The following is a 56490-nucleotide window of genomic DNA, read 5'->3' as shown; positions in this document are numbered from 1 at the left end:
GACCCTGCTGACCATGGCCCTCTCCCCCGCCGCCCACGCCGACCCGAGACCGACCCGGGCCACCGCGGTCCAGAACGCCGCGTCGGCGCTCCTGGCCCACGCCACCAGCCTGGGCCTCACCTCCGCCGAGCACACCAGCGTCCGCGACGTGATCGTGGACAAGGACGGCACCCAGCACGTCCGCTACGACCGCACATACCACGGACTGCCCGTGCTGGGCGGCGACTTCGTGGTCCACCTGGCCCCCGACGGCGCCTACCGCAGCGCCGACCGGGCGACCCGCGGCACGGTCTCCCTCACCTCGATCCTCCCGAAGATCGCCGCCACCAAGGCCGCCGACCTCGCCGTGAACGCCCTGCGCGCGGTCAACCTCGGCAACACGCTGAAGCAGGTCAAGGCCAAGCCCGAGCTGATCGTCGACGCCCTGCACGGCGCCCCGAGGCTCGCCTGGCGCACCAACGCCGTCGGTCTGGACTCGCTCGGCAACCCGGTCGCCCGGACCGTGCTGACCGACGCCCGCACCGGCCACCAGATCGACGCCTGGGACAGCATCGAGACCGCCGCCGGCGACGGCAAGTCCCTCTACAGCGGGACGGTGCCGCTGGAGACGACGCAGTCGGGATCGTCGTACCAGCTCAAGGACCCCACGCGGGGCAACACCTACACCGGTGACGCCGAGGGCAAGACGGACCTGTGCTTCTTCGGCATCTGCTTCAGCCGGGCGCCCGCGGACCTGTTCACCGACGCCGACAACCACTGGGGCACCGGCACCACCTCCGACCGCGCCTCGGCCGCCGTCGACGCCCAGTACGGCACGAACACGACCTGGGACTACTACAAGAACGTCCAGGGCCGCAACGGCATCGGCGGCGACGGCAAGGGCTCCTACAACCGCGTCCACTACGGCAGCAACTACGACAACGCCTTCTGGGACGACAGTTGCTTCTGCATGACCTACGGCGACGGTGACGGGACCACCTTCGGCCCGCTGGTCGCCCTCGACGTCGCCGGGCACGAGATGACCCACGGCGTCACCTCCAAGACGGCCGCGCTGACCTACTCGGGCGAGTCCGGCGGGCTCAACGAGGCCACCTCGGACATCCTCGGCACGATGGTGGAGTGGTACGCCGACAACCCCTCCGACCCCGGTGACTACCTCATCGGCGAGAAGATCGTGAAGCCCGGCTTCGGCCACACCGCGCTGCGCTACATGGACAAGCCGTCGAAGGACGGCAACTCGGCGGACTACTGGAGCAGTTCGGTCGGCAACCTCGACGTCCACTACTCCTCCGGAGTCGCCAACCACTTCGCCTATCTGCTGGCGGAGGGCAGCGGCCCGAAGACCATCAACGGCGTCAGCTACGACTCCCCCACGTACAACGGCTCGACGGTCACCGGGATCGGCCGGGACAAGGTCGGCAAGATCTGGTACCGGGCACTGACGGTCTACATGACCTCCTCGACGAACTACTCCGGGGCCCGCACGGCGACGCTGAACGCCGCCAAGGACCTGTACGGCGCGGGCAGCACCGAGTACAGCGCGGTGGCGGCGGCCTGGAGCGCCGTGAACGTGAACTGACGCGCCGTCGAGCCAACCACCAGCGGCCGCCACGATCGACGCATCGGGGCGGCCGCTGCGCACACCCGCTCCGGCCGGATGCCACGGCCCACTCGGCGCACGAGCCGGCGGGCCCCTCCGTGAGCGGCTCGCCGCAGCGCCGCCTTCGAGGGCCACGACACGGTCGCCGTCGAGGGCTACCGTCACTCGTTCAACGGTGGCCGTCGCTCCATTCGTGTTCTCTTCGCACAGTCGGCATGTACGGCGGTCCGCACGCCCCGTGACCTGCCGGAACTCCGCGACGGCTAGGCCGAGTGGGTGCCGGCCCCGACACCCGTTCACCGCATTCCTGACGACCTGTCAGAGAGCGGGCCCCGGCGAATGCCCTTTACCTCGGTAGTGCAGGGGACACACCCGTCGGACAAGCTGTGGGGAGCACCACCATGCGACGCATCGCCCGTCTGCTGGCCGGTACCGCGCTCGCCGTGGCGGCCGCGGTACCCGCCTGGGCCGGCACCGGCAGCCTCGACGTGTACCCCTCCACCGCGGCTCCCGGCGGCCAGGTCACGGTGAACACCGCCGCGTGCGGCGACAAGGGCTCGGCCACCGGGGACGCGGGTGCGGTCGGCGCCGGCACCTTCACGCTGGCGCCCAGTGCGCACGAGGGCGAGGCGATCGGCCAGTTCCAGGTGCCGGAGAGCGCGCAGCCGGGGACGTACGAGATCGTCGCCAAGTGCGCCGAGGGCAACCGGCAGGTGACGGGCGACCTGGTGATCGCATTGACCGCGGCGCACGAGCAGGTGCAGCCGCGAGGAAGCATGAGGACGGGGGTCGGCGGCGCACTCGGCACCGACCCCGTACAGACCGCGGCGGGTGTGACGGCGCTGGCCATCGCCGCCGCGGGCGGTACCTGGCTCCTGCATCGCCGGGCGAGAGGCGACGGGATCTGACGGACACCCTCCGCTGTCCGTCCGCCGGTACCGCACATCCCGCCCCCTCCGGGCCCGATGCCCCTCGTGGCCCGGAGGGGGAGGGGGTCTTCGGGGATCCGCCTCCGGATCTTCGGGGGTCCGTCTCCGGGTCCGCCGGGACACGCCCGCGGGTCCAGGGGGCCGCCTGAAGGGAGAGGGGTTCGTATGCGCAGGAGAGCCAGGAGTGACAGGCTCGGCGACACCGCGATAGCCGCGGTCACCGTCGTGGCCCTCGGTTCCGGGGTGTGGCTGCTCGGCGGCGCCTCCGGGACGCACACGCCCCCGCAGCCTGCCGCCGCCGAGGGCCGCCCCGATCCGGCCGGCCCGGGACGCGCCGCCCGCGCCCTCGTCCCGTCGGCGCCGACCCGCATCCGCATCCCCGCGATCCACGTGGACGCCCCGCTGATGGGCCTGTCCCTCACCCGCTCCGGCAGCCTGGACGTGCCGCCCGCCCAGAACAAGAACCTGGCCGGCTGGTACGAGGCCGGCACCATGCCCGGCGAGACGGGCACCGCGATCGTCGCCGGCCACGTCGACAACACCGAGGGCCCGGCCGTCTTCTACGACCTCGGCGCGCTCAAGCGGGGCGCCCGCATCGAGGTGGACCGCCGGGACGGCACCGTGGCCGTGTTCACCGTGGACGCGGTGGAGGTGTACGCGGCGAACAACTTCCCCGACGCGAAGGTGTACGGCGCGGCGCGGCGCCCCGAGCTCCGCGTCATCACCTGCGGCGGCGGTTACTCCCAGGGCACGGGCTATCTGGGCAACGTGGTGGTGTTCGCGCACCTCACGGGGAGCCGCTGACGCTCCGCTGTCGCGCCGTTCCCCGCGCCCCCGCGGGTTGCGACCGGACGAGCGGGGTGGTGTCCACCCTGGCCGTGCAGGTGGCGGGCGCCGGGACCCTGCTGCGGACGGCGGAGGAGCAGGGAATGAGCGCGGAGCTGCTCACCCCGTTCCTGGACCTGACGGCCCGGCGCCTGGCGGCCGGGCACGGCCAGGAGGACATCGCCGGCCTGGCCCGCCGGATACGGCACCGTGTGCCACCTCCCGCGTTGAGCTTCCCTCGCGAACCGAGCCAGCGCCGGATCGCCGCGAGAGAGAGACCGTTCCGTCAACGACGAAGGCCCGTTTGCCTGAAGCTCGCCCGCCGCAGAATCGTCGCGCAGTGGGCACCAGGAACGCACCGACGACCAGGAGGATGCCCTGGATCACCAAACGGTGCCCAAGACGTCCCGAGGGAGGAGTTTGTCACCCGTCCGAACGCGGTCTGCGCCGGACCGGTCCGGCCGAGGTGGCTGCCCCGCTCATAGAGGGGCGGGTACGGCGGGCTCCGCCATGCGGCGGCGGTGATGAACTCGGGGCTCCGGCGCGGGCGGCCGCGCCGGAGCGGATGATGGGGTTCATGACAGGGCCATACCGGGGACGCGCCTGCGGATGGCCTCCAGTTCGGCCTCGTCGGAGACGCCCTGCCAGTCGTAGCGCGGCGTATATGGCGCTTCCAGGGCGCGCACCTCGTCGTCGGAGAGCTCGATGGCGAGGGAGGCCACGGCCTCGTCGATCTGCCGGATTGAATTGGCCCCGACCAGCGGCGCGGTCACGACCGGCTGGTGGCGCAGCCAGGCGAGGGCGACCTGCGCGCGGCTGACGCCGTGGGCGTCCGCCACCTGGCCGACCGCGTCGATGATCGCCCGGTTGGACGCCTCCTGCGCGGGCGAGTAGAGCAGGTCCGCGTAGGCGCCGTCCGTCCCGGAGCGCACCGTCGAGCGGGCGTCGTCCCAGGCGCGGGCGAGGCGGCCGCGGGCCAGCGGGGACCAGATGATCGTGCCGACCCCCTCGTCCAGGCACAGCGGGATCATCTCCCGCTCCTCCTCACGGGCCAGCAGGTTGTAGTGGTTCTGCATGGACACGAAGCGCGCCCAGCCGTTTCGCTTCTGCAGGTGCAGTGCCTTGGCGAACTCCCAGGCGTGCATCGACGACGCGCCGAGGTAGCGGACCTTGCCGGCCTTCACGAGGTCACTGAGCGCCTCCAGCGTCTCCTCCCACGGGGTCGCGTGGTCGTTGCGGTGAATCTGGTACAGGTCGATGTAATCCGTACCGAGGCGGCGCAGCGAATGATCGACCTCGGTCATGATCGCCTTACGCGACAGTCCCCGGCCGTTCGGTCCCAACCGCATCGGATGGCGCAGCTTGGTGGCGATCACTACGGCATCGCGGTCGGCGAAGTCCTTGAGGGCGCGGCCGAGTACTTCCTCGCTGGACCCGTTCGAGTACAGGTTGGCGGTGTCGAAGAAGTTGATCCCCGCCTCCAGTGCGTGCTTGATGAGCGGGCGCGCCTCCTCCTCGCCCTTCGACCAGACGGGATGGCCCCGGTCGGGGTCGCCGTAGGTCATGGCGCCGATCGCGATCGATGACACGTCCAGGCCGGTGGCGCCGAGCTTGATGTACCGCATGATGCTCCTCTAAAGTAAGCGGAGAGGTCTCCGGATAACGTAGTGGAGAGCTCTCCGCTTATCAAGGTGAGGTCCCGTGGTCCGTTCAGACGCCCGTGAGAACAGGGCGCGCATCCTGGCGGCCGCCCGCGAGGCGCTCTCGGCGGACGGCGGCGCGTCGATGAACCAGATCGCCCAGCGCGCGGGCGTCGGCGCAGGCACCCTCTACCGCAACTTCCCCACCCGCGAGGCCCTGGCGCTGGCCGTCTACCAGGACGAGGTGGCACGCATCACGGGCGCCGTGCCCGACCTGCTGGCCCGGATGCCGCCACTCGAAGCGCTCCGCCACTGGACGGCCGACCTGGTCGAAGCGATGCGCCGGAAGCACGGCCTCGGCGACGCACTCAGTCCCGGCGCGCACCAGGCGATCAGCGAGCAGAGCTACGGACCGGTCGTCGCCGCGATCACGGCGATCCTCAACGCCGGCAAGAAGGACGGAACCATCCGTGCGGACGCCGACCCCGGCGACTTCCTCCAGCTCACGGGGGCGCTGTGGCGCGCCGCATCCGGGCCCGAAGACCGGTCGCCGCGGATGCTCGCACTCATCCTCGACGGACTGCGCACACCACCGCAGCGCTAGCCCCGTCCGGTGGATTCGTGCCGGAATCGCGGGACCTCACAGGCCCCTCCCCCGCCCACCCGGACCCCTCACACCCCCCGGCCGCCCCTGCTGAGGGCAGCGTTCCTCATGGGAAACAGACGTGATGCGGCCGGGTAACGTCCCGGCCGCACGCTCAAGGGCATGACCTCGAATACGCGTGTGGTGGTGATCGGCGCCGGCCTCGCGGGCGCACGGCTCGCCCGGCGGCTCGGCGAGCTGGGCATGCCCGCGCTGCTCGTCGGCGAGGAGGAGCACCCGCCGTACAACCGGGTGCTGCTCGCCGAGGTGCTGGCCGGCCGGTACGCCCCCGAGGTGATCGGCCTGCCGGCGCCCGAGGGCCTGCTGCGCGCCCGGGTCACCGGTGTCGACCGGTCCGCCCGGACCGTCGCGTGTGCCGACGGCTCGTCGGTCGCATACGACACGCTGGTCCTGGCCACCGGATCCAATCCGGTGCTGCCCCCGCTGCGCGGACTGTTCACCGCCGGCCGCCAGCTCCCCGAGGGCGTCCACGCGTTCCGCACGATGGACGACTGCCTGGGGCTGGCCAAGGCGGTCCGGCCGGGCGTGCGCGCGGTCGTCGTCGGGGGCGGCCTGCTCGGGGTGTCCGCCGCCCGCGCACTCGCCGTGCGCGGGGCGCAGGTGGTCCTCGCCCAGCAGGCCGAGCGGCTCATGGAACGCCAGCTCGACCCGGACGCCTCCCGGCTGGTGCTCCGGCACCTCACCGAGCTGGGCGTCGAGGTGCACACCGAGTGCCGGGTGCGGGACGTGCGCTCGGTCGCGGGCGCGGTCCGCTCGGTGGAGCTGGCCGACGGATACGCCCTGGACGCCGACCTCGTCGTGGTCGCCTGCGGGGTGCGCCCGCGCACCGGACTCGCCGAACAGGCCGGTCTCGCCGTGCACCAGGGCATCCTCGTCGACGACGAACTGCGCACCTCCGACCCGCGCATCCACGCCGTCGGCGACTGCGTCCAGCACGACGGCACGGTCTACGGCCTGGCCGCTCCCGCTCTCGAACAGGCCGACGCGCTCGCCGAGTTGCTCGCCGGGGACGGCGGGTCGCGCTATCGAGGCACCCGTTCCCTGACCCGGCTGACCCTCACCGGCCCGGGTTCCCCCTTCGACCTGGCCGCGTTCGGCGAGACCGAGGCGCGCCCCGGCGACGACGTCGTACGGCTGGCCGACGCCACCCGTGGCACCTACCGCAAGGTCGTCGTCCGCGACGACCGCCTGGTCGGCGGGGTCCTCGTCGGCGAACTCGGCACCGTCGGCGCGCTCGCCCGCGCCTGGGAGGGAACGGAACCGCTCCCCGACGACGGCCCCCTGCTCCACCTGCTCACCAACGACGGAGGCTCCCGATGACCACCGCCCCCACGATCGTGCTCGTCGGCCACGGCATGGTCGGCCAGCGCTTCCTCGAAGCGCTCGCCGAGCGCGGCCTGACCGCCACGCACCGCGTGGTCGTGCTGTGTGAGGAGCCGCGCCCGGCGTACGACCGCGTCGCCCTCACCTCGTACTTCTCGGGCAGGACCGCCGAGGAGCTCTCCCTGACCGACATCGGGTTCATCGACGCGCACGGCATCGAGCTGTACCTCGGCGACCCGGCGGAGACGGTCGACCGCGAGGCGAGGACGGTGACGGCCAGGTCCGGCAGGGTGTTCGCCTACGACACGCTCGTCCTTGCCACCGGCTCGTACCCCTTCGTGCCGCCCGTCCCGAACAAGGACGCCGAGGGCTGTTTCGTCTACCGCACGATCGAGGACCTCCTCGCGATCGAGGAGTACGCGAAGGCGAGGGCGACCGTGGGTGCCGTGGTCGGCGGCGGTCTGCTCGGCCTCGAGGCGGCCGGCGCGCTGAAGGGCCTCGGACTCACCTCCCACATCGTGGAGTTCGCGCCGCGCCTGATGCCGGTACAGGTCGACGAGGGCGGTGGCGCGGCACTGCTGCGGACCATCGAGGGCATGGGCCTGACCGTGCACACGGGCGTGGGCACGCAGGAGATCCTGACGGACGCCGCGGGTGCCGTCACCGGTATGAAGCTGTCCGACGGCGGCGAACTGGCCACCGACATGGTGGTGTTCAGCGCCGGTGTACGGCCGAGGGACCAACTCGCCCGGGACTGCGGCCTTTCCGTCGGGGAGCGCGGCGGCATCACGGTCGACGAACAGTGCCGTACGGTCACCGACCCGCACGTCTTCGCGATCGGCGAGTGCGCGCTGGCGGCGGACGGCCGGGTGTACGGCCTGGTGGCGCCCGGCTATGAGCAGGCGGAGACGGCGGCCGCGACGATCGCCCGGGACGAGGCGGCCTTCACCGGTGCCGATCTGTCGACCAAGCTGAAGCTGCTCGGCGTGGACGTGGCGTCCTTCGGCGACGCGCACGGCACGACCGGGGACTGCCTGGACGTCGTCTACTCCGACTCCCGCGCCGGCCTGTACAAGAAGCTGGTCATCGGTGCGGACGGGACGCTGCTCGGCGGCATCCTGGTCGGTGACGCGGAGGCCTACGGCACCCTGCGCGCCCTGACCGGTTCGGTGCCGCCCGTCTCCCCCGAGTCGCTCGTCCTGCCCGCCGGAGCCGACGCGGGGGCCCGGCTCGGCCCGTCCGCGCTGCCGGACGAGGCGATCATCTGCTCCTGCCACAACGTGAGCAAGGGCGCGATCCGCGGGGCGGTGACGGAGCACTCGTGCGCCACCGTGCCCGAGGTGAAGAAGTGCACCAAGGCCGGCACCGGCTGCGGCTCCTGCGTCAAGGTGCTCGGCCAGCTGGTCGACGCCGAGCTGGAGGCGTCCGGCGTCGAGGTCGACAAGGGCCTGTGCGGCTGCTTCTCCCAGACCCGCGAGGAGCTGTACGAGATCGTCCTCGCCCTGCGCGTCACGTCGTACCAGGCGCTGCTGGACCGGCACGGCCGCGAGGGCGCCCGGGGCGGCGACGGCTGCGAGACCTGCAAGCCGGCCGTCGGCTCGATCATCGCCTCCCTCGCCCCGGCGATCGGCGCGAGCGGCTATGTCCTGGACGGCGAGCAGGCGGCCCTGCAGGACACCAACGACCACTTCCTGGCCAACCTGCAGAAGAACGGCTCGTACTCGGTGGTGCCGCGCATCCCGGGCGGTGAGATCGCGCCCGAGAAGCTGATCGTGATCGGCGAGATCGCCCGGGACTTCGGCCTCTACACGAAGATCACCGGCGGCCAGCGGATCGACATGTTCGGCGCGCGGGTCGAGCAACTGCCGCTCATCTGGGCGCGGTTGGTGGACGCGGGCTTCGAGTCGGGCCACGCCTACGGCAAGGCGCTGCGCACGGTGAAGTCCTGCGTGGGCTCCACCTGGTGCCGGTACGGCGTCCAGGACTCGGTCAGGATGGCGATCGACCTGGAGCTGCGCTACCGGGGCCTGCGCTCCCCGCACAAGCTGAAGTCGGCGGTCTCCGGCTGTCAGCGCGAGTGCGCCGAGGCCCGGTCGAAGGACTTCGGCGTGATCGCCACCGCCGGCGGCTGGAACCTGTACGTCGGCGGCAACGGCGGCGCCACCCCGCGCCACGCCGACCTGCTGGCCCAGGACCTGTCCGACGCCGAACTGGTCCGTCTGATCGACCGGTTCCTGATGTTCTACATCCGCACCGCCGACCGCCTGGAGCGCACCTCGGCCTGGCTGGAGCGGATCCCGGGCGGCCTGGACCACGTACGGGACGTCGTCGTGCACGACTCGCTCGGCATCTGCGACGAGCTGGAGCAGCTGATGCGAGCACATGTCGCGCACTACCGCGACGAGTGGGCCGAGACCATCAACGACCCGGAGAAGCTCGCCCGGTTCGTGTCCTTCGTGAACGCCCCGGACACCCCGGACCCGGTCGTCGCCTTCGTCCCCGAGCGCGACCAGATCAAGCCCGACCTGCCGCTGCTGTCCATCGGCATGCGGCCCGCCGACGACGTCCTGGAAGGAAGCGCCCGATGACCCTGGCTCTGGAGACCACCGATCTGAAGGTCCAGCTCCGGCTGGCCGAAGGCTGGTTCACCGCCTGCGACCTGAGCGCGCTCACGCCGGGCCGCGGGGTGGCCGCCCTACTGCCGGACGGCCGCCAGGTGGCCCTCTTCCGGGACCGCGCCGACCGGCTGTACGCCGTCGACAACCGCGATCCCTTCACCGGCGCGGCCGTCCTCTCCCGCGGCCTGACCGGCACCCACCAGGAGCGCCCGTTCGTGGCCTCGCCCCTGCTGAAGCAGCGCTTCGACCTGGTCAGCGGGGAGTGCCTGGACGACGGGGAGGTGCGGGTGACGGCGTACGAGGTGCGGACCCAGCAGTTTTCTTGACTGATCGTTTCAGTAAGGCCTAGGCTGCCAGGCATGGCCCGGACCAAGGAATTCGACCCGGACGCCGCGCTGCAGGCGGCCCTGGAGCTGTTCTGGCGGCGCGGCTACGAGGCGACGTCGATGGCCGACCTGGTCGCGCACCTGGGGATCGGCAGGGCGAGCCTGTACGCGACGTTCGGCAGCAAGCACGAGCTGTACCTGCGGGCGCTGGACCGGTACGGGCAGGCCCAGAACCCCCTGCTCACCCGGGAGCTGTCCCGGCCGGGCCCGGTGCTGCCGGCCGTGCGCGCACTGGTGCTGCGGTTCGCCGCCGAGGCCGCCTCCGAGGCGCGGCGCGAGCAGGGCTGCCTGGTCACCAACACGGCCGTCGAGCTGGCCCCGCACGACCGGGCCGCGGCCCGCCGGGTGGAGCAGAGCTGGGACCACCTGGAGACACTGCTGCACTCGGCGCTGGTCCGCGCCCAGGAGCAGGGCGAGCTGGCCGGGGACCGCGCCCCGCAGGCGCTGGCCCGCATGCTGCTCGTCCTGCTGCAGGGGCTGCGCGTGGTCGGCAAGGCCTGCGCGGACCCGGCCCGGGTGCGGGACGCGGCGGAACAGGCACTGGCGCTGCTCGACTGAGCCACACGGTCGGCGGCGCCGTCTTTGTACCTCTTACTGGATCGATCGGTCAAAAAATGGGGAACACCATGAAGCATCGCTTCACCGGGCGTACGGCCCTGGTCACCGGCGCGGGCACCGGCATCGGACGCGGCATCGCACTCGCCTTCGCCCGCGAGGGCGCGAACGTGGTCGTCGCCGGACGGCGCGGGGGGCCGCTGGAGGAGACGGTGGCGCTGATCGAACGGGCCGGGGGCAAGGCGCTGGCCGTCACCGCCGACGTGACCCGCGCCGACGACCTGCGGGCCCTGGTGTCCGCCGCCGTGGACCGGTTCGGCTCCCTCGACGTGGCGGTGAACAACGCCGGTGTCATGACGGGGCGCGGCCGGCCCGCGGCGGACCTGTCCGAGGAGGACTGGCGGACCATGCTCGACATCAACGTCACCGGCGTCCTCCTCGCCCTCCAGGCCGAGGTCGCCCAGATGCGGACCCAGCCGAACGGCGGCGCCGTCGTGAACATCGCCTCCCGGATCGGCGTCCACAGCAGGCTGCGCGGCACCACCGGCTACGCCGTCACCAAGGCGGCCGTGTCGGTCCTCAGCCGCGCTGCGGCTCTCGACCACATCGGCGACGGTGTCCGCATCAACGCCGTCAGCCCCGGCCCCACGGCCACGCACATGTCCTTCAGGCCCGGCGAGACGGAGGCCGACCGGGCCGCCCGGATGCGCACCGAGGTCCCGCTCGGCCGGGTCTGCACCATCGAGGAGATCGCCGCGGCCGTGCTCTACCTCGCCTCGGACGACGCGGCGTCCGTCGTCGGCACCGACCTGGTGGTGGACGGCGGCTCCACGGCCTGACCGGGACACCGGTCGGCTCAGTCGATCCCGGACCGCTCCACGCCGGCCACGATCCACCGCTGGAAGCACAGGAACACCAGCAGCAGCGGAAGGATCGACACGACGGCCGCGACGAACAACTCGTGCAGCCGGATCACCTGGGACGTGGTGAACGACGACAGCGCCACCTGGACGGTCCAGGCGCTCTGGTCCTGCCCGATCACCAGTGGCCACAGGAAGGAGTTCCACGCGCCGAGGAAGACGATCGTGCCGACCGCCGCGAACACCGGCCGCGCGTTCGGCACGACCACCAGCCAGTACGTGCGCCAGTACCCGAGCCCGTCGACCTGCGCCGCGTCCTCGAGTTCCCGCGGGAACCCGAGGAAGTACTGGCGGAAGACGAAACAGGCGAACGCGGAGAACAGCGTCGGGATGATCAGCCCGCGCAGGGTGGAGATCCAGCCCAGCGTCGACACCAGCACGAAGCTCGGTACGAAGGTGACGGCGGCCGGGACCAGCAGGGTGCCGAGGATGCCGTAGAAGACCTTGCTCGCGTGCCGGTAGGGGATGCGGGCGAGGCCGTAGCCGGCGAGGGACGCGAGGACCAGGGTGCCCAGCGTGGTGGCGACGGCGATCAGCGCCGAGTTGAGCAGCGAGCGCGCGAACGGAACGGACGGATCGTCGAACAGCTCCCGGACGTTCCCCCACCTCACCTCTTGTGGAAAGAAGGTCCATTCGGGTGAGGTGATGTCCTGCTCGCTGGACAGCCCGTTGCGCACGAGCAGATAGAACGGGATCAGGAAGATCAGCGCGAGCACGACGAGCAGCACCAGCCTGAGCGCCCGTCCGGCCCGTACCAGGGCGTCATCCATCGGCGTCCGTCCTTCCCAGCCGCAGCCACCGCGCCTGCCCCACCGTGACGACCGCGATGACCAGCGCGAGGATCACCGCACCCGCGCTGCCGAGTCCCAGGTTCTGCCCCTGCCCGAGGGCCACGTAGTACAGGTAGACCAGCGGCGGCCGTGCGTACGGCGGATACCCCCGGGCGTCGGACAGCAGGTTGTAGAACTCGTCGAAGGCCTGGAAGGCGTTGATGACGAGCAGCAGCACCACCGCGACGGAGGTGGCTCGCAGCTGGGGCAGAGTGATGTGCCGCAGCACCGTCCAGCCGGGCCGGGCCCCGTCCACGGCCGCCGCCTCGTAGAGCACCGGGTCGATCCGCTGCAGCCCGGCAAGGAAGAGGATCATGTAGAAACCGGCCTGCAGCCACAGCCTTACGGTCACGATGACCAGCCAGTACCACGGCGGATCGGTGGTCGACAGCCAGGCGACGGGATCACCGCCGAACCACCCCAGCACGGTGTTGGCCAGCCCGAACCGCACCCCGCTGAAGACCGACATCTTCCACACCAGGGCGGCGACGACGTAACTGCACGCGGCAGGAAGGAAGAAGACCGACCGGAAGAACGCCCGAGCGCGTTCCAGGCGGTTCACCATCAGGGCGAGGGCGAGGGAGAACACGTACGTCGCCGGCACGATGAAGGCGGTGAAGACGAGGAAGGTCTCCAGGCTGCCGACGAACGCGTCGTCCCGCAGCATCTCCGTGTAGTTGTCCAGCCCGACGAAGTGCGTGGGCGTGACGGTGTTGTGGGCGTCGAAGAAACTGAGACCCACGCTCCACACCAGCGGAACATAGGTGAACAGCGCGAGCCCGAGCGCGAACGGCCCGACGAACACCCAGAACCAGAGGGTCCTGCGGCGCCTCACGACGTCTTCTGCGCCTTCTTCACACGGTCGAGCTCGCCGGCCACCTTCCGTACGACGGCCCGCAGTTCGCTCTCCGGACCGGCTCCGCTCCTGATGATCCGGCTGAGCGCGTCCTGGTAGGCGGTCTGGCTCGCCGGTGTCCACAGCAGGGGCTGGGCGTAGCCGTGCTCGGTGGTGAAGCGCACGGCGTCGGCGGCCGCGCCCGACCGCAGCTTGGCCGCCTTCTTGGCGAGGGAGATCCGGGCCGGGATGTGGAAGCCGTAGGACAACGCGAAGTCCTCCTGGTAGGCGGTCCGTTGGACCCACAGCCACCGCACGAACTCCTTGGCGGCCTCCCTGTGCCTGCTGCGCGCGCTGACGGCGGCACCGTAGGCCCCGACGGGAACGGAGGGCCTGCCCCCACTGCCGTCCCCGGGGAACGGCAGCACCCCGAAGTCGTCGCCGAGTCCCTTCTGCACCTGCGGCAGCGCCCACAGCCCGGACCACTGCATCGCGGTCAGCCCCTGGACGAAGGCGGACGGATCGGACCAGTCGGTGGGCGCACCGAGCAGGAGGGACTTGTCGGCGTACAGCTGGTGCAGCTTGCCGAGGGCGCGGGCGGCGGCGGGATCGTCGAACCCGACCTTGCCGTCCTCGGTGACGAGGGAGAACCCGGCGGCATACAGGGGCGTACCGCCGAGCACACCGGCGCCCCCGTCGTTGCCCAGGAACAGCCCCTTGACCTTGCTGGTGGTGAGCTTGCGGGCCGCGTCCACGAGGGCGTCGAGCGTGGTGGGCGGCTCGACCCCGGCGTCCTTCAGCAGGCTCTTTCGGTAGTAGAGCATCTGCATGTCGACGACCTGCGGGACGCCCCAGATCCGTCCGTCGTACGTCTTGGGCGTGAGGACGGCCGGATTGAAGTCGTCCCTGACGCCTTCCAGCAGATCGGTGAGGTCGACGACCTGACCGCCCTGGATCTGGTCGAGCGTAGGCCCGTTGACCTCGAAGACGTCCGGCCCCGAGTCGGTCAGCAGGGCGGCGGCGGTCTGCTGGTCGTAGTTCCCCGGCCGCCACTGCACCCTGACGTGCGCCTTCTTGTAGGCGGCGGCGTACCGCTCGACGGCCTGCTCGGTGCCGGCCTCACCGTACTGGTGATACCACTGCGCCAGTTCGACCCCGGAACTCCCGCCGCCTCGCCCGGTGTTGGCCCCACACCCAGCGAGCAGCCCGGCACCCGCACCGGCTCCCACGGCCAGCAGCGCCCTGCGGCTCATCCTCATCGTCTGTGCCCCCTGACGTTCGTCATCGATGCACGGCCCAACGATCAACCATGCGCGACGATTACGAAAGAGGGGTTGCGGCCGTGTGTCAGGGGCGAGGGCGTCGCGACCGGCCTCTGGGCTCAGCTGGCTTCGGTGCGCTTCCCCAGTCAGAGCCATGCCGGCGCGTGATCGACACAGGCCGCTCGGAGCGTCCAGTTCGAGGCGGTGCAGGTGGCCGCGCGGCACGACCACGGCAGTGCCGGCAGTCAGCCGCCCCATCTCGGTGGACCTCCTCACCGCTGACGACCTCATGTCCACGTCCGCGCTGGGGTTGGTCGGGCAGATCGTGGACGGTCTGACGGAGTGCGGGCCGGCCGCGGAGGATGCCCTGCCCAGGCCCCCCACGCCGGGCACCACTCCGACGACTCCTGCGCTCCCTCAGTCCCGCCGGATCAACTCCGGGTCGACCCGCCGCCCTACCAGCGGCAACGAGCCGAGAGCGGCGACGACAACGGCCCAGAGCGCGCAGGCGAGCAGCAGCGGCACGCCGTGCCCGTCCCAGAAGATCGCACCGCCGCCGGTGACGAGGTAACTCGACTCGGCGGCCTTCCCGGTGACGACGGCCAACACCAGCCCCAGGGTCAACGGCATCACAACCTGAGCAACTTGCGCGGCCCGCTGGGTGCGGGAACGCGCACCCAGCAAGGCCAGTGCCGTGACCTGCGGCTTGCGTTCCATAGCCCGGTCCGTGGCTGCGACCAGGTAGGCGGCCACGCCGATGACCAGGCCGAGGACCATACCGATGGCCAGCAGCGTCTTGACGACAGCGATCTGCTGCAGGGCGGTTACGTTGATCCCGTAGGGGTCCACTGCGATCGTGGGATCGACGCCGCCGATCCCGTCCAACACGGCTCGCACGGTTGCGGGGTCGGAGTCACTGACCAGGACCAGAGTGCCACTGTCGGGACGGTATCCGGCGGGGAGGAAGGAGGGCGGCAGGAGGACATCAGCGTCCATCGCCTGGATGTCGTCCCAGTCGCGGTACCGAAGGATGCCTTGCGGCACTTTCAGTCGCTGGACGCGGCGCTGTCCGTCCTTCCAGAAATGGAACCGGAAGGTCGCTCCCGGCTTGACGTCGTCGTGAGGATATCCGTTGACCACGTCCAGCAGCCGGACGGGACGGCCGTCTACGCAGCCGTCGACCTTCGGCACCGACTCACGCAGCTGGCTGCACGTGGTGATCACCGCGTCGATAACGGGTTGGTACGCGTCGACGCGCAGATCCGACCATGAGTGGATTCGAAGGGCATGCCCTCGAACGCCTCTGATGCTCTCCAAAGCGTGCTGTTGCTCGGCCGTCACACCGTCGAGCCCCACGCTGTAGACCTGCGCCGGTGAGTTGTGCTTGGAAATCTGGTCGAGTTCGATGAGCACGCCTTGGACGAGCGAGGTCGCGTACACCACCAGGACCAGGCCGGTCGCCACGCGGAGGGCACCGCCCGTTTCCGCCTGGTTGCGGCGCATGGCCAGGCACAAGGGCAGCGAGCTGCTGGACCGGGCCACCCTGCGGGCAAGGACTTGTGAGAGGAGTGGGAGTGTCCATACGAGACCTGCACCGACCAGTACGACGGCCAGGGGCATGAGGACGGCGGAAAGTCGAGTGTCCCGCGGCGCATGGCCCGTGGCGCCCGCCACGCAGTACCCGGTGACGATACCCAGCCCGGGAACGAGCGGAAGCAGCCCCCACTTGGCCGGTGTTTTCTGCACGGCACTGCGCCGTACGGCAAGCGGATCCGCCGCCGCCGTCCGGGCACTCGCCCGACCCACGAACCATGCGAGGGCGGGACAGCCCAGCAGACAGACGAGGATCGTCGACAGGCTGAGGGCGCCGTCGCCCGGATACCACTTGAAGCCGGGAAGCCCCGCACGGCTGATCATTTGATTGACCAACCCGTAGATTCCGAGGCCGAGCACGGCGCCGAGCAGTACGGCAGCTACCGTCTCGGCCGCATTGACCCGCTGAACAGCCTTCGTGCTCATGCCGAGAAGTCGTAGTGCGGCCAGCCGCCGTACACGGACGGCCGCGGAGAGCCTGGCACACACCGAGAGGAAGACCGCCAGTGGCAGCAGTACGACACCCGCGAGGGTGAACCGCACGATGTCGAGGGTCGAGTTCTCCACTGTGGGGGTCGGCGGGTAGGGCTCACCGAAGAGCGTGACAACGTCGGCGTGCCTGAGTTTGTCCGGGGAGACGCCGATGTACGCGTACAACTCGTCGGGGTGCGCGAGGCCCTGGGCGCCGATGAGTCCCCGCTCCCGCCCTGGCAGGAGCCGGGCGAGCCCTGGCTCCTGATGAAGCGCCTCATGCAACCGGGGAGACAGGACGAGCTCGCCCTGGCGCGGAAGTGCTGCCAGGCCCGGTGGCGGTTCGATGTGTTTGGTACCGACCCCGATGAAGACACGGGTCATGGGACGGGATCCGAGCGGGTCCGTCCTGATCAGTCGCCGCGGAGCCCCCCTGGTGCCGATGCAGTGCCCCTGTGAGTCCCTGGCGCAGGTCGGCTCGCGTGCCGCCATGCGGGCGTCCTGGGCTGCCAGGATCCCCGGGATGGTCAGGACTGCGGCCAGGCAGCTCACACCGATCGCACTGCCCAGGCTCATGAGGAGGAACCTCACCCGGTTCCCCCGCCCGCTGCCCAGGAGCAGGCGCAGCCCCAAAAGCAGTTCTCTCACGTCGCCTCCCGGGTGTGGGCTGCGAGCGCCCCGTCGGACATCGTGTAGTGGGTGTCCGCTCGTGCTGCCACCTGCTGGTCATGCGTGACAAGCACCACGGCCGTCCTCTGGGACCGCGCGAGCTCCAGGAACTCATCCAGTACGGCAGTGGCGTTGGCACTGTCGAGGGAGCCGGTGGGCTCGTCGGCAAACACGACGGCCGGCTGGTGGACCAGCGCGCGAGCCACGGCCACGCGCTGGTTCTGACCTCCGGACACCTGTGAGGGCCGGCGGCGGCGCAGGTCCGCGAGGCCGAGCCGGTCGAGTACCTCGCCCGCGGCGGCGAGCGCGGGAGCCTTGCGTTGTCCGGCGAGGCGAAGAGGTAGGGCTGTGTTCTCCTCGATGGTCAGCTCCGGGAGCAGTTCGCCGTACTGGAAGACGAACCCGAACCGCTCGCGACGGAGGGCGCTAAGTTGCTCGTCCGACAGCTCGGCGAGGACGCGCCCCTCGAATCGGACCTCGCCACGGGCGACAGGAAGGACTCCGGCCAGGCAGTACAGCAGCGACGACTTGCCCGAGCCGCTCTGCCCGGTGATCGCCGCGACCTCGCCGCGACGCAGGGAGATTTCCGCGTTCCGGACCGCGGGGGTGTCGCCGTAGAAGAGGTCGACGCCCGCGGCGGACAGGACTTCTGGCGTATTGATGGCTTCCCCTAGGGAGAGTGCGAGCCCGGATGCGGGGATCCGGGCTCTGGCTGTCGGTACGTCCTAGTGGTTGGCGAAGTGCTGCCCGGGAGAGCAGTTGTCCGGACGCAGGCTTCCCCGGTCCCGACACGCGCGCATGTACGCGTTGATGGTGTAGCGCTGAGCCCCGTCCCAGTTGGAGTGGTGCATCCACACCGACCGCTTCTGCTTGCCGTTGTACCGGACCCAGTCGTGCCCCTCGACGCGGACCTGCATGTAGACGTTGTGGCCGTCACCGCCATTCGCGTCGCGGAGCCTGCCGGCCCACTCGAAGGCACCGTGGTTCACTCCCGCGGGGTTGAACTTGTACTGGCCCTCCGCGAACTCGACGCCGCCTGATGTCAGTGCAGGAATCGATGCGGACCAAGCCGCGGCCGCCGTCCCCCCAGCCGTGAGGATCAAACCGGCCGCTGCCAAGCCCGCCAACGCCTTCTTCATCTTGATGCCTCCGTCATCACCGGCAGCTCCGACAGCCACCGCGTGATCACGGAATGTAACTCTATGAAAGCGCAAAGAAACGATCTGCCCTACCCATCACCACCACATCAGGTGATCGACAACCAGACACCGGCCGAAAGCCGCCGGTCCTCCTTGCCATGTCCAACTGAGCGGCTGTACCTGCCGCATGAAGTCGATCACGAGCGCGAGCCCCTGAAGGCCGAAGCGCGGCCCAGGCTGCCCTGTGAGGGGCGGCAGATGGCGAGTTCCCAGCTCAGGCTGTTGGCCTTACACCTTGTGCGGGTGCCGCCTCTGTGCAGAACGTCAACGGACCGGAACTCGTGCCTGTGGTCGGCCGGGTGCCGCCGGAGGTGCGGGCCGGGAAGTCGGCCTTCCCGTCGCCGCTCATTTCGCCGACCGCGTCGAAGGCGTCGTAGCCGGTCCAGGCGCTGCGCACCTTGATCCGCGAGGAGAAGGCCTCGGAGCCGGACTTGCCGGTGTCCTTGTACAGGTACAGGTACAGGTACAGGTCGCCGGTGCTGGACTGTGGCGGGCGAGCAGGTCGGCCCTGCCGTCCCGGTGAGATCGCCCTGGCCGCGCACGGAGTTGTACTGGTTCCAGCCGGTGCGGACCGAGAAGCGGGAGCCGAAGGTGCCGTTGCCCTTGCCCGGGTAGATCCACAGTGTCCCGCCGGAGTCCACCGAGAGGATGTCGGGCAGGTTATCGCCGGTGACGTCACCCGGCGCGATGATCCGGGTGCGGGTCTTCCCGCCGGTGAAGATCTTCGTTTCGGTCCAGGAGCCGTCCGTACGGGCGCTGTTGAGTACGAAGTGCTCCCAGTACACGTCACCGGTGGAGCTGACCCGGTAGATCAGGTCCTGGTAGCCGTCCCGGTTGAGGTCCGTCAGGTGTCACCTGGGGACGGCTGACGCGTTGACATAGCGAGCGGGCAACGCCTCCCGTCGGGCATGGCGTGCCAGAAACCTCAGCAAAGGATCGAGTGACGCAAATGATCGAAATCTCGCGGATTGCGGCTGTCGCGCTTCTCGCTGTCGGCGGGCTCGGCGTGACCGCCTCCACTGCCTCGGCGGCCGCGCCTCTCGCCGGCCCTCAGCCAGTGGGTCTGAATGTTGGGGGACTCCTTCAGTTCCCGCCACCGGCCCAAGGCACCAACCCGGACGGGTCGCCCACCGGCGGGGTGCTGTACCAGCTGGCGGGGGCCATCCCATCGGCGGCGGGCGCGCTGTAGGGGCAAACCCAGCTAGGGCATCCATCGTCCTTCCAGCCGTGCCCGAGGGCAACGAGGGCACCACACCCTCGCGCGGGTTCATCGACAGCCAACGCCAGCAAACGCCATTTTGCCTTGTCAGCGACTTAAGTTGACAGTCTCCGCAGAGAGATGCCCGGAGAGGCGGCACCCCCGCACAGGGTGCCGCCTCTCCTCTTTCGTGCGCCGGAGCCGCCGCCGATCGGTGAGGGTCGGGGACCAGCGGCGGCTCCGGGGTCAAGTGGCCCGCCAGGGCCTAGCGGTGGTCGCTGCCCGCCGACTGCGTCGCCGCGCGGCCCGCCTCCAGGCGGGCGACCGGGATGCGGAAGGGGGAGCAGGAGACGTAGTCCAGGCCGACCTCGTGGAAGAAGTGGACGGACTCGGGGTCACCACCGTGCTCGCCGCAGACGCCGAGCTTGAGGTCGGGGCGGGTGCGGCGGCCGGCCTCGGCGGCGGCCTTCACCAGGGAGCCGACGCCGTCCTTGTCGATCGTCTCGAAGGGGGACACGCCGAAGATGCCCTTCTCCAGGTACGCCGTGAAGAAGGAGGCCTCGACGTCGTCGCGGCTGAAACCCCACACCGTCTGCGTCAGGTCGTTCGTGCCGAAGGAGAAGAACTGCGCCGCCTCGGCGATCTGGCCGGCGGTCAGCGCGGCGCGCGGCAGTTCGATCATCGTGCCGATGGCGAGCTTGAGCTGCGTACCCGTCGCCGCCTCGACCTCCGCGACGACCTTGTCGGCCTCCTCGCGGACAATCTCCAGCTCCTGGACCGTACCGACGAGCGGGATCATGATCTCCGCACGCGGGTCGCCCTTCGCGGCCTTGCGTTCCGCCGCCGCCTCGGCGATCGCCCGAACCTGCATGGTGAACAGGCCGGGGATGACCAGGCCGAGCCGCACGCCGCGCAGGCCCAGCATCGGGTTCTGCTCGTGCAGGCGGTGTACCGCCTGGAGCAGGCGGAGGTCGTTCTCGTGCGGCTCCTGGCGGGACTCGGCCAGGGCCACGCGGACCGAGAGCTCCGTGATGTCAGGCAGGAACTCGTGCAGCGGGGGGTCCAGGAGACGAATCGTCACCGGGAGGCCGTCCATCGCCTCGAAGAGCTCCACGAAGTCCTTCTTCTGGAGGGGCAGAAGGGCCTTCAGGGACTCCTCGCGCTCGCTCTGCGTGTCCGCCAGGATCAGGCGCTCGACCAGCTCACGGCGGTCGCCGAGGAACATGTGCTCCGTGCGGCACAGCCCGATGCCCTGGGCGCCGAAGCGGCGGGCCCGCAACGCGTCCTCGGCGTTGTCGGCGTTGGCCCGCACGCGCAGGCGGCGCTTGCGGTCGGCGAAGGCCATCATGCGGTGGACCGCCTCGACCAGCTCGTCCGCGTCGTCGGCGCCGGGGTGCATCCGGCCCTCGAAGTACTCCACGACCGGGGAGGGGACCACGGGGACTTCGCCCAGGTAGACCTTGCCGGACGAGCCGTCGATGGAGATCAGGTCGCCTTCCTCGACGACGTGACCGCCGGGGACCGTCATGCGGCGGCGCTTGGTGTCGACCTCCAGCTCCTCCGCGCCGCAGACACAGGTCTTGCCCATGCCGCGCGCGACCACCGCCGCGTGGGAGGTCTTGCCGCCGCGCGACGTGAGGATGCCCTCCGCCGCGATCATGCCGTCCAGGTCGTCGGGGTTCGTCTCACGGCGGACCAGGATGACCTTCTCGCCCGAGCGGGACCACTTGACGGCCGTGTAGGAGTCGAAGACCGCCTTGCCGACCGCCGCGCCCGGCGACGCCGCGATGCCGCGCGCCACCTGGTCGACCTTCGCGTGCTCGTCGAAGCGCGGGAACATCAGCTGGGCCAGCTGGGCGCCGGTGACCCGCTGGAGGGCCTCCGTCTCGTCGATCAGGCCCTGGTCCACCAGCTGGGTCGCGATGCGGAAGGCCGCGCCCGCCGTGCGCTTGCCGACGCGGGTCTGGAGCATCCACAGCTGACCGCGCTCGATCGTGAACTCGATGTCGCAGAGGTCCTTGTAGTGGTTCTCCAGGGTCTCCATGATCTGCATCAGCTGGTCGTACGACTTCTTGTCGATCGACTCCAGCTCCGCCAGGGGGACGGTGTTGCGGATGCCCGCGACCACGTCCTCGCCCTGGGCGTTCTGCAGGTAGTCGCCGTAGACGCCCTGGTGGCCGGAGGCGGGGTCACGGGTGAAGGCGACGCCCGTGCCGGAGTCGGGGCCCAGGTTGCCGAAGACCATCGAGCAGACGTTGACGGCCGTACCGAGGTCGTGCGGGATGCGCTCCTGACGGCGGTACAGCTTCGCGCGGTCGCCGTTCCACGAGTCGAAGACCGCCTTGATGGCGAGGTCCATCTGCTCGCGCGGGTCCTGCGGGAAGTCCCGGCCGGCCTCCTTCTTGACGATCTTCTTGAAGGTGGTGACCAGCTTCTTCAGGTCGGCGGCCTCCAGGTCGGTGTCGACCGTGACCTTCTTGGCCTCCTTGGCCGTCTCGAGGGCCTCCTCGAAGAGGTCGCCGTCGACGCCGAGGACGGTCTTGCCGAACATCTGGATCAGACGGCGGTAGGAGTCCCAGGCGAACCGGTCGTCGCCGGCCTGCTTGGCCAGGCCCTGCACCGACTTGTCGGAGAGGCCGATGTTCAGGACCGTGTCCATCATGCCGGGCATGGAGAACTTGGCGCCCGAGCGGACGGAGACCAGGAGAGGGTTGTCGGCCTGGCCGAGCTTCTTGCCCATGCGGGTCTCGAGGGCGTCGAGGTGCGCACTCACCTCGTCACGCAGTGCCGCGGGCTCCTCACCACTCTCCAGGTAGACCTTGCAGGCCTCGGTGGTGATCGTGAAGCCGGGAGGGACCGGCAGACCGAGGTTGGTCATCTCGGCGAGGTTGGCGCCCTTGCCACCGAGGAGGTCCTTGAGGTCCTTGTTGCCCTCGGTGAAGTCGTAAACGAACTTCGCTACGTGGGGTTCTTTGTTTTCCGACACGGGTCTCGACTCCTTGAGGCCACGGTGGCTGCCCTGACGGCGAGGAACATACCCAGATCGAAGGCGCATGGGTACGTCCACTCGTGCGTCATGCGCCCGTAACCAGCCGTCCGCCACTGGATCGAAAGTCAAGGCTTGGCAAGCCAGCACGCCGGGATGCCTTCATTTCTTGAACGCAATACCTCCCTGGAGTCGGGTTTTCCGCTCAGATGAGCAGGTGTATCGCACGTCTGAGTTCGATCGATGAACGATCAAGGGGTGGCACCCAGTGCCACCCCTTGGAGAAGTGCAGTCGCCCATGATCCGCTCATCTGAGCGCAACCCTTATCAAGGGTGGCGAGAATCACGCTCCCACAGCTCGCCGGATTTCACCATGCGGACCGCTTTCCGATCTGGAAACACCCACGTCACACCGGTCCCTCAGACACCCAGCACCCGCAGCCGCTCCTCCACCCGCTCCGGCGCGTAGAGGTGTTCCACCACCAGCGCCCCCGCTCCGATGAGCGCGGCCCGCTCCCCCAGGCGGGAGGTCACGACGTCGAGGTGGGCCGTGGAGCGCGGCAGCGCCCGCTGGTACAGCAGTTCACGCACACCGGTGAGGAAGGGCGTCCCGGCGAGGTCGCCCGCGATCATCAGCACGCCGGGGTTGAGGAGGGTGACCACCGTGGCCAGTACGTCCCCGACCCGGCGGCCCGCCTCCCGGGCCAGCGCCGCCGCCTGCGGATGCCCGGCGGCCAGCAGGTCCCGCACGTCCGAGCCGGAGGCGGCCGGCACCCCGCTCTCCGCCAGCCGCCGGGCCACGGCGCCCCCGCTCGCGACGGCGGCGAGACAGCCGTACGAGCCGCACCGGCACAGCGCGTCCGCGCCGACCCGGATGTGGCCGATGTCGCCCGCGCCGCCGTCGATCCCCCGGTAGACGGCGCCGTCCACGACCACCCCGGCGCCGATTCCCGTGGACACCTTGACCAGCACGAAGGCCGCGCAGTCGGGGTGTCCGGCGCGCTGTTCGCCGTAGGCCATGAGGTTCGCGTCGTTGTCCACCAGGACAGGCACGGCCGGGGCGCCGGCGCGTTCGGTGAAGGCGCGGGAGAGGCGGCCCGTTATGTCGTAGCCGTCCCAGCCGGGCATCATCGGCGGCTGCACCACCCGGCCGGTTCCCGTGTCCACCGGGCCGGGCACGGCGAGCCCGATGCCGCCGACGTCCGCCGCCGGGCGCCCGGTCTTCTCCAGCAGCCGGGCGAACCAGTCGCCGAGTTCGCCGAGCACGGCCTCCGGTCCGTCCTCGACGACCAGGGTGCCCGAGTGCTCGGCGAGGATCTCGCCGGTCAGGGAGAGTACGGCCGCGCGGGCGTGCCGGGTGTCCAGGTCGGCGGCGAGGACGACCGCGTGGGAGTCCTCGAACTCCAGGGTGATGGAGGGGCGGCCGCCGAGGGGCGAGTCGACCGGGCCGCCGGCACCCTCGCGCAGCCAGCCCGCCCGGAACAGCCGGTCCAGGCGCTGGCCGACGGTCGCCCGGGACAGCCCGGTCGCCTGCTGGAGCGCACCGCGTGTCACGGCCCGTCCGCTGCGCACCAGTTCGAGCAGTTCTCCGGCGCCGGCCTGACCGCCGGCTCTGACAGCCCTTCCCTGACGTCCGGTCATGCGCACCCCCTTGTGCTTCCCAAGCCTGCATTACATAGTGAGTTTTGCGTGTTAAATAGACGTAACTCTACGACGGTTACCACCAAACCCGGCCGGCCCGGCCGGGTGCCATCGTCTTCGGGGAGCCCCGAGTGGACCGCAGCACGCAGCTCACCGTCCGTCCCGCAGCGTGCGAGACCGCATACGATCCCCCGGCCTCCGGTATGTCCTTGCACATCAGAGCGGCCCAGGTGCTCGACGCGAACTGGACGGGCGGCTCGACGGTCCCCTCCCGGAGCCTGTATCCGCACCAGTGGTCCTGGGACTCGGCGTTCATCGCGATCGGCCTGAGGCACGTCTCGCCGCTGCGGGCCCAGACCGAGCTGGAGACGCTGCTGGCGGCCCAGTGGGCCGACGGGCGCGTCCCCCACATCGTCTTCAACCCCTCCGTACCGCTCGACGCCTACTTCCCGAGCCCCGACTTCTGGCGCTCCAGCAGCGCGGGGCGTGCCGCGGGCGCCCCGCGCACCGTACAGACCTCGGGGATCGTGCAGCCACCGGCGCACGCGCTCGCGGCCTGGCTGGTGCACCGCGCCGACCCCGGCCTGTCCCGGGCGCGCGGCTTCCTGGCCCGGATGTACCCGCGCCTGGCCGCCTGGCACCGCTATCTGCTGCACCGCCGGGACCTGGGCGGCGCGGGGCTGGCGTCCGTGGTCCATCCGTGGGAGCAGGGCATGGACAACAGCCCCTGCTGGGACGCCCCGCTCGCCCGGATCGCCCCGGCCCCCGCCCGCTCCTTCCGCCGCGCCGACCTCGCCCACGGCGCGGCCGAGGACCGGCCGACGGATCTGGACTACGGGCGGTACGTGCGGCTGGCCGCCGACTACCGGGACAGCGGATACCGCGACGGCGGACACCGGGGCGGTACGGGCGGGAAAGGAGGGGCCGGGGGCGGGGAGTTCGCCGTCGAGGACCCTTCCTTCAACGCCCTGCTCATCGCCTCCGAGCACGCGCTGGCCCGGATCGCCGAGGAGCTGGGCGCCTCCGGCACCGCGCGGCACGAGCGCGCCGAGCGGCTGACGGCGGCGCTGGCGGAGCGGCTGTGGGACCCGGCGGCCGGCATGTTCCTGTGCCGGGACCTCAGGGGCGGCGGGCTGATCCGCGAGCGGGGCGTGTCCGGGCTGATCCCCCTGCTGCTGCCCGGCCTGCCCCACGGCATCGCCGCCGAGCTGGTCCGCACCCTGCGGGGCCCCCACTTCTCGCTCGGCGACCGTACCCGGCTCGTCCCCAGCTACGACCTCCTCGGCGAGGCTTTCGACCCGCACCGGTACTGGCGCGGTCCGGCCTGGTTCAACACCAGCTGGCTGCTGGAGCGGGGCCTGCGCGTGCACGGCGAGCGGGAGCGGGCCGACGCGCTGCGCGCGGCCGTGCTGCACCTCGCCGAGACCACCGGTTTCGCGGAGTACGTCGACCCCCACACCGGCGAGGGCTGCGGCGCGACCGGCTTCGGCTGGACCGCCGCGCTCGCCCTCGACCTGCACCACGAGCTGCACAAAGACCTTCTCAAGGGCGCCCGCGAGGGCGTGACCGAGGCGGCCACCGGCACGTTCGACAGGAATGACGAAGGAGGCGACCGGGCATGACGGACCGGCATCATCTGCTCGTGCACGGGGCGACGTTCGCCGCCGTGGGCGACCGGGGCGACATCAGCGGGGTCCGGGGCAGCGGCTCTCCGGACGGGTTCTTCGTACGGGACGCCCGGCACCTCAGCCGCTGGCAGCTCACCGTCGACGGGGCCGTGCCCGAGGTGCTCACCCCGGTCACCGACGGTGACGCGGCCCGCTGTGTACTGGTCCCCCGCGGCGGGAGGCAGGAGCCCCCGGCGCACACCCTCTTCCGCCGGCAGGCCGTCGGCGACAGCTCGTTCGTCGAATCGCTCAGGGTGACCAGCAACCGCCCGGTGCCCACCACCGTCCGGCTCGCCCTCACCGCCGACGCCGACTTCACCGACCAGTTCGAACTCCGCTCCGACCACCGCACCTACGCCAAGCCCGGCGCCGTACGCTCGCGCGAAGTCCTCGACGACGGCATCGAGTTCACCTACCGGCGCGCCGAATGGCGGTCCCGTACGACCATCACGGCCGACCCCGCCCCCGACGCCGTGGAGGAGACCGGCACCGGCGCCCGCCGCCTGGTGTGGACCCTCGACCTGGCGCCGCACGGCACGACCGAGCTGGTGCTCCGCGTGATCGCCCGCCCGCACGGCGAGAAGCGCGCCCTGCGCGTGCCCCGTGACCCGGCCTCCGTGCACGAGCAACTCCTGGCCGAGGAAGAGCAGTTCGTGGAGGGCGTGGCCTTCCCGACCGGCTGGCCGGAACTGGCGGCGGCCTGCGCACGAGGCCTCGCCGACCTGGCCGCGCTGCAGGTGCCGGCGCGCGGCCCCGACGGCGAGGAACTGCGTGTCCCGGCCGGCGGCGCCCCCTGGTTCCTCACCCTGCTCGGCCGGGACGCCCTGCTCACCTCCCTGTTCGCGCTGCCGTACCGCCCGGAACTGGCCGCCGCCACGCTCCCCGCGCTGGCCGCGACCCAGGCGACCGGAACCGGACCGTTCCCGGTCGCCCAGCCCGGCAAGATCGTGCACGAGGTACGGCACGGCGAACTGGCCCACTTCGGGCAGGTGCCGTTCGGGCGGTACTACGGCTCGGTCGACGCGACCCCGCTGTTCCTTGTCCTGCTGGGCGCGTACGTCGAGCAGACCGGGGACACCGGTCCGGCCCGGCGCCTGGCGGAGCACGCGCGTGCCGCCGTCGGCTGGATGCTGGACCACGGCGGCCTGACCTCGCGCGGCTATCTCGTCTACCGAGCCGACGAGGGCGGCCTCGCCAACCAGAACTGGAAGGACTCCCCCGGCGCCATGTGCTGCGCCGACGGCACCCGGCCCACCGGCGCGGTGATGGCGGCGGGCGCGCAGGGCTACGCGTACGACGCGCTGCGCCGCACGGCATGGCTGGCGCGCACGGTGTGGGACGACGAGACGTACGGGGCGCTGCTCGAGCAGGCCGCCGCCGATCTCCGGGACCGTTTCCAGCGGGACTTCTGGATGCGGGAGCACTCCTTCCCGGCGGTCGCGCTGGACGGCGCGGGCCGGCAGATCGACGCGCTGGCGTCCGACGCGGGGCATCTGCTGTGGTCCGGGCTGCTGGACAAGGAGTACGGCGAGGTGGTGGGCCGGCGGCTGCTGGAGGAGGACTTCTTCTCCGGCTGGGGTGTCCGGACGCTGGCCGCCGGGCAGGCGGCGTACCACCCGCTGTCCTATCACCGCGGCTCCGTCTGGCCCCATGACAATGCGCTGATCACGTTGGGTCTGGCGCGGTACGGACTGCACGACGAGGCCCGTGCGGTGGCACACGCGCTGGTCGACGCGGCGGTGGTGGCGGGGTACCGGCTGCCGGAGGTCCTCGCGGGGTACGGGCGGGACACGCATCCGGAGCCGGTGCCGTATCCGCATGCCTGCGTACGGGAGTCGCGGTCGGCCGCGGCACCGCTTGCGCTGCTGACAGCGGTAGGGGGCGTGTAGCACCGTCGTCGGCCGCGGGTCCGTGCCGGCCGGCCGGGCCCGCGCGGCGGAGCGCGTGTCGCTCACGGCCCGCGCCCCTGCGGGGGGTGCGGCCGGCGTTTGCCAGGTGTTTGCCCCGCGCTGTGAACGAGCGTCCTGAGGTGGTCGTACGGGAGGGCGGATCGGTCTCGCAGGGAAGGACGCCGGGTTGTCTCAGGACATGAGCACGCGCGAATCAGCCGTAGAGGCAGCCGAGGGGGCTGTGCCGGAGGAGTCGTCCCCCGCACCCGTCCCCGTGCCGGGGTCCGCCCGACGCCCGTGGACCGCCTGGCTCCGCCGCCCGCGGGCCGCCTGGCGGGCCCGCACGCGGCGCTGGCGGGAGCGGTATCCCACGGCCGCCCGGGCCCTGTCCGTCACGGTCACCGTGCTCGCCGCCGCCCTGGTCGTCGCCGCGCTCGTGATGCCGAACTCCGTCGTGCGGCTCGGGCCCTCGACGTTTCTGCGGATCCCGGCGGAAGGGGTGATCGGGGCCGCCGTGATGCTCGCCCTGCCGCGCCGGCCGCGGGTGGTGCTGGCCGCCGTGTCCGGGGTGGCGCTGGCCGCGCTGACCATGCTGAACGCGCTCGACATGGGCTTCAACCAGTATCTGGGCCGCGGCTTCAACCCCGTCCTCGACTGGAGCCTGCTCGGTGACGCCGAGTCGTATCTGGAGGACTCGCTCGGCCGTACGGCCACGCTCGCCGCCACGGCCGGCGTGATCGTCCTCGTGCTGCTGCTGTTCGTGCTGCTGGCGCTGTCGACCGTGCGGCTCGGCAATCTGCTCGCCCGGCACCCGGGCACCGCGACCCGGGGCACCCTGATCGCCGGTGTCGTCTGGATCACCTGCTCCTCGCTCGGCCTGCAGATGTCCGGCGTGCCGATCGCCGCCGACCGCACCGCGACCGCGCTGAAGTGGCAGGTCCGGCAGGCACGCAACACCTTGCGGGACGAGGCGGCGTTCCAGAAGGTGGCCAAGGTGGACGCCTTCGGGAACACACCGGGCAGCCAGCTCGTCCCGGATCTGCGCGGCAAGGACATGATCTTCACGTTCATCGAGAGCTACGGCCGCAGCGCGATCGAGGACCCGATCATGGCACCCGGTGTGGACACCACGCTGGACGCCCGGACCAAGGCCCTGGCCAAGGCCGGCTTCCACGCCAAGAGCGGCTGGCTGACCTCGGCGACCTACGGCGGCAGCAGCTGGCTCGGCCACTCCACCACCATGTCGGGGCTGTGGATCAGCAACCAGCAGCGCTACCGCACGGTGATGGCCAGCGACCACATGAGCCTGACGGACGCGTTCAAGAAGACCGGGGCCTTCGACACGGTCGGTGTCATGCCGGGCGTGCAGAAGGGATGGCCGGAGCAGAAGTGGTACGGCCTCGACAAGGTCTACAACGCCTTCCAACTCGGCTACAAGGGGCCGAAGTTCAGCTGGTCGACCATGCCCGACCAGTACGCGCTGCAGCAGTACCAGGACCGGGTGCACAGCAAGAAGCCCGCCGACGGCAGGTCGCGGATGTCGCTGCTGATCCTCACCTCCAGCCATCAGCCCTGGGCGCCGATCCCGAAGATGGTGGGTTGGGACCAGCTGGGCGACGGCTCGATCTTCAAGGGCATCCAGGCGGCGGGCAACAAGCCGGCCGACGTGATCGCCGACACCACCAAGTCCCGCCAGGAGTACGGCAAGTCGATCCAGTACTCGGTGACCGCGCTGACCGAGTGGCTCACGCGCTACGGCAGCAAGGACACTGTCCTGGTGTTCCTCGGCGACCACCAGCCGATCGCCCGGGTCAGCGGGAACCACGCCAGCCGTGACGTGCCGATCTCGATCGTCGCCAAGGACCCGGAGATCCTCGACAAGATCGACTCCTGGGGCTGGACGGACGGCCTGCGTCCCGCGCACAACGCCCCGGTGTGGAAGATGAGCGCGTTCCGGGACCGCTTCCTGACGGCGTACGGCTCGACCCCGCACCCCAAGAAGAACTGAGGGAGCGGGGCGGGAGCCCCGGGGACGGTCAGCCGCCGGACGTGTCCAGTTCGGCGTCCTCGCCCACGCCCGCGCAGTCGTAGGGGTCCTTCAGCCATCCGTCCGGCAGCACCACCCGGTTGTTGCCGGACGTACGGCCGCGAGGCCCGTCCGCGCCGGCCGGCCACGGCTGGTCCAGGTCCAGCTCGTCCAGCCCGGCCCGCAGCTCCTGCAGGGACGACGTGATCGCGAGCCGCTTGCGCATCTCGGAGCCCACCGCGAAGCCCTTCAGGTACCAGGCGACGTGCTTGCGGAAGTCGACGACGCCCTTGGACTCGTCCCCGATCCACTCCCCGAGCAGGGTCGCGTGCCGGACCATGACGTCGGCGACCTCACGCAGCGTCGGCCGGGCGAACGACGTCCGCCCCTCGAAGGCGGCGACCAGGTCCGCGAACAGCCACGGCCGCCCCAGGCACCCGCGCCCGACCACGACCCCGTCGCAGCCTGTCTCCCGCACCATCCGCAGCGCGTCCCCGGCCGACCAGATGTCGCCGTTGCCGAGCACCGGGATCTCCGGGACGTGCTCCTTCAGGCGGGCGATGGCGTCCCAGTCGGCGGTGCCGCCGTAGTGCTGGGCGGCCGTACGGCCGTGCAGTGCGATCGCCGTGACGCCCTCCTCGACGGCGATGCGGCCCGCGTCGAGGTAGGTGATGTGATCGTCGTCGATGCCCTTGCGCATCTTCATGGTGACGGGGAGGTCACCGGCGCCGGAGACCGCCTCGCGCACGATGGCGCGCAGCAGGTTCCGCTTGTAGGGCAGGGCCGACCCGCCGCCCTTTCGCGTGACCTTCGGCACCGGGCAGCCGAAGTTCAGGTCGATGTGGTCGGCCAGGTCCTCCTCCGCGATCATGCGGACGGCCTTGCCCACGGTCGCCGGGTCGACGCCGTACAGCTGGATCGAGCGGGGCTGCTCGCTCGCGTCGAACCTGATCAGCTGCATGGTCTTCTCGTTGCGCTCGACCAGCGCCCGGGTCGTGATCATCTCGCTGACGAACAGGCCCTTGCCGCCGCTGAACTCCCTGCACAGGGTGCGGAACGGCGCGTTGGTGATGCCCGCCATGGGTGCGAGCACAACGGGCGGCGCCACGGCGTGCGGGCCGATGGAGAGCGGGTGGGTCATCAGACGGCTCCGGGACGGACGTACGGCAGGAGACAAGGAACCATTGTCCCTCACCGCTCGACCGGCTCCGCCCGCGTGCTGCGGTTGGACCGGGCCGGCGCGGGTACTGGGGGAAGCCGGTGCGCACGCTGCGTGATCACCAGGATCATGTAACAGTCATTAGTTAGACGCACTATTGAAATTGGTTTACGATGGAATCATGCCCGAGTTGAGCCCCCGCCGCCGTCTCCTCGTGCTCGCGATCTGCTGTATGAGCCTGCTGATCGTGAGCCTGGACAACACCGTGCTGAACGTGGCGCTGCCGTCCATGCAGCGCGATCTGCACGCCACCACCTCCGGCCTGCAGTGGACGATCGATGCCTACACGCTGGTGCTCGCCTCGCTGCTGATGCTCGCGGGCTCCACGGCCGACCGGATCGGCCGCAAGCGGGTCTTCATGGCCGGCCTGGTGGTCTTCTCCATCGGCTCGCTGCTCTGCTCGCTCGCGCCGAACCTGTCCCTGCTGGTGGTGTTCCGGATGGTGCAGGCGATCGGCGGCTCCATGCTCAACCCGGTCGCCATGTCGATCATCACCAACACCTTCACCGACGCCCGCGAGCGGGCCCGCGCGATCGGTGTGTGGGGCGCGGTCGTCGGCATATCCATGGCGGCGGGTCCGCTGGTCGGAGGCCTGCTGGTCCAGTCGGTCAGCTGGCGCTCGATCTTCTGGATCAACCTCCCGGTCGGCCTCGCGGCCCTCCTGCTCACCCTCCGCTTCGTCCCCGAGTCCCGCGCGCCCAAGGCCCGCCGGCCCGACCCGGTCGGCCAGCTCCTCGTCATCGCCCTGTTCGGCTCGCTGACGTACGCGATCATCGAGGCCCCGGACTCGGGCGCGTCCTCGGTGCTCCCGTTCGCGGCGATCGCCCTCGCGGCCCTCCTGGCCCTGCTCTGGTACGAGCCCCGCCGCGCCGAACCCCTCATCGACCTGCGCTTCTTCCGCTCGGCTCCGTTCAGCGGGGCCACCGTGATCGCGATCAGCGCGTTCGCGGCGCTGGGCGGCTTCCTGTTCCTGTCCACGCTGTACCTGCAGAACGTCCGCGGACTCGACGCCCTGCACGCCGGCCTCTGGATGCTGCCGATGGCCGCGCCGACCTTCCTGTGCGCCCCGCTGTCCGGCCGCCTGGTGGGCAGCCGGGGTCCCCGCGTCCCCCTCCTGGTCGCCGGTACGGCCATGACCGCGAGCGGTGTCCTCTTCGCGGCCTTCGAGGCGGAGACGTCGAACACCACCCTGTTCATCGGGTACGTCCTGTTCGGCATCGGCTTCGGCTTCGTGAACGCGCCGATCACCAACACGGCCGTCTCCGGCATGCCGCGCGCCCAGGCCGGGGTCGCCGCCGCCGTCGCCTCAACGAGCCGGCAGCTGGGCCAGACGCTCGGCGTCGCGGTGGTCGGCGCGGTCCTGGTCTCCGGGATCTCCTCGTCGGCGTACCGCGACACCTTCGTCTCCGCGGCCCGCCCCGGCTGGTGGATCCTCACCGCCTGCGGCCTGGCCGTCCTCGCCCTCGGCCTCCTCACCAGCGGCCGCTGGGCCCACGCCACGGCGCAACGCACGGCCGAGACCCTGCAGTCCCCGGAGGTACGGCAGACGGTGGGGGCCTAGGTCAGCCACGGCTAGCCCGCTCCACCGGAGTGACGGGTGCCTGCTCTCAGCCCGTCGGAGGGACATCGTCCAGGGCGTCGAGGCGGAACGCGGACCCGGGTTTCACCGGGATCCAGCCTTCCCGCAGGGCCCGCCGGACGGCCCCGGCCACCTCGGCGGGACGGATCGGGGCGGCGGGCAGGCCGAGGTGATTGCCCGGGTGGGGCGGGGCCGTGGTGACGACGAGCGTGCTGCCCGGGGTGTCGGCGTGTTCGACCGCGGCGGTGCCCGGGGTCCAGCCCAGGGCCTGGGCGTAGGTCGGCCGGTGACGCAGACGCCGGCGGTGGGTCAGGCCGTCGACCACGATGCGGCGGGCTCCCTTGCGGGGCAGCGCCATCGGTCCCCCTGCTGCCTCGGCTCGCTCAGGTCCGGGCGGTGGCCCCGAGGGCGATGTCGTACAGCCTTTCCAGCCGCTCCCGGCCCTCCTCGTCGACCGGGGTGTACGTCACCATACGGGCGCCCGGTTCGGGGCCCAGCCAGAGGTCGGTGTGCTCCAGCTTGAGGTGGCCCACGTGGGCGTTGAGGAACTCCTTGGTCTTGGAGCGGGAGCCCACGACCTCGTAACGCTCCCAGTTCTCACGGAACTTGGGGGATTCCGTCTCCAGGCGCTTCAGAAGCATCTTCCACGCCGGCTCGCCGAGGTGGCCGGCGAACGAGGCACGCAGGCGGGCGGCCATCAGCCGCTGGGTCTCCTCCAGGTGGACGACGGACGCCTGCCACTCCTTGTTGGTGTAGACGAGGAGCATGCAGTTGTGGTCCTCGGGCGGGATCGCGTCCAGGTCGCCCAGGAGATGGGCGTAGGTGCGGTTGTAGGCGACGATGTCGTACCGGCTGTTCTGGATGAGGGCCGGAATGGGCTCCAGCCCGCGCAGCATCTGGCGCAGCGCCGGGGTCACGCTCGGGCAACTCGTCGCGGGCGTCGGATCGGTGGCGCCGGCCAGCTGGAAGAGGTGGGCGCGCTCGCTGGCGTCCAGCATCAGGGCGCGGGCGAGAGCGTCCAGGACCTGGACGGAGACCTGGATGTCACGGGCCTGTTCGAGCCAGGTGTACCAGGTGACGCCGACCGCGGAGAGCTGCGCGACCTCCTCGCGGCGCAGTCCCGGGGTGCGGCGCCGGGCCCCGCGCGGCAGGCCCACCTGCTCGGGGCTGATGCGCTCACGGCGGCTGCGCAGGAACGCGGCCAGCTCGTACCGCCGGATCTCCGCGCCGCCGCGGTCGGTCTGCACGGCGGCGGTCTCCTGGGCCATCATCGTCATGGTTCCAGGGTGCCGCCTCCGTCATCCTGTTGCCAGGTACTTCTTCTACCAGGATCAGAACACTCTGGTACCAGTCTGGGCGGCGGCGCAGGCTCGGGGGCATGAGTGAAACCGTCACCACCCGGACCGTCCGCACGACGGTCGCACCGCCCGCGCTCGGCGGGCTCGGGCTGTTCACCGTTCTGCTGGCCGCGGCGCTGCCGCTGGTCGACTTCTTCATCGTCAACGTCGCCCTGCCGGCCATCGGCGGCGATCTCGCCGCGGGCGAGGCCGTGCTGGAGCTTGTCGTGGCCGGGTACGGCGTCGCCTATGCCGTGCTGCTGGTGCTCGGCGGGCGCCTCGGGGACCTGTTCGGGCGGCGCCGGCTGTTCCTCGGCGGGATGGCCGCCTTCGGCCTGACCTCCCTGGCCTGCGGGCTGGCGCCCGACGCCTGGAGCCTGGTCGCGGCGCGGGTCGCGCAGGGCGCCTCGGCCGCCGCGATGCTGCCGCAGGTGCTCGCCACCATCCAGGCCACCACCCGCGGCGCCCGCCGCGCGAAGGCCATGAGCCTGTACGGCGCCACCGCCGGGCTGTCCATGGTCGCCGGGCAGATACTCGGCGGCGTGCTCGTCGCCGCCGATGTCGCGGGCACCGGCTGGCGGGCCGTTTTCCTCGTCAACGTGCCCGTGGTCGCCATGGGCCTGGTGCTCGCCGTGCGGGTCGTGCCCGAGACCCGCTCGCAGCACCCCGAGCCCGTCGACGTGCCCGGCACCGTGCTGCTCGCGGTGTCGCTGCTGACGCTGCTCGCCCCGCTCACCGAGGGACGGGCGGCGGGCTGGCCGCTGTGGACGTGGTTGTCGCTGGCCGCGTTCCCGTTCGCCGCCGGCGCGTTCTGGGCCGTGGAGCGGCGGGCCGACCGGGCGGGGCGAACCCCGCTGGTGCCGCCGAGCCTGCTGGCGCTGGCCTCGCTGCGGCGGGGTCTGCTGCTGATCCTGCCGTTCTCCATCGGCTTCAGCGGGTTCATGTTCGTCATCGCGCTGGCGCTGCAGCAGGGCGCCGGCCTGGGTCCGGTGCCGGCCGGCCTCGCGCTCGCGCCGATGGCCGTGGTGTTCCTGTTCGTCTCCCTCGCCGGACCGAGGCTGATCGGCCGGTACGGCACCCGGGTCGTCACCGCGGGCTCGGTGCTTCAGGGTGTGGGCGTGCTGCTGATCGTGCTGGCGGCGTGGCGCGACTGGCCGCACCTGGACCTCGGCTCGCTGCTGCCGGGCGCCGCCGTGGCCGGTGCCGGGCAGGCGCTCCAACTTCCCAATGTCTTCCGGATCGTGATGTCCGAGGTGCCGACCGCCCGGGCCGGTGTCGGCAGCGGTGTGATGGTCACCACCCAGCAGTCCGCACTGGCGCTCGGGGTGGCCACGCTCGGCACCCTGTTCCTCACCCTCGTGCCACGCCTGGGGATGCGGGACGCGCTGGTCACCACCCTGCTGGTGCAGTTGGCCGGGGTCGTGCTGACCGGGCTGCTCAGCCTGCGGCTGCCCCGCGAGATCGGCTGAACCGTGCCCGGGACGGCCGGCTCCGGGCACGGCTTGGACAACTCCGGGTGAAGCTCCCCCTGTTGATGTTCGTCTTGCTGCACACTCCTGTCCCGGCCGGATGTTGCGGACGCGAGGAGACGTGAGGGCCATGCCACAGGGCAACAGCACGAGCAAGGTCAGCCGCTGGGACCAGCACGGCCGGGAGCACGTCGTACGGGTCCAACGCACGGGAGTGCAGCGCACGATCAGATGCGACACGTGCGGCTGGCGCAGAGGCGCCCAGTTCCTGCCGTGGCTGAAGGCGGAGGAGCATCTGGCCGAGGCCCATCAGGCGACGGTCGATCCGGCGGCCCGACAGCCGTCGAGGTAGCGACGCCAGGCCCCCATACGCCACTTGACCTGCGCTCTTACCCGCTCGAGTGGCCGGTTCCGGAAAGCCGGGCCAGCCTTGTAGAGGTTCATCGAGCGAACAGGAGACAGATATGACCTCGGTACTCCGCCATCGCTACGGCCTCGCGCTCGGAGCGAGTGCACTCTCCGTGGCACTGCTCTCCGGCGGAACGGCCGGAGCCCTCGCCGCCACTGGCACCCCCTCACCCATGACTTCCCCCACGGTCAGCCCGGCGACCGGGATGGCTTCGATCACCCTCACAGCCAAACCCACCTCGGTGAAGGCCGGACACTCCGTGGTGTTCACCGGCCGCACCAAGGGGCTGAAGGTCGGCTCCCCGCTGGTGCTCCAGCAGCAGACGAACGGCAAGTGGATGCCCCTGCGCGCCACCGGCAAGGTGAAGACGGGCAGCTCGTACGCGATCACGACCAAGCTCAGCAAGAAGGGCACGCACACGCTGCGGGTTGCGAGCGCGACGAAGTCCGGGAAGGTCTACTCGCCGACCGTCACGGTGACGGTGAGCTGAGTCCCCGTATCAGCAGGTCCACGACGGCCGTGAACTCCTCGTCGACGCCGGGAGCGAACCACTCCCGGGCGTAACAGGGGTCGTGGAAACGGCCGGTGGCCTGGAAAACGGCTCGGGCCGCGGCGGCCGGGTCGGACACCGGGAAGGTGCCCGACCCGGCCCCTTCCGTGATGATCCGGGTCAGCTGCGCGGTCAGGTCGGCGATGTGGTCGCCGACCGCCGTGCCGTTCTCGCCGGTCAGCACCGTGTAGGTGGCGAACAGTTCGGGGTCGTCGCCCGCCTTGTGGCGCTTGGCCTGGAACAGGGCCGCGAGCCAGGCCCGCAGCCGCTCTTCGGGTCCGCCGCCGCCGGCGACGATGACGGCGAGCCGCTGGGACGTGCGGTCCAGCCAGCGCTTGGTGACCGCCTCGCGCAGCGCGGCCTTGGTGCGGAAGTGCCGGTAGACGCTGCCGTGGCTGACGCCGAGCGCACGGGCGACGTCGACCACGGTGGCCTTGGCCGGGCCGTGGCGGCGCAGCACCTCCTCGGTCGCTTCGAGGATGCGCTCGGCGGTCAGGGTCTCGGTGGGCGGTGCCATGCCTTAGACCGTACCCGGCGTCATGGTCAGCGCTCGCTGTCGAGGTGTGCCATCTGCGCCGTCGGGTAGCGGTCGCCGGCCGCCGCGTCCGCCGGTACGGCCTCCTCGATCGCCGCCAGGTCGGCCGCGTCCAGGGTGACGTCCAGAGCGCCCAGCGACTCGGTGAGCCGCGCGCGGGTGCGGGCGCCGACCAGCGGCACGATGTCCTCACCCCGGGAGAGCACCCAGGCGATGGCGGTCTGCGCGACCGTGACGCCCTTCCCTTCGGCGATCCTGCGCAGGGCCTCGACCAGGTCCAGGTTGTGCTGGAGGTTCTCGCCCTGGAAGCGGGGCGAGTGGGCGCGGAAGTCGGTGGGGGCCAGCTGCCGGTCGCGGGAGAAGTGACCGGAGATCAGACCGCGGGAGAGCACGCCGTACGCCGTGATCGAGATGCCCAGTTCGCGGGTGGTGGGCAGGATGTCCCGCTCGATGCCCCGGCTGATCAGCGAGTACTCGATCTGGAGGTCGGCGATCGGGGCGGTGGCGGCGGCCCGCCGGACGGTCTCGGCGCCGACCTCGCTCAGTCCGACGTGCCGGACGTATCCCTTCTCGATCAGTTCCGCGATCGCGCCGACGGTCTCCTCGATCGGTACGTCCGGGTCGAGGCGGGCGATCCGGTAGACGTCGATGTGGTCGACGCCGAGGCGCTGCAGGGAGTAGGCGGCGAAGTTCTTCACGGCGGCCGGACGGCCGTCGTAGCCGCTCCAGTTGCCCGCCGGATCGCGCAGGGCGCCGAACTTCACGCTGGTCAGGGCCTGCTCGCGGAGGGCGGCCGGGGCGGTGCGCAGGGCCTCGCCGATCAGCATCTCGTTGTGCCCCATGGCGTAGAAGTCGCCGGTGTCGAGCAGGGTGACGCCTGCCTCCAGGGCGGCGTGGATGGTCGCGACGGACTCCGCGCGGTCGGCCTCGCCGTAGAGCGCGGACATGCCCATGCAGCCGAGGCCCAGGGCGGAGGTCCGGGGGCCGGTGGTTCCGAGGGTTCGGGTTCGCATCGTCATGCCTTCACGATGCCATGACAGCTGACAGATTTCAATATCTGTCAGTCCAACTTTGAAAGCAGCGGCGGGGCAACTGGTCCAGACCTCTTGACGAAAGGTCTGGACCAGAGCACTGTCAGAGGCGCGAAATGTCATGCCTACGACACCTCACCGCACCCCCACCGGGAGGCCCGCATGCTCCGCCGCACGCTGTCCCTGCTCGCCGCCGCACTGGCGACCGCCTGTCTCACCCAGCTGCCGGGCGCCCCCACCGCCTCCGCCGCCGACACCTGCGCGGTGAAGTCCCGCCCCGCCGGCAAGGTGCTGCAGGGCTACTGGGAGAACTGGGACGGCTCCGCCAACGGCGTCCACCCGCCGTTCGGCTGGACCCCGATCACCGACTCCCGCATCCCCGCGCACGGTTACAACGTGATCAACGCGGCCTTCCCGGTCATCCGCTCCGACGGCACGGCGCTGTGGGAGGACGGCATGGACACGGGAGTGAAGGTGGCGACGCCCGCGGAGATGTGCGCGGCGAAGGCGTCGGGCCGGACGATCCTGCTCTCCATCGGCGGCGCGGCGGCCGGCATCGACCTCAACTCCACCGCCGTGGCGGACAGGTTCGTCTCGACGATCGTCCCGATCCTGAAGAAGTACGACTTCGACGGCATCGACATCGACATCGAGACGGGCCTGACGAACAGCGGGAACATCACCCGACTGTCCACGTCCCAGGCGAACCTGATCCGCATCATCGACGGCATCCTCGCCCAGATGCCGTCGAACTTCGGCCTGACGATGGCTCCCGAGACCGCGTACGTCACCGGCGGCAGCATCACCTACGGCTCGATCTGGGGCGCGTATCTGCCGATCATCAAGAAGTACGCCGACAACGGCCGGCTGTGGTGGCTGAACATGCAGTACTACAACGGCAGCATGTACGGCTGCTCCGGCGACTCCTACGAGGCGGGCACGGTCGCTGGCTTCACCGCCCAGACCGACTGCCTGAACAAGGGCCTGGTGGTCCAGGGCACGACCATCAAGGTGCCGTACGACAAGCAGGTCCCGGGCCTGCCGGCCCAGACCGGCGCGGGCGGCGGCTACATGTCCCCGTCCCTGGTCTCCCAGGCCTGGAAGCACTACGGCACCTCGCTCAAGGGCCTGATGACCTGGTCGATCAACTGGGACGGCGCGAAGAACTGGACCTTCGGCGACAACGTGAAGGCGCTGCAAGGGCGTTGACCGGCGCCGGATTCGGCCGGCCGGCTCCGCGAGGCGGTGACGAGCAGTGCGGCGCGCCGCTCTCGTCAGGGTCGGGCGCGCACTCACTCTGCAACCGTCGACCTACGAGACCGTGGAGCCGGGAGTGATCGTCGCCGAGCAGGCGGTGCTGGGCACCCCGCCGTCCGCCGGCACCTCCTTCAGCGAGCGCGGGGGGGGGCGGCGGCCCGGTCGTGAGCACAGGGCTCCGGCGGCAAAAGGCCCACCCACCGGCCGAAGGGTTTCGGGCGGTGGGTGGGCGAGCGCAGCCGAAGCGCCGCGGGCCTCAGCAGCCGAGCAGGCGCCCGGCGAGGTAGCCCTCGATCTGGTCCAGCGACACACGCTCCTGCTTCATCGAGTCGCGCTCACGCACCGTGACCGCGTTGTCCTCGAGCGTGTCGAAGTCGACGGTCACGCAGTACGGCGTACCGATCTCGTCCTGGCGGCGGTAGCGGCGGCCGATGGCACCGGCGTCGTCGAACTCGATGTTCCAGTGCTGGCGCAGCGCCTGGGCGAGCCCCTTGGCCTTCGGGGACAGCTCGGGGTTGCGGGACAGCGGGAGGACGGCCACCTTCACCGGGGCGAGGCGGTGGTCCAGGCGCAGCACCGTGCGCTTCTCCATCTTGCCCTTGGCGTTCGGCGCCTCGTCCTCGACGTAGGCGTCGAGGAGGAAGGCCAGCATCGCGCGGCCGACACCGGCCGCGGGCTCGATGACGTACGGCGTCCAGCGCTCGCCGGCCTCCTGGTCGAAGTAGGAGAGGTCCTGGCCGGAGGCCTTGGAGTGGGCGCCGAGGTCGTAGTCGGTGCGGTTGGCGACACCCTCCAGCTCGCCCCACTCGCTACCGCCGAACTGGAAGCGGTACTCGATGTCGGCGGTGCGCTTGGAGTAGTGGGAGAGCTTCTCCTTCGGGTGCTCGTACCAGCGCATGTTCTCCGTACGCAGGCCGAGGCCCGTGTACCAGTTCCAGCGCTGCTCCATCCAGTACTCCTGCCACTTCTCGTCCTCGCCCGGCTTGACGAAGAACTCCATCTCCATCTGCTCGAACTCGCGGGTGCGGAAGATGAAGTTGCCCGGCGTGATCTCGTTGCGGAACGACTTGCCCATCTGGGCGATGCCGAACGGCGGCTTGCGGCGCGAGGTGGTCTGCACCTGGGCGAAGTTGGTGAAGATGCCCTGGGCGGTCTCCGGGCGCAGGTACGCGACGGAACCGCTGTCCTGGGTCGGGCCGAGGTGCGTCGACAGCAGACCCGAGAACTGCTTGGGCTCGGTGAACTGGCCCTTGTTGCCGCAGTTCGGGCAGTTGATGTCGGCGAGGCCGTTCGCCGGGGCGTGGCCCTTCTTCTCCTCGTACGCCTCCTCCAGGTGGTCGGCGCGGAACCGCTTGTGACACGCGGTGCACTCGGTCAGCGGGTCCGTGAAGGTGGCGACGTGGCCGGACGCGACCCAGACCTCGGAGGCCAGGATGACGGACGAGTCGATACCGACCACGTCCTCGCGCGACGTCACCATGTAGCGCCACCACTGGCGCTTGATGTTCTCCTTGAGCTCGACACCCAGCGGTCCGTAGTCCCAGGCGGCACGCTGTCCGCCGTAGATCTCACTGCAGGGGAAAACGAAGCCACGGCGCTTGCTCAGGCTGACGATGGTGTCGATCTTGTCGGCGGCCACGGTGCTCTCTTCATTACGACGACGGGCGTTGAAGCGAGATGCTTCCAGCGAATGATTCAGGTTACCGGCGCAGGCTCCCCCACGGCCAAATCGCCCCCCACCTGAAGGCCCGCCCCAGGACCCTCACCGGGCCCTTACCGGCGATTGTTGACAACGGTTTCCATGTTTGTTGAAAATGACTGTCATGAACGTACGACGACGCCTCATACCCGCCGCCGCGCTCACCGCGGTCACCGCCCTCGGGACCGGCACGCTCTCCGCCTGCTCCAGCGACCGGGCGGAGGCGGCGAACACGGGCAAGTTCGACGTCGTCGCGTCCTTCTATCCCATGGCCTTCCTGGCCGAGCGGATCGGCGGCAGCCACGTCCACGTCACCAGTCTCACCTCCCCCGGCCAGGAACCGCACGACCTGGAGATCAGCCCCCGGCAGATCGCGCGGCTCCAGGACTCCGACGCGGTGCTGTACCTGAAGAACCTCCAGCCCTCCGTGGACGACGCGGTGGCCCAGTCCCCGGTGAGGACGAAGATCGACGCGGCCTCCCTGACCACGCTGGAGGTGCACGGCAACGAGGTCGGCGGGCACGCCGCCGCGCACGACACCCACCAGGGCGAGGAGGCCGGCGCCGAGGACCCGCACATCTGGCTCGACCCCGTGCGCTACGCCCAGGTCGCCGAGGGTGTCGGCAGGGCCTTCGAGAAGGCCGACCCGAAACACACCGGCGACTACGAGAAGAACACCGCCACCCTGGTCAAGCAGCTGAACGGCCTGGACAAGCAGTTCAGGGACGGCCTGGCGGACACGAAGACCAAGGTCTTCATCACCACCCACGCCGCCTTCGGCTACCTCGCCGAGCGCTACGGCCTCACCGAGGAGGCCGTCAACGGCCTCGACCCCGAGTCGGAGCCCAGCGCCGCGCGCGTGCGGGACCTGGAGACGATGGCCAGGGCGGACGGCGTCTCCACCGTCTTCTACGAGACGCTCGTCAGCGACAAGACCGCGAAGACCATCGCGCACGACGCGGGCCTGAAGACCGACGTGCTGGACCCGATCGAGGGCATCACGGCCAAGTCCCGCGGCAAGGACTACTTCTCCGTCCAGGAGGCCAACCTCAAGGCCCTCCAGCAGGCGCTGGGCGCCAAGTGACCCGTACGGGAGACGACATGACCAGTGAGCCCGTGATAGCCCTGCGCGGGGTGACCGCCGAACTCGGCGGACGTCCCGTGCTGCGCGGCATCGACCTCACCGTCGGCCGCGGCGAGGTCGTCGCGCTGCTCGGCGCCAACGGCTCGGGCAAGTCCACGGCGATCCGCACGATCGTCGGCCAGGTCGCGCCCGCAGGCGGCACCATCGAGCTGTTCGGCACCCCGCGCCGCGCCTTCCGCGACTGGGCACGCGTGGGCTACGTACCGCAGCGCACGACGGCCGCGGGGGGCGTACCCGCGACGGTCACCGAGATCGTCTCGTCCGGCCGGCTCTCCCGCACCCGCTTCGGCGTCTTCCGCAGGGCCGACCGGGACGCCGTGCACCGGGCCCTGGAGCTGGTCGGGATGGCCGACCGGGCGAAGGACTCGGTGAACGCCCTCTCCGGCGGCCAGCACCAGCGCGTCCTGATCGCCCGCGCCCTCGTCGCCGAGCCCGAACTGCTGATCATGGACGAGCCGATGGCGGGCGTCGACCTGGCCAGCCAGGAGGTGCTCGCCCGCACGCTGGAACAGCAGGTCGACGCCGGTACGACGGTCCTGCTCGTGCTGCACGAACTGGGTCCTCTGGAGCCCCTGATCGACCGGGCGGTCGTCCTGCGCGACGGCTGCGTCCTGCACGACGGCCCGCCCCCGCGCGCCGTGGGACAGCACGCCCTCCCCGGCCACGACCACGTACACCCGCACGCACCGGCGGGCGCCGAACCTCTGCGGACGGGACTGCTGAGCTGATGGACTTCCTGAACTACGCCTTCATGCAGCGGGCGCTGCTCGCCGCCGTCCTGGTCGGCATCACCGCGCCCGCGGTCGGCATCTACCTGGTCCAGCGCCGCCAGGCCCTGATGGGCGACGGCATCGGACATGTGGCGATGACCGGCGTCGGCCTCGGCTTCCTCCTGTCCACCTCCCCGGTGTGGATGGCCACGGCCGTCTCGGTGCTCGGCGCGGTCCTGATGGAGCTGATCCGCTGGTACGGCAGGACCCGCGGCGACATCGCCCTCGCCATGCTCTTCTACGGCGGCATGGCCGGCGGCGTGATGTTCATCAACCTCGCGCCGACGGGCTCCAACGCGAACCTGACGACGTACCTGTTCGGCTCGCTGTCGACGGTGTCGCAGTCGGACGTCGTCTCCATCTGCCTGCTGGCCGCGTTCGTCGTCCTGGTCACGCTCGGCCTGCGCCGCCAGCTGTTCGCGGTCAGCCAGGACGAGGAGTTCGCGCGGGTCACGGGCCTGCCCGTGCGTGCGCTGAACCTGCTCACGGCGGTGACGGCGGCGGTCACGGTGACGGTCGCCATGCGGGTGGTCGGCCTGCTGCTGGTGTCCGCGCTGATGGTGGTGCCGGTGGCGGCGGCACAGCAGCTCACCCGCAGCTTCGCGGCCACGTTCGTGATCGCCGTCGTGATCGGGGTGGCGGTGACCGTCAGCGGCACGGTCACCTCGTACTACCAGGACGTTCCGCCCGGCGCGACCATCGTCCTGCTGACCATCGCCGCGTTCGTCGCGCTGTCGGCCCTGGCCACGCCGCTGGCCCGCCGACGCGCCCGCGCGGCCGCCGCGGCACAGCCCGCCGGGGACCCGGCGGAGTGCTCGGTTCCGGCCACGAGAGCGGCCGGGGACAAGATCGGCGTCTGACCGCTGACAGCCCGGGCTGGCACAATGGCGGCCCAGGCAGAAGCGAGACGTGAGGAGGCAACGGTGACGACCGCTGGACCGCCCGTGAAGGGCCGCGCGACCCGCCAGCGTGCAGCCGTGGCCGCGGCCCTGGACGAGGTCGAGGAGTTCCGCAGCGCGCAGGAACTGCACGACATGCTCAAGCACAAGGGCGACGCGGTCGGGCTCACCACCGTCTACCGCACGCTGCAGTCCCTCGCCGAGGCCGGCGAGGTCGACGTCCTGCGCACGTCCGAGGGCGAGTCCGTGTACCGCCGCTGCTCCAGCGGCGAGCACCACCACCACCTGGTCTGCCGCAGCTGCGGCAAGGCGGTGGAGGTGGAGGGCCCGGCGGTGGAGAAGTGGGCGGAGGCCATCGCCGCGGAGCACGGCTACGTCAACGTGGCCCACACGGTGGAGATCTTCGGCACGTGCGCGGACTGCGCCTGCGCCGGAGAGTGACGCTCAGGCCCGGGTCAGGTTGCGGTCGAGGATCTTCCGCAGCCTGTCCGCGTCGGCCGGGTTCCGCAGAGCACGCTTGGGCAGCACGGTGAAGCAGGTGGCGTTCTTGTCGTCGCTGAAGGTGAGGAAGGCGTCCCTGGTCTCCCGGTAGCGCGGCTGCGCGGCCCAGTTGGCGGACGCCGTGCTGTTGTCGGTGGTCATCGAGATCCCGGCGTCCGTGACGGTCACGTGGTGCACCCCGTTACGGCCGACGACCTTCATGAGCCGGCGGGCCTGCAACCGGGGCACGCAGAGCAGCAGTAGGGCGAGCAGGGGCAGGTAGACCAGCAGGAACCAGTCGGCGTCTCCCCCGGACACCGCGGCCGCCGCGACCAGCACCCAGGCGACGGCCAGCAGGACCAGGGCCGCCTTGGAGATCCGCCCGGCCCGGTTGAACCGCCTGCGCTCCCGCAGTGCCCCCGCGAAATCCCCCGCGACCGGCTCGAAGGCCAGCTCCACCACGCCCTGTTCGGCGTCCCGCCCCATGTTCATGACCATGAGGCGGGATCGTACCGGCAGCCGTCAGCCACGGCCGAAGCAGCGCTCCAGTTCGTCCAGGTCGTAGAACGCGCTGCCCCTGGAGATCGGACGGCACCCGGCCTTGAACGCCGTCTCCTTCTCGTTGTAGAGCATGCGGACCAGATAGCGGTCGCCCCGGTGGAAGACGTCCCACTGGATGTTGGCACCGAGCGGAGCGACGGAAGCGCCCCGCCAGGGGTCGTCGGCGTACGCGTACGGCTCCCCCGGTGCTGCCGGCTGCGTGCTGCCCGGCAGGCCCATCAGCGCGGCCAGCGGGATGATCTCCTCGGCGTGGGTGAAGCGCAGCTCCGCGCCGAGGTCGCCGGTGCCGGCGCGCCGGGCCTCGGCCTGCCTGAAGAAGTCGTCGAGGAGGACGCCCGCCATCTTGTACGTGATGTCGCTGTCGGAGAAGCCGGGGCCCTTCTCGTAGAAGTCCTCCGCGTCCCCGAGGTAGCCGAACCAGGCGGCGTCCGAGCGGGAGAGGTAGCGGTCCAGGCCCCAGCCCCTGCCGTCGGGGCTCTCCTGGATCATCGCGGGCGCGATGGCGTACAGGTCGTAGATCGCCTGCGCCGCGCCGACCTGGTCGGAGATCCCGTCGACGAAGGACTTCTCGAAGATCCGCCGCAGCACGCTCCGCGCGGCCTGGTGTGTCCTCGGCTGGTCGGTGATCGCGTTCAGGGTGCCCTTGAGGCGCTGGTCGTTCGCGATGTAGTCGCGGTACGCCGCGCCGCCGGCCGCCTTGTGGAAGTACAGCAGGTCCTTGTCGGTACGGGTCGCCCCGATCAGCGGCTTCAGCGCGGGGTCGGCGGCGGCGAGGGCGCCGGTGTACTCGGCGGCGCTGTCCACGGCCCGCCCCTGCCCGGAGCTGACCACGTCGATCTTCTCGCCCTCGTCGGCGATCTTCGCGAACAGGGTGGGCAGGCGCTGTTCCATGCGCGTCGCGGTGTCCCGCATCTCCTGCCGGCCGCGTCCGCTGAGGTTGCCGTACCCGACCTTGTCCATGGCGGCCATGAGCGCCCGCACGGTCGGACCGAACTCCTCGCCCTCTTCGGTGAGTCGGCCGTCCTCCTGCGCCTGGTCCCACAGGCCGAGGACCAGGTCGCCGTCCTCGCTGCCGGTCGCCGCACGGGAGCCGTGCCGGGAGACGTTCTCGGTGAGGACGGGCTCGAAGCCGGCCGGCGGCCGCTGGTAGGCGTGGGCACCCTGCCGGGACTCGTACGGCGCCTTGGTGCCGTAGCTCTCGCGGTGCGCGGGGCCGTCGGCGGCGTGCGCGGGCAGCGTGGTGAGGAGCAGGGCGCCGAGGGCGAGGACAGGAGTGAGACGTCTCATGAGTCCCTCATGCTCGGCGGCCCCGATGAACCGCCGATGGCTACGAGGTGGACTCGCCCTTCATCGCGGCCTCCATGGCGAGGAGTTCCTCGTTCGGGACGGCGCCGCCGAACCGCCGGTCGCGGGAGGCGAATTCGAGGCAGGCCCGCCACAGGTCACGGCGGTCGAAGTCGGGCCACAGCACGTCCTGGAAGACCATCTCGGCGTACGCGCTCTGCCAGAGCAGGTAGTTGGAGGTGCGCTGCTCGCCACTGGGGCGCAGGAACAGGTCCACGTCCGGCATGTCGGGGTAGTACAGGTACTTCTGGATGGTCTTCTCGCTGACCTTCGCGGGGTCCAGGCGCCCCGCCACCACGTCCTCGGCCAGCGCCTTCGCCGCGTCGGCGAGCTCGGCCCGGCCGCCGTAGTTCATGCAGAAGTACAGCGTCAGCAGATCATTGTCCTTGGTCTGCTCCTGGGCGACCTGCAGCTCCTTGGCGACCGACTTCCACAGCCTGGGCATCCGGCCCACCCAGCGCACCCGGATGCCGAGTTCGTCGAGCTGGTCGCGGGTCTTCCGGATGAAGTCGCGGTTGAAGTTCATCAGGAAGCGGACCTCGTCGGGCGAACGCTTCCAGTTCTCGGTGGAGAAGGCGTACAGGGAGATGTTGCGCACACCGACCTCGATGGAGCCCTGGAGCACGTCGAGCACCCGCTCCGCACCGACCTTGTGCCCCTCGGTGCGGGGCAGCCCGCGCTCCTTGGCCCACCGGCCGTTGCCGTCCATGACGATCGCCACGTGATGGGGGACGAGTTCACCCGGCAGCTTCGGCGCGCGCGCACCGGAGGGGTGCGGCTCCGGCGCCTTGTACTCGCGCCGCTGGCGCCCCAGGATCCCGCGTACCACCATGTGCTCTCGTCTCCTCGACCGTGCCGTGCTTACTTCTCTACGTACCGCAGGGAGCGCAGGCCGCGCTCCAGATGCCAGTGCAGGTAGGCGGACACCAGCCCGCTGCCCTCGCGGACGTACCGCGCCTCGCACGCGTCCGCCGTCTCCCAGTCTCCCGTAAGCAGCGCACCGAGGAGCACCAGGGTCTGCGGCGACGGTACGACACTGCCGGGCACCCGGCAGTCGACGCAGACGGAGCCGCCGGAGGCGACCGAGAAGAACCGGTTCGGGCCGGGCATTCCGCACTTCGCGCAGTCGCCGAAACTTGGCGCGTATCCGTTGACGGCCAGGGAGCGGAGCAGAAAGGCGTCCAGGACGAGATGGGGCGCGTGCTCCCCGCGAGCGAGCGTCCGCAGGGCGCCCACCAGCAGCAGATACTGCTGTACGGCCGGCTCGCCCTCATGGTCGGTGAACCGCTCGGCGGTCTCCAGCATGGCCGTCCCGGCGGTGTACCGCCCGTAGTCGGTCACGATACCGCCACCGTACGGCGCGATGGTCTCACTCTGCGTGCACAACGGCAGCCCGCGCCCGACCAGTTCGCTCCCCCGCGCGAAGAACTGCACGTCGACGTGGGAGAAGGGCTCCAGCCGGGCCCCGAACTTCGACTTGGTCCGCCGCACCCCGCGCGCCACGGCCCGTACCCGGCCGTGACCGCGCGTGAGCAAGGTGATGATGCGATCCGCCTCACCCAGTTTCTGGGTGCGCAGCACGATGCCGTCGTCCCGGAACAGACTCATGACCGACCCCGGCCTTCGCTCGGCCGGGGGTCCGGGGGTCGCCCCCCGGGCAGCCACGGCATGCCGCGATCCGCCTCACCCAGCTTCTGGGTGCGCGGCACGATGCCGTCGTCCCGGAACAGACTCATGGCACCCATTCTCACCCAAGCGCTGTCCCGCCGATGCCGTTGAACAATATGTTGAAGGCGGGCGCGCACACGACTGTCACATCGGAGTGGGAAGCAGGTGTCCGGCAGGGCGGAGGGGCTGCTGACCGCCACCCGCCTCGACGACCCGCGGGAGGTGGTGCTCACGACACAGGGCCGACCCGTCTCCCCGGCCGACGAGATCCGTATCGACGCCCCCGCGGGCGAGGCCGGTGAACTCCTCGCCCACGGCCCCTGCACCCCGCGCGGCTCCTACCGGTCCCCCGAGTACAACGCCCGCGCCTTCACCTCGGACGGCTTCCTCCGCACCGGCGACCTCGCCCGGCTGACGCCGGAGGGCAACCTCGTCGTGGAGGGCCGCACGGACTGACCGGGCCGCCGCTCACGGAGGCCGGGCGGAGCCGCGGGCGCCCGGCCCAACTTTCCGCCGCCTTCCGGCTTTTCCCGCCGCCATTGGTACGTCCTGTGGCGGCTAGGCCATTCGTGTGCGCCGTCTTGACCACCCCCACGCCCCCTCCTATGGTCGCGCTACCGACCGGACGTAGGACGTAGGACGTCGTATCTCCCACCCCCTCCCTCCCCCCGACGACTTGCTGGAGGACCCGTGCGCGACGACGTGAGCCCCGACGTACCGGCACCGCGCCGCCGGTCGTTCCTGAAGTACACGGGTGCGCTGGGCGCGGCCGCCGTACTGCCGCCCGTGCTGGCGGGCTGCTCAGCGGGACCGGAGTCCACGAACGACACCGGGAGCGGCGGCAGCGGCAAGGACCGGACACTGACCGCGGTGATCGGCTACGGCAACGACGGCAGCTGGGACCCGACGCAGACGGCGTCGGCGTTCTGCATGGCCGCCAACAACCACATCTACGAGGGGCTGCTGGACACCGATCCGATCACCCGGGTGCCGTATCCGGCCCTCGCGACGGCGATCCCCGGCAACCCGAACGCCACCACCTGGCGGTTCACACTGCGCTCGGGCGCGACCTTCCACGACGGCGAGCCCGTCACCGCCGAGGACGTCGTGTTCGTCTTCGACCGGATCCTCGACCCCAAGACCCAGACCCTCGCCAAGGGGTTCTTCGCGAGCTGGCTGGGCAGCGTGCGCCAGGTCGACGCCCGCACCGTCGAGCTCGTGCTCAAGTTCCCCTTCCCCGACGGGCTTTCCCGGCTCACCCTTGCCAAGATCATGCCGAAGCACGTCTTCTCCAGGCCCGGCGCCTGGGACGACGCCGTCAAGGGGCTGGCCGTGGGCTCGGGGCCGTACCGGCAGACCGCGCACCACCCGAAGTCCAACACCACCTTCGAGGCGTTCGCCGCCTACAACGGACCCCGCAAGCCCGCCTTCAAGCGGATGAACTGGCTGACCATCGTGGACGCCGCCCCGCGGGTCGCGAAGATCTCCGGGTCCGACGCCGGGGCGCAGATCGCGGACAACATCCCGTACGCCAACATCGCGCGGCTGGAGCAGGGCGGGCTGAAGGTCGCCGGTGGGGCCGGGATGAACAACCTGTTCCTGATGTTCAACACCCAGCACAAGCCCTTCGACGACGTGCGGGTGCGGCAGGCGCTGCACTACGCCATCGACACCGAGAAGATGGTGCAGGTCGCCCTGAAGGGACACGGGAAGCCCGCCTCCTCCTTCCTCAACGAGGGCAACCCCGCCTACCGGCGCGCCAAGACCGTCTACGACTACGACCCCGACAAGGCGAAGGCGCTGCTGAAGGCGGCCGGCGTCACGGGCCTCAGGGTCAACATCCTCGCGGTGAACGTCAGTTGGATCGTGGACTGCCTGCCGACCATCAAGTCCTCCTGGGACGCGGTCGGCGTGCACACGACCCTGGCGCCGCAGGAAACCACGGCCGTCTTCACCAAGATGGACCAGAAGCAGGACTACCAGGTCGTCGCCGCCGCGTCCAACCCCAATCAGTTCGGGCTCGACGCCGACCTGATCATGCACTACAACTACGGGCCCCAGAACCTGTGGATGGGATACACCCGGTGGGCCGGCGACCCCGTCGCCCAGCAGCTCTTCAAGGACATGGACCGGGCGACCCGGGAGCCGGACCCGGCGAAGAAGAAGGCCGTCATCCAGGACTACATCGACGTCGTCGCCGAGCAGGCCGTGCTGTATCCGGTGGTGCACAACGAGCTGATGACCGCCTGGGACCCGCGCAGACTCACCGGCATAAGGGCCCAGCCGTATCCGGGGATCAACCTGCTCCAGGCCAAGTGGGTCTGACGGCATGACGGCTGTCGTACGGATCCTGCTCCGCCGTGTCGCCCTGCTCGTGCCGCTGATGCTCGGGATCGTGCTGTTCGTGTTCCTGGTGATGCGGTTCTCGGACGTCGACCCGGCGTCCGCGTTCTTCCAGGGGGCCAACCCGACCCCGCAGCAGCTGCACGACTTCCGGGAGCGCAACGGACTGCTCGACCCGCTCCCGGTGCGGTACGTCCACTTCGTCGGCGCTCTGCTCCACGGCGACCTCGGCACCAGCGCCCTGACCCGGGCCCCGGTCGTCGACCAGGTCACCACCGCGCTGCCGCTCACCCTCCAGCTGACCTTCCTCGGTCTCGGCATCGCGGTGGTGCTGGCGCTGGCGGGCGGGGTCACGGCGGCCGTGTACCGGGACCGGCTGCCGGACCAGGTCATCCGGGTCGTCTCGCTGATCGGGGTGGCCGCGCCCGGGTTCTGGCTGGCGCTGCTGATGATCCAGTACCTGGCCGTCGACCGGGGCTGGTTCCCGACCGGCGGCTACATCAACCCGGCCGACTCGGTCACCGGCTGGCTGAAGACCATGGCCCTGCCCGCCTTCGCCCTCTCCCTGCCGGTCGCCGCGCAGCTGACGAGGATCGTGCGCACCTCGGTCGTGGAGGAGCTGGACAAGGACTACGTCCGCACGGCCGTCGGGAGCGGACTGCCGCCCCGCGTCGTCGTCGGCCGCAACGTCCTGCGCAACGCCCTGGTCAACCCGCTGACCGTGCTCGGGCTGCGGGTCGGCTATCTCCTCGGCGGTGCCGTCGTCATCGAGACCATCTTCTCCCTGCCCGGCATGGGCAAGCTGATGATCGACGCCGTGCAGAACGGCGACCCGGCGGTGGTGCAGGGAGTGGTGCTGACGACCGCCACCGGGTTCGTCGTCGTCAACCTCGTCATCGACATCCTCTATCTGCTGGTCAACCCACGTCTGAGGGCGGCCTGATGGTCACGCGCGCGCATCTTGCCGAACGGCTCTCCCGACCCGGCGTCCGGCTGCGCGGCTGGCGCCGGCTGCCGCTGCTGTCCAAGATCGCCGTCTGCCTGCTGGTCGTGGTGGTGCTGGTCGCCGTACTCGCCCCGGTCCTCGCCCCGGACGATCCGCTGGACCAGCAGGACCCGGTCGGCGGCAGCGGGCACCCCTCCGCCGCGCACTGGCTCGGGCAGGACAGCCTCGGGCGGGACATCCTCAGCCGGCTGATGTACGGCGCACGGTGGTCGCTGGCGATCGGGCTGGGCGCGACCGCGCTCGCCCTGGTCGTGGGTGCCGTCATCGGGGCGCTGGCCGCCACCTCCCGCAAGGCGGTCGACGAGACGCTGATGCGCTGCCTGGACGTGGTGATGGCGTTCCCGGGGATCGCGCTGGCGGCCGTGCTGGTCGCCGTGTTCGGCGGCGGCATCGGCGTGCTGATCTGTGCCATCGCCTTCCTGTTCACACCCCCCGTCGCGCGGGTCGTGCGGGCGAACGTCCTCGACCAGTACGGCGAGGACTACGTCACGGCGGAACGGCTGATCGGCGCCCGCACCCCGCACATCGTCCTGCGGCACGTGGCCGTCAACTGCGCGGCCCCCGTCCTGGTGTTCTGCACGGTCCAGGTCGCCGAGGCGATCGTCTTCGAGGCGTCGCTGTCCTTCATCGGCGCCGGGGTACGGCCGCCGGACCCGTCCTGGGGCAGTGTCATCGCCGACGGCAAGAACATGGTGCTCACCGGCGGCTGGTGGGCGACCGTCTTCCCCGGGCTGCTGATCCTGCTGACCGTGCTGGCGCTGAACATCCTCTCCGAGGGCGTGTCCGACGCGTGGGCGGCACCGGCGCCGAGGGAGGTGGAGACGCCACGGGACCGGCTGGAGGCGCCGGAGCCCGGCGGCGGTGAGGTGCTGCGGCTGCCCGGACTGGCCGAGGCCGCCCGTCGGCTGCGGTCCCGGGCCCGGCCGCTGCCGGACCGGAGCGGGCAGCCGGTGCTCGCCGTGGAGAACCTCACCATCGGCTTCCCGGACCGGCACCGGGGCGTGGACGTCGTCGCCGGGGTCAGCTTCGAGGTGTACCCCGGTGAAGTGCTCGGGCTGGTGGGCGAGTCGGGGTGCGGGAAGTCGCTGACCGCGCTCACCGTCATGGGCCTCCAGCCGCAAGGCGCGCGCATCGGCGGCCAGGTCCGCTTCCGTCAGCGGGACCTGCTCGCCGAGCCGATGCGGGTGCGGCGGCGGCTGCTCGGGCACGAGATGGCGATGGTCTACCAGGACGCCCTGTCCTCGCTGAACCCGGCGATGACCGTCCGCGCCCAGCTGAAACAGCTCGTCCGGCGCGGCGGCCGGCGCGGTCCGCGCGAGCTCCTGGAACTGGTCGGCCTGGACCCCGACCGGACCCTGCGCAGCTATCCGCACGAACTCTCCGGCGGCCAGCGCCAGCGCGTGCTCATCGCCATGGCCCTCTCCCGCGAACCACGGCTGATCGTCGCCGACGAACCGACGACCGCCCTCGACGTCACCGTGCAGGCCCAGGTGATGGAGCTGCTGCTGCGGCTGCGCGAGGAGCTGGGGTTCGCGCTGATCCTCGTCTCGCACGATCTGGCGCTGGTCGCCGACACCACCGACCGGGTGGTGGTGATGTACGGCGGGCAGATCGTGGAGAGCGGGGTCACCGCCGACCTGGTGGCGGCGCCGGCCCACCACTACACACGCGGCCTGCTCGGCAGCGTGCTGTCGCTGGAGTCGGCCGAGGAGCGGATGACGCAGATCAAGGGGGTCGTCCCGGCCCCGGCGGACTTCCCGGCGGGCTGCCGCTTCGCCGACCGCTGCCCGCTGGCGACCCGGGTGTGCCACGACGGCGCGCCCGTCCTCACCGGAACGGCCACGCACACGGCCGCCTGCCACCATCCTGCGGTGCGCCTTGCGTCGGCGGAGAACGAGGAGGCGCTGCAGTGACCCCTGTCGTCGAGGTCCGGGACGCGCATGTGGTGCACAAGGCCCGCAGCGGCGGCCTGCTGAGGCGCGACCGGGTGTACGCCCTGACCGGCGCCGACCTCACCGTGGCCGCCGGGGAGACGGTGGGCGTGGTCGGCGAGTCGGGGTGCGGGAAGTCGACGCTGGCGCGGGTGCTGGTGGGGATCCAGCGGCCGTCCTCCGGGACGGTGGCGTTCCAGGCCCGGGACCTGTGGACGATGCCGCCCGCCGAGCGCCGGGCCACAATCGGCGCGGGCGTCGGGATGGTCTTCCAGGACCCGTCGACCGCGCTGAACCGGCGGCTGACCGTACGCCGGATCCTGCGCGACCCGCTGGACGTCCACGGCCGCGGGTCCAGGGGCGAACGGGAGGAGCGGGTCAAGGAGTTGATGGTCCTGGTCGGCCTCCCCCGGGCGCTCTCCGACGCGCTGCCCGGGCAGCTCTCCGGCGGGCAGCGGCAGCGCGTCGCCATCGCCCGCGCGCTCGCCCTGGACCCGGCCCTGGTCGTCGCCGACGAGCCGACCAGCGCCCTGGACGTGTCGGTCCGCGCGCAGATCCTCAACCTGCTGCTGGACCTGAAGGAACGCCTCGGGCTGGCCCTGGTGTTCGTCTCGCACGACATCCAGACGGTACGGCGGATGAGCGACCGGGTGATCACCATGTACCTGGGCCGGATCGTGGAGGAGACCCCGGCCGACCGGGTCACCGACGCGGCCCGGCACCCGTACACCCGGGCCCTGTTCTCCGCCACGCCCGGACTGCTGGACCCGATCGACCCGATCCCGCTGACCGGGCCGGTGCCCTCGGCGACCCGGCCGCCGAGCGGCTGCCCGTTCCGCACCCGCTGCTGGAAGGCGGATCACCTGTGTGCCGAGGCGATGCCGGACTTCTCGGCCGCGTCACGACCCGGACACCGCTACCGGTGCCACCATCCTGTTGAGGAGGAGGAATCGACCCGCGACCTAGCACGCCAGGAGCCCTGACATGCCCTTCCCCACCCCGCTCACCGGTGTCGTCCCGCCCGTCTGCACGCCCCTGACACCGGACCGCGAGGTGGACGTCCCCTCGCTGCTCGGGCTGGTCGGCCATCTGGTGGAGGGCGGGGTGCACGGGCTGTTCCTGCTCGGGTCCACGTCCGAGGCCGCGTTCCTCACGGACCGGCAGCGCCGGCAGGTGGTGGAGGCGGTCGTGGCCCATGTCGGCGGGCAGCTGCCGGTCCTCGCCGGCGCCATCGACATGACCACCCCGCGCGTCCTGGAGCATGTCGCGGCGGTGACGGCGGCCGGAGCGGAGGCCGTGGTCGTCACCGCCCCGTTCTACGCCCGCACCCACCGCTCCGAGATCGTCCACCACTACCGCCGCATCGCCGCCGCGTCCGAGGTGCCGGTCATCGCCTACGACATCCCCGTCGCCGTGCACACCAAGCTCCCCGCCGACGTGGTGCTGGGGCTGGCCGCCGACGGGGTGCTGGCCGGGATCAAGGACTCCAGCGGGGACCTGGGCGCCTTCCGCGAGATCGTCACCGGCGCCCGTACGCACCCCGGGTTCAGTGCGCTCACCGGCTCCGAGCTGTTCGTGGACTCCGCGCTGGCGCTGGGCGCCGACGGGGCGGTGCCGGGGCTGGCCAACGTCGACCCGCACGGGTACGTCCGGCTGTACCGGATGTGCCGGTCCGGGGACTGGGAGGGCGCCCGCGCCGAACAGGAGCGGCTGTGCGCGCTGTTCGGGATGGTGACGGTCGGTGATCCGGCGCGGATGGGCGCCAGCTCGTCGGCGCTGGGCGCGTTCAAGGCCGCGCTGCATCTGCGCGGGGTCATCGCCTGCCCGGTGACGGCCGAGCCGCAGGTGCCGCTGTCCGGCGACGAGACGGAGCGGGTCGGCAAGTTCCTGGCGGCGGCCGGACTGCTCTAGGTGTGCCGTCCCGGCACGCGTGTCACCCACGTGCCGGGACCGCACACCTAGGCCCTGTCTAGGGCCCCTCGGTCAGGGTCAGTCTGCGGAACTCCAGGGTGTCGTAGCTGTGCGCGGCGCCCGTCTCGTACAGGACGCCGAAGGTGTCGTAGCCGAGCTGCACGAGGTCGGAGTAGGCGGCGGGGCGGTTGGAGAGGGTGAGCAACCGGGAGAAGGTGTGCCCGGAGTCCGTGCTGGACCAGATCGCCAGGGCGCGGCGGGCGGTCGGCACGGAGGGCGCGGAGAAGAGCAACGGGGCACCGGGGCCGCGGAGTTGGAGAAGACTTCCCTGGACCACCGGGACGTCGTTCAGGGTGGGCTGGGTCGCGTAGGGCCGGTCGAGGGTCTGTCCGCCGTCGCCGGAGTAGGCGTCGAGGCGATTGCCGGGCGCGGTGCCGTACTGGTCGCGGGCGTTGAAGTAGAGCCTGCCGTCCGGGAGTTGTGCGGCGGTCGTCTCATTGGCGTTGGTCACGCCGTCGTGGGTCTCGGCCACGAAACCGAGCCGCCAGGTGCGGCCGCCGTCGTCACTGTAGAGCGCGTGTCCGCCCTCGTACCGGGATCCGGGTCCGGAGGAACCGGCGGGCGGGGCGACGGAGTGGTCGGCGGGGACGAGCAGGCGGCCGGCGTACGGGCCCCGGGCGAGGGCAACCGCATGGCCGGGACCGGTGGCGTACCAGCGCCAGCCGGGCCGCTTCACCTCCGCCGTGATGTCCGCCGGGGAGGAGAAGTGCCGGCCGTCGTCCCAGCTGCGCTGCACGAAGACCCGGCGGTCCCCCTCCCCGCGCCGGACCTGGTCCTCCGTCACCTTCCCGCTGTTGGCGCAGGTCACGAGGACGACGGCATCGGTTCGCGGGTCCACGACCGGCGCCGGGTTGCCCCGGGTGTCCCCGTCTCCCGCGGCCACCACCGTCAGCGGACCCCAGGTGCAGCCGCCGTCGGTGGAGCGGCGCAGCACGACATCGATGTCCCCGGTGTCCCCCGCACCGTCGCGCCGGCCCTCGGCGAAGGCCAGCACGGTGCCGTGCCGGGTCTTCACGACCGCCGGAATGCGGTAGGTGGCGTAGCCGCCCCGGCCCGAGACGTACGGGACGGAGGACGCGCAGCCGGGGTACGCGCGCGCCGACGCCGGTGCGGCGTGTGCGCGGACCGCCCGACCCGGGCTCCCGAGTGCGGTGTTCGCACGGACGGGCGCCGCCCGGCCGCTCGCGGGGCTCGCCTGGGCGGAGGCCGCCGTGCACAGGGGGGCGCTGAGCGAGGTGAGGAGCGCGAGGGCGGTGAGCAGGGTGCGGCGCTTCGGTGTCACCCACTCATGGTCCCCGGAATCACCAGTCCGGATTCGTAGCCGACGATCACCAGCTGGGCGCGGTCGCGGGCACCGAGCTTGCCCATGATCCGGCTGACGTGTGTCTTGGCGGTGAGCGGACTCAGGCCCAACACCTCGGCGATCTCCGTGTTGTTGAGGCCGCGCGCGACCAGGGTCAGCACTTCCCGCTCGCGGTCCGAAAGGCACTCGGGGCCGCCGGTGACGGGTGCCGAGGGGCTGCGCAGGAACCGCTCGATCAGGCGTGCCGTGGGCCCCGGCG

General features: G+C 71.0%; 48 protein-coding genes and 2 pseudogenes (2 of these 50 cut by a window edge). 28 read left to right on the top strand and 22 right to left on the bottom strand.

Annotated features, from left to right (window positions below; genetic code table 11):
• The 4 genes and pseudogenes from AB0L59_RS03060 to AB0L59_RS03045 form a co-directional block, all read left to right on the top strand.
• Positions 1-1579 carry the 3' portion of a M4 family metallopeptidase gene (locus AB0L59_RS03060; protein ID WP_365578564.1) on the top strand. 74 nt of this gene lie to the left of the window's left edge, so only the last 1579 of its 1653 coding nucleotides appear in the window; its start codon lies off the left edge, out of view; the stop codon is at positions 1577-1579.
• 422 nt (positions 1580-2001) lie between these two features.
• Positions 2002-2508, top strand: coding sequence for a hypothetical protein (locus AB0L59_RS03055; protein WP_365578562.1), 507 nt, complete (start codon positions 2002-2004; stop codon positions 2506-2508).
• Positions 2509-2694: 186 nt separating this feature from the next.
• Positions 2695-3333, top strand: coding sequence for a class F sortase (locus tag AB0L59_RS03050; RefSeq protein ID WP_365578560.1), 639 nt, complete (start codon positions 2695-2697; stop codon positions 3331-3333).
• 41 nt (positions 3334-3374) lie between these two features.
• Positions 3375-3839: pseudogene (locus AB0L59_RS03045) on the top strand (hypothetical protein); the annotation flags it as partial.
• 90 nt (positions 3840-3929) lie between these two features.
• Here the strand turns inward: AB0L59_RS03045 and AB0L59_RS03040 are convergent.
• Positions 3930-4979 carry an aldo/keto reductase gene (locus AB0L59_RS03040; protein ID WP_365578558.1) on the bottom strand — a complete coding sequence of 350 codons (1050 nt, stop codon included), beginning with the start codon at positions 4977-4979 and terminating at the stop codon, positions 3930-3932.
• 76 nt (positions 4980-5055) lie between these two features.
• On the opposite strand from AB0L59_RS03040, the gene AB0L59_RS03035 reads away from it, so the two are divergent.
• From AB0L59_RS03035 to AB0L59_RS03010, 6 genes are all read left to right on the top strand, one after another.
• Positions 5056-5598: a TetR/AcrR family transcriptional regulator gene (locus AB0L59_RS03035; protein ID WP_365578556.1), complete on the top strand. Its 543-nt coding sequence runs from the start codon at positions 5056-5058 to the stop codon at positions 5596-5598.
• Positions 5599-5760: 162 nt separating this feature from the next.
• On the top strand, positions 5761-6978 hold the full coding sequence (locus AB0L59_RS03030; protein WP_365578554.1) for an FAD-dependent oxidoreductase: 1218 nt from the start codon (positions 5761-5763) through the stop codon (positions 6976-6978).
• Positions 6975-9569: a nitrite reductase large subunit NirB gene (gene nirB / locus AB0L59_RS03025; RefSeq protein ID WP_365578552.1), complete on the top strand. Its 2595-nt coding sequence runs from the start codon at positions 6975-6977 to the stop codon at positions 9567-9569. Before AB0L59_RS03030 ends, nirB begins: the two co-directional genes overlap by 4 nt.
• Entirely contained in the window at positions 9566-9925 is a 360-nt protein-coding gene (nirD, locus tag AB0L59_RS03020) for a nitrite reductase small subunit NirD (protein ID WP_365578550.1), read from the top strand. The genes nirB and nirD overlap by 4 nt, the downstream gene beginning before the upstream one ends.
• Before the next feature lie 33 nt (positions 9926-9958).
• A complete protein-coding gene (locus tag AB0L59_RS03015; protein WP_365578548.1) occupies positions 9959-10543 on the top strand; it encodes a helix-turn-helix domain-containing protein in 585 nt (194 codons plus the stop codon).
• Positions 10544-10611: 68 nt separating this feature from the next.
• Positions 10612-11379, top strand: a complete 768-nt coding sequence (locus AB0L59_RS03010) for an SDR family oxidoreductase (RefSeq protein ID WP_365578546.1) — start codon at positions 10612-10614, stop codon at positions 11377-11379.
• 17 nt (positions 11380-11396) lie between these two features.
• Here the strand turns inward: AB0L59_RS03010 and AB0L59_RS03005 are convergent, their stop codons facing one another.
• The 9 genes from AB0L59_RS03005 to AB0L59_RS02965 form a co-directional block, all read right to left on the bottom strand.
• A complete protein-coding gene (locus AB0L59_RS03005) occupies positions 11397-12230 on the bottom strand; it encodes a carbohydrate ABC transporter permease (protein ID WP_365578544.1) in 834 nt (277 codons plus the stop codon).
• On the bottom strand, positions 12223-13125 hold the full coding sequence (locus tag AB0L59_RS03000) for a sugar ABC transporter permease (RefSeq protein ID WP_365578542.1): 903 nt from the start codon (positions 13123-13125) through the stop codon (positions 12223-12225). Before AB0L59_RS03000 ends, AB0L59_RS03005 begins: the two co-directional genes overlap by 8 nt.
• Complete coding sequence (locus AB0L59_RS02995) at positions 13122-14384, bottom strand: sugar ABC transporter substrate-binding protein (protein WP_365578540.1); 1263 nt, start codon at positions 14382-14384, stop codon at positions 13122-13124. Before AB0L59_RS02995 ends, AB0L59_RS03000 begins: the two co-directional genes overlap by 4 nt.
• A 420-nt stretch (positions 14385-14804) precedes the next feature.
• Positions 14805-16835, bottom strand: a complete 2031-nt coding sequence (locus AB0L59_RS02990) for an FtsX-like permease family protein (protein WP_365578538.1) — start codon at positions 16833-16835, stop codon at positions 14805-14807.
• 260 nt (positions 16836-17095) lie between these two features.
• A complete protein-coding gene (locus AB0L59_RS02985) occupies positions 17096-17782 on the bottom strand; it encodes an ABC transporter ATP-binding protein (protein ID WP_365579487.1) in 687 nt (228 codons plus the stop codon).
• A 63-nt stretch (positions 17783-17845) separates the two neighbouring features.
• The gene (locus AB0L59_RS02980; RefSeq protein ID WP_365578536.1) at positions 17846-18259 is read right to left on the bottom strand and encodes a hypothetical protein; all 414 of its coding nucleotides are present in this window, start codon (positions 18257-18259) and stop codon (positions 17846-17848) included.
• A 197-nt stretch (positions 18260-18456) separates the two neighbouring features.
• Positions 18457-19104 carry a hypothetical protein gene (locus AB0L59_RS02975; protein WP_365578534.1) on the bottom strand — a complete coding sequence of 216 codons (648 nt, stop codon included), beginning with the start codon at positions 19102-19104 and terminating at the stop codon, positions 18457-18459.
• Between the two features lie 678 nt (positions 19105-19782).
• A complete protein-coding gene (gene ppdK / locus AB0L59_RS02970) occupies positions 19783-22503 on the bottom strand; it encodes a pyruvate, phosphate dikinase (protein WP_365578532.1) in 2721 nt (906 codons plus the stop codon).
• 420 nt (positions 22504-22923) lie between these two features.
• The gene (locus AB0L59_RS02965; RefSeq protein ID WP_365578530.1) at positions 22924-24144 is read right to left on the bottom strand and encodes an ROK family protein; all 1221 of its coding nucleotides are present in this window, start codon (positions 24142-24144) and stop codon (positions 22924-22926) included.
• 131 nt (positions 24145-24275) lie between these two features.
• Between AB0L59_RS02965 and AB0L59_RS02960 the strand changes: the two genes are divergently transcribed.
• The 3 genes from AB0L59_RS02960 (at position 24276) to AB0L59_RS02950 (ending at position 29708) form a co-directional block, all read left to right on the top strand.
• Positions 24276-25766, top strand: a complete 1491-nt coding sequence (locus AB0L59_RS02960; protein ID WP_365578528.1) for a hypothetical protein — start codon at positions 24276-24278, stop codon at positions 25764-25766.
• The gene (locus AB0L59_RS02955; RefSeq protein WP_365578526.1) at positions 25763-27700 is read left to right on the top strand and encodes a glycogen debranching N-terminal domain-containing protein; all 1938 of its coding nucleotides are present in this window, start codon (positions 25763-25765) and stop codon (positions 27698-27700) included. Before AB0L59_RS02960 ends, AB0L59_RS02955 begins: the two co-directional genes overlap by 4 nt.
• 439 nt (positions 27701-28139) lie before the next feature.
• Positions 28140-29708 carry a CDP-alcohol phosphatidyltransferase gene (locus tag AB0L59_RS02950; protein ID WP_365579485.1) on the top strand — a complete coding sequence of 523 codons (1569 nt, stop codon included), beginning with the start codon at positions 28140-28142 and terminating at the stop codon, positions 29706-29708.
• Between the two features lie 28 nt (positions 29709-29736).
• Here the strand turns inward: AB0L59_RS02950 and dusB are convergent, their stop codons facing one another.
• A complete protein-coding gene (gene dusB / locus AB0L59_RS02945) occupies positions 29737-30867 on the bottom strand; it encodes a tRNA dihydrouridine synthase DusB (RefSeq protein ID WP_365578524.1) in 1131 nt (376 codons plus the stop codon).
• A 199-nt stretch (positions 30868-31066) separates the two neighbouring features.
• On the opposite strand from dusB, the gene AB0L59_RS02940 reads away from it, so the two are divergent.
• Positions 31067-32506, top strand: coding sequence for an MFS transporter (locus AB0L59_RS02940; protein WP_365578522.1), 1440 nt, complete (start codon positions 31067-31069; stop codon positions 32504-32506).
• A gap of 46 nt (positions 32507-32552) precedes the next feature.
• On the opposite strand, the gene AB0L59_RS02935 is transcribed toward AB0L59_RS02940, so the two are convergent.
• Positions 32553-32882 carry a hypothetical protein gene (locus tag AB0L59_RS02935; protein ID WP_365578520.1) on the bottom strand — a complete coding sequence of 110 codons (330 nt, stop codon included), beginning with the start codon at positions 32880-32882 and terminating at the stop codon, positions 32553-32555.
• A 25-nt stretch (positions 32883-32907) separates the two neighbouring features.
• Positions 32908-33801 carry a helix-turn-helix transcriptional regulator gene (locus AB0L59_RS02930; protein WP_365578518.1) on the bottom strand — a complete coding sequence of 298 codons (894 nt, stop codon included), beginning with the start codon at positions 33799-33801 and terminating at the stop codon, positions 32908-32910.
• A 101-nt stretch (positions 33802-33902) separates the two neighbouring features.
• Here AB0L59_RS02930 and AB0L59_RS02925 point away from each other — a divergent pair, with 101 nt between their 5' ends.
• The 3 genes from AB0L59_RS02925 to AB0L59_RS02915 all read left to right on the top strand — a co-directional run bounded on the left by AB0L59_RS02925 (position 33903) and on the right by AB0L59_RS02915 (position 36229).
• Positions 33903-35330, top strand: coding sequence for an MFS transporter (locus tag AB0L59_RS02925; RefSeq protein ID WP_365578516.1), 1428 nt, complete (start codon positions 33903-33905; stop codon positions 35328-35330).
• A 130-nt stretch (positions 35331-35460) separates the two neighbouring features.
• The gene (locus AB0L59_RS02920; protein ID WP_362120577.1) at positions 35461-35682 is read left to right on the top strand and encodes a hypothetical protein; all 222 of its coding nucleotides are present in this window, start codon (positions 35461-35463) and stop codon (positions 35680-35682) included.
• Positions 35683-35794: 112 nt separating this feature from the next.
• Positions 35795-36229 (top strand): hypothetical protein, encoded by a 435-nt coding sequence (locus AB0L59_RS02915; protein WP_365578513.1) that lies wholly within the window; start codon positions 35795-35797, stop codon positions 36227-36229.
• On the opposite strand, the gene AB0L59_RS02910 is transcribed toward AB0L59_RS02915, so the two are convergent.
• Together AB0L59_RS02910 and AB0L59_RS02905 are read right to left on the bottom strand one after the other, a co-directional pair.
• Positions 36210-36806 (bottom strand): TetR family transcriptional regulator, encoded by a 597-nt coding sequence (locus tag AB0L59_RS02910; protein ID WP_365578511.1) that lies wholly within the window; start codon positions 36804-36806, stop codon positions 36210-36212. The genes AB0L59_RS02915 and AB0L59_RS02910 overlap by 20 nt on opposite strands.
• Positions 36807-36832: 26 nt before the next feature.
• Complete coding sequence (locus AB0L59_RS02905) at positions 36833-37843, bottom strand: aldo/keto reductase (RefSeq protein ID WP_365578509.1); 1011 nt, start codon at positions 37841-37843, stop codon at positions 36833-36835.
• Positions 37844-38017: 174 nt separating this feature from the next.
• On the opposite strand from AB0L59_RS02905, the gene AB0L59_RS02900 reads away from it, so the two are divergent.
• On the top strand, positions 38018-39064 hold the full coding sequence (locus AB0L59_RS02900; RefSeq protein ID WP_365578507.1) for a chitinase: 1047 nt from the start codon (positions 38018-38020) through the stop codon (positions 39062-39064).
• A gap of 304 nt (positions 39065-39368) precedes the next feature.
• On the opposite strand, the gene AB0L59_RS02895 is transcribed toward AB0L59_RS02900, so the two are convergent.
• A complete protein-coding gene (locus AB0L59_RS02895; RefSeq protein ID WP_365578505.1) occupies positions 39369-40751 on the bottom strand; it encodes a glycine--tRNA ligase in 1383 nt (460 codons plus the stop codon).
• A 184-nt stretch (positions 40752-40935) separates the two neighbouring features.
• Here AB0L59_RS02895 and AB0L59_RS02890 point away from each other — a divergent pair, with 184 nt between their 5' ends.
• The 4 genes from AB0L59_RS02890 to AB0L59_RS02875 all read left to right on the top strand — a co-directional run bounded on the left by AB0L59_RS02890 (position 40936) and on the right by AB0L59_RS02875 (position 44065).
• On the top strand, positions 40936-41895 hold the full coding sequence (locus AB0L59_RS02890; protein WP_365578503.1) for a metal ABC transporter substrate-binding protein: 960 nt from the start codon (positions 40936-40938) through the stop codon (positions 41893-41895).
• 17 nt (positions 41896-41912) lie between these two features.
• On the top strand, positions 41913-42683 hold the full coding sequence (locus AB0L59_RS02885; protein ID WP_365578501.1) for a metal ABC transporter ATP-binding protein: 771 nt from the start codon (positions 41913-41915) through the stop codon (positions 42681-42683).
• Complete coding sequence (locus tag AB0L59_RS02880; protein ID WP_365578499.1) at positions 42683-43585, top strand: metal ABC transporter permease; 903 nt, start codon at positions 42683-42685, stop codon at positions 43583-43585. The genes AB0L59_RS02885 and AB0L59_RS02880 overlap by 1 nt, the downstream gene beginning before the upstream one ends.
• A gap of 63 nt (positions 43586-43648) precedes the next feature.
• Positions 43649-44065, top strand: coding sequence for a transcriptional repressor (locus tag AB0L59_RS02875; protein WP_365578497.1), 417 nt, complete (start codon positions 43649-43651; stop codon positions 44063-44065).
• 3 nt (positions 44066-44068) lie between these two features.
• Here the strand turns inward: AB0L59_RS02875 and AB0L59_RS02870 are convergent, their stop codons facing one another.
• From AB0L59_RS02870 to recO, 4 genes are read right to left on the bottom strand one after another with little or no spacing between them, the layout of a single operon-like run.
• Positions 44069-44602 (bottom strand): YcxB family protein, encoded by a 534-nt coding sequence (locus AB0L59_RS02870; RefSeq protein ID WP_365578495.1) that lies wholly within the window; start codon positions 44600-44602, stop codon positions 44069-44071.
• A 24-nt stretch (positions 44603-44626) separates the two neighbouring features.
• Complete coding sequence (locus tag AB0L59_RS02865; protein WP_365578493.1) at positions 44627-45952, bottom strand: histidine-type phosphatase; 1326 nt, start codon at positions 45950-45952, stop codon at positions 44627-44629.
• 40 nt (positions 45953-45992) lie between these two features.
• Positions 45993-46841: an isoprenyl transferase gene (locus tag AB0L59_RS02860; protein WP_365578491.1), complete on the bottom strand. Its 849-nt coding sequence runs from the start codon at positions 46839-46841 to the stop codon at positions 45993-45995.
• A gap of 29 nt (positions 46842-46870) precedes the next feature.
• Positions 46871-47617 carry a DNA repair protein RecO gene (gene recO / locus AB0L59_RS02855; RefSeq protein WP_365578489.1) on the bottom strand — a complete coding sequence of 249 codons (747 nt, stop codon included), beginning with the start codon at positions 47615-47617 and terminating at the stop codon, positions 46871-46873.
• Positions 47618-47836: 219 nt separating this feature from the next.
• Here recO and AB0L59_RS02850 point away from each other — a divergent pair.
• The 6 genes and pseudogenes from AB0L59_RS02850 to AB0L59_RS02825 form a co-directional block, all read left to right on the top strand.
• Positions 47837-48133 (top strand): annotated as a pseudogene (locus tag AB0L59_RS02850) (2,3-dihydroxybenzoate-AMP ligase); the annotation flags it as partial.
• Between the two features lie 234 nt (positions 48134-48367).
• Positions 48368-50002: an ABC transporter substrate-binding protein gene (locus AB0L59_RS02845; protein WP_365578487.1), complete on the top strand. Its 1635-nt coding sequence runs from the start codon at positions 48368-48370 to the stop codon at positions 50000-50002.
• Between the two features lie 4 nt (positions 50003-50006).
• Positions 50007-50963, top strand: a complete 957-nt coding sequence (locus AB0L59_RS02840; protein ID WP_365578485.1) for an ABC transporter permease — start codon at positions 50007-50009, stop codon at positions 50961-50963.
• Positions 50963-52939 carry a dipeptide/oligopeptide/nickel ABC transporter permease/ATP-binding protein gene (locus tag AB0L59_RS02835; RefSeq protein ID WP_365578483.1) on the top strand — a complete coding sequence of 659 codons (1977 nt, stop codon included), beginning with the start codon at positions 50963-50965 and terminating at the stop codon, positions 52937-52939. Before AB0L59_RS02840 ends, AB0L59_RS02835 begins: the two co-directional genes overlap by 1 nt.
• Entirely contained in the window at positions 52936-53940 is a 1005-nt protein-coding gene (locus AB0L59_RS02830) for an ABC transporter ATP-binding protein (protein WP_365578481.1), read from the top strand. The genes AB0L59_RS02835 and AB0L59_RS02830 overlap by 4 nt, the downstream gene beginning before the upstream one ends.
• Position 53941: 1 nt before the next feature.
• Positions 53942-54868, top strand: coding sequence for a dihydrodipicolinate synthase family protein (locus AB0L59_RS02825; protein WP_365578479.1), 927 nt, complete (start codon positions 53942-53944; stop codon positions 54866-54868).
• 58 nt (positions 54869-54926) lie between these two features.
• Here AB0L59_RS02825 and AB0L59_RS02820 read toward each other — a convergent pair whose 3' ends face one another.
• Entirely contained in the window at positions 54927-56210 is a 1284-nt protein-coding gene (locus AB0L59_RS02820; protein WP_365578477.1) for a sialidase family protein, read from the bottom strand.
• On the bottom strand, positions 56207-56490 hold the 3' portion of the coding sequence (locus tag AB0L59_RS02815) for a response regulator transcription factor (RefSeq protein WP_365578475.1). It continues 382 nt past the right edge of the window; only the last 284 of its 666 coding nucleotides appear in the window; its start codon lies beyond the right edge, outside the window; its stop codon occupies positions 56207-56209. Before AB0L59_RS02815 ends, AB0L59_RS02820 begins: the two co-directional genes overlap by 4 nt.

The organism is Streptomyces sp. NPDC052109 (genome assembly GCF_040680195.1).
GTDB lineage: Bacteria > Actinomycetota > Actinomycetes > Streptomycetales > Streptomycetaceae > Streptomyces.
Note: the sequence above shows the minus strand (reverse complement) of the source record. Positions and strands in the feature narration are given on the sequence as shown.

What these genes read in the sequence shown, in the direction of transcription:
- AB0L59_RS03055 (WP_365578562.1), top strand. Translation starts at nt 2,002, where the DNA reads ATGCGACGCATCGCCCGTCTGCTGGCCGGTACCGCGCTCGCCGTGGCG.
- AB0L59_RS03050 (WP_365578560.1), top strand. Translation starts at nt 2,695, where the DNA reads ATGCGCAGGAGAGCCAGGAGTGACAGGCTCGGCGACACCGCGATAGCC.
- AB0L59_RS03040 (WP_365578558.1), bottom strand. Translation starts at nt 4,979, where the DNA reads ATGCGGTACATCAAGCTCGGCGCCACCGGCCTGGACGTGTCATCGATC.
- AB0L59_RS03030 (WP_365578554.1), top strand. Translation starts at nt 5,761, where the DNA reads ATGACCTCGAATACGCGTGTGGTGGTGATCGGCGCCGGCCTCGCGGGC.
- nirB (WP_365578552.1), top strand. Translation starts at nt 6,975, where the DNA reads ATGACCACCGCCCCCACGATCGTGCTCGTCGGCCACGGCATGGTCGGC.
- nirD (WP_365578550.1), top strand. Translation starts at nt 9,566, where the DNA reads ATGACCCTGGCTCTGGAGACCACCGATCTGAAGGTCCAGCTCCGGCTG.
- AB0L59_RS03015 (WP_365578548.1), top strand. Translation starts at nt 9,959, where the DNA reads ATGGCCCGGACCAAGGAATTCGACCCGGACGCCGCGCTGCAGGCGGCC.
- AB0L59_RS03010 (WP_365578546.1), top strand. Translation starts at nt 10,612, where the DNA reads ATGAAGCATCGCTTCACCGGGCGTACGGCCCTGGTCACCGGCGCGGGC.
- AB0L59_RS03005 (WP_365578544.1), bottom strand. Translation starts at nt 12,230, where the DNA reads ATGGATGACGCCCTGGTACGGGCCGGACGGGCGCTCAGGCTGGTGCTG.
- AB0L59_RS02995 (WP_365578540.1), bottom strand. Translation starts at nt 14,384, where the DNA reads ATGAGGATGAGCCGCAGGGCGCTGCTGGCCGTGGGAGCCGGTGCGGGT.
- AB0L59_RS02990 (WP_365578538.1), bottom strand. Translation starts at nt 16,835, where the DNA reads ATGACCCGTGTCTTCATCGGGGTCGGTACCAAACACATCGAACCGCCA.
- AB0L59_RS02980 (WP_365578536.1), bottom strand. Translation starts at nt 18,259, where the DNA reads ATGAAGAAGGCGTTGGCGGGCTTGGCAGCGGCCGGTTTGATCCTCACG.
- AB0L59_RS02965 (WP_365578530.1), bottom strand. Translation starts at nt 24,144, where the DNA reads ATGACCGGACGTCAGGGAAGGGCTGTCAGAGCCGGCGGTCAGGCCGGC.
- AB0L59_RS02955 (WP_365578526.1), top strand. Translation starts at nt 25,763, where the DNA reads ATGACGGACCGGCATCATCTGCTCGTGCACGGGGCGACGTTCGCCGCC.
- AB0L59_RS02950 (WP_365579485.1), top strand. Translation starts at nt 28,140, where the DNA reads ATGCCGAACTCCGTCGTGCGGCTCGGGCCCTCGACGTTTCTGCGGATC.
- dusB (WP_365578524.1), bottom strand. Translation starts at nt 30,867, where the DNA reads ATGACCCACCCGCTCTCCATCGGCCCGCACGCCGTGGCGCCGCCCGTT.
- AB0L59_RS02940 (WP_365578522.1), top strand. Translation starts at nt 31,067, where the DNA reads ATGCCCGAGTTGAGCCCCCGCCGCCGTCTCCTCGTGCTCGCGATCTGC.
- AB0L59_RS02935 (WP_365578520.1), bottom strand. Translation starts at nt 32,882, where the DNA reads ATGGCGCTGCCCCGCAAGGGAGCCCGCCGCATCGTGGTCGACGGCCTG.
- AB0L59_RS02930 (WP_365578518.1), bottom strand. Translation starts at nt 33,801, where the DNA reads ATGACGATGATGGCCCAGGAGACCGCCGCCGTGCAGACCGACCGCGGC.
- AB0L59_RS02925 (WP_365578516.1), top strand. Translation starts at nt 33,903, where the DNA reads ATGAGTGAAACCGTCACCACCCGGACCGTCCGCACGACGGTCGCACCG.
- AB0L59_RS02920 (WP_362120577.1), top strand. Translation starts at nt 35,461, where the DNA reads ATGCCACAGGGCAACAGCACGAGCAAGGTCAGCCGCTGGGACCAGCAC.
- AB0L59_RS02915 (WP_365578513.1), top strand. Translation starts at nt 35,795, where the DNA reads ATGACCTCGGTACTCCGCCATCGCTACGGCCTCGCGCTCGGAGCGAGT.
- AB0L59_RS02910 (WP_365578511.1), bottom strand. Translation starts at nt 36,806, where the DNA reads ATGGCACCGCCCACCGAGACCCTGACCGCCGAGCGCATCCTCGAAGCG.
- AB0L59_RS02905 (WP_365578509.1), bottom strand. Translation starts at nt 37,843, where the DNA reads ATGACGATGCGAACCCGAACCCTCGGAACCACCGGCCCCCGGACCTCC.
- AB0L59_RS02900 (WP_365578507.1), top strand. Translation starts at nt 38,018, where the DNA reads ATGCTCCGCCGCACGCTGTCCCTGCTCGCCGCCGCACTGGCGACCGCC.
- AB0L59_RS02890 (WP_365578503.1), top strand. Translation starts at nt 40,936, where the DNA reads ATGAACGTACGACGACGCCTCATACCCGCCGCCGCGCTCACCGCGGTC.
- AB0L59_RS02885 (WP_365578501.1), top strand. Translation starts at nt 41,913, where the DNA reads ATGACCAGTGAGCCCGTGATAGCCCTGCGCGGGGTGACCGCCGAACTC.
- AB0L59_RS02880 (WP_365578499.1), top strand. Translation starts at nt 42,683, where the DNA reads ATGGACTTCCTGAACTACGCCTTCATGCAGCGGGCGCTGCTCGCCGCC.
- AB0L59_RS02870 (WP_365578495.1), bottom strand. Translation starts at nt 44,602, where the DNA reads ATGGTCATGAACATGGGGCGGGACGCCGAACAGGGCGTGGTGGAGCTG.
- AB0L59_RS02865 (WP_365578493.1), bottom strand. Translation starts at nt 45,952, where the DNA reads ATGAGACGTCTCACTCCTGTCCTCGCCCTCGGCGCCCTGCTCCTCACC.
- AB0L59_RS02860 (WP_365578491.1), bottom strand. Translation starts at nt 46,841, where the DNA reads ATGGTGGTACGCGGGATCCTGGGGCGCCAGCGGCGCGAGTACAAGGCG.
- recO (WP_365578489.1), bottom strand. Translation starts at nt 47,617, where the DNA reads ATGAGTCTGTTCCGGGACGACGGCATCGTGCTGCGCACCCAGAAACTG.
- AB0L59_RS02840 (WP_365578485.1), top strand. Translation starts at nt 50,007, where the DNA reads ATGACGGCTGTCGTACGGATCCTGCTCCGCCGTGTCGCCCTGCTCGTG.
- AB0L59_RS02835 (WP_365578483.1), top strand. Translation starts at nt 50,963, where the DNA reads ATGGTCACGCGCGCGCATCTTGCCGAACGGCTCTCCCGACCCGGCGTC.
- AB0L59_RS02825 (WP_365578479.1), top strand. Translation starts at nt 53,942, where the DNA reads ATGCCCTTCCCCACCCCGCTCACCGGTGTCGTCCCGCCCGTCTGCACG.